We start from the raw sequence: 57,671 nt of genomic DNA, 5'->3' as shown, positions 1-57,671 counted from the left end.
ACTTGAATCAGTTTTTTATTATTTTGATAAAGCTCACTAATCAATGCTTCTATATTCATCTCATTCAATCGCATCTCAAGCATAATATCAGAAAGCTGCGATATTAAATCCTCATATGTTTTTTGTTGTTCAGCTGAGAAAGCTTTTCCAGTTAGTATTAGATCTAATTTTTCTTGTTGTAAAACCAGAAGCTTACTACCTAAATCCACAACACTATTAAACAATGCCATTATCTTTGGTCTTAGTTCAGTTTCCATGCTGAGTATAGAAGCATTCTCATGTCTCTCATTTTCATCGATATCCTCTATCTCTGAATCCATATTTTCATTCTCAGACAATTCTTCATCAAAATCGCCCTTTCCGCCTTCTATGCCAAAACTGTCTTTATGTAATTCTTGTGAATATGTAGCATCAAGATCTATCACTTCACGCAGCATTATAGTATCATTCACAAGTCCTTCATACCACCTCATAATTGCTTTGACAGCAAGTGGACTTCTACATAGATGTGCAATCCTTCTTCTCTTCCCTTCTTCTATGTTTTTTGCAACTTCAACTTCCCCATCTCTAGTTAAAAGAAGTCTGTACCCCATCTCTTTGAGATACATCCTCACCGGGTCATTGCTACTTAGAGCTTCAGCTTCATCAACATCGTTTTCTCCTTTAGTAGTAAAAGAGTTTTGTGGTTTTATAGAAACATCTAGATCTATAGTATCTATGTTTTCTTCATCTTCGCGAGCCTGAGAAAGGCTGATTCCGGCATCACTAAAGAATGACATTGTGTCATCTACTTTTTCTTGACCTGCACTTGAAGTAAGAATCTTATTTAATTCATCATAATTAGCAAACCCTATATCCTTGGTTTTTTCAATGAGTTCTTCCAAAGTTTTCTTAGTAGCAGCATTTTTATTCTGCTCTTTTTCTTTTCGCAGGTTATTACTCACAGCCAGTTCACCTCCAATGTGATAAATACTAGGTTAATCATCAAAATTTAATTGAAGCAAAGTTTAGTACTACGCAATTTTTAGCTCATTCTTATAACGCAATTCATATGACTTAAGCTGTAAAAGCCTAGACATAAGCTCATCACTCGGATTTTGCAGCAATTCCTGTTGCGTTTCTTCGATCTGAGAGCGCAATATTAGTAACGAATGTACACGAAATGCTCTAGTCAAAACAGCTCTTGCTTCATCTATAGAGCTACCTATATAAACACTTGCTTCTGCGGCTCTACTCAATATTGTACTTTTTATTCCTTTTATAGAATCAAGCTCGTTATTACAATTATTGGCAGAGCGCTGCAAAACGTAGTCCCTAATTTCGCTAAATAGACCAAAATCTTTAGCTTCAAAGTTCACAAACTCATCATATATCTCGTGTTCATTCAACAATTCAGGAAATTTCAACAATACACACAAAATGGCCATTATATGACTATTTTCTTTATTCATCAAGAATTTCATTTGACTAGCTAGTACTGCAGAATGCGCTACATTTTTAGAACTACTATTAAATTTACTGTATCGTTTTTTAAAAAATAAATCTAAAAAATATCGCCTATATTCGATGCTTAGTGCTTTATCCTTTATAGAAGCTGCAAGATTTATTAGTGTATTTTTAAACTCTACTTGAGATTCTGGAGTTGATAATTTTCTTGCGCTAGATTCGGTTGCAAAAAGAAAATCTACAAGTGATACACTTGAATTTAATACTTCTCCGAGTCTTTCCATATCACCTCCAAACTTGTTTATAACCTCGTCGATATCTTTTCCGTCTTTCAGCATCAAAAATTGTAACGATTTTTGAGGAGTAATATCTGGTAAAACCTCAAGAGCTATACGTTTTTGAGCAGTAAGACCTGCATTGTCAGAGTCAAAACATATAATAGGATTTTTAGATATATTCCAAAGCAACTCAACATGAGATTTTTTAAAACTTGTTCCAAGTGGCGCAACAGCGTTTTTAAATCCAGAGCCTGCAAGAGCGAGCACATCCATATATCCTTCAACTACAAAGATCTCCCGCGCCTTGCGCGCAGCCTTTTCTGCTTCATGAAGTCCATACAGAATATCGCCTTTATGAAATAGTGGATTTTCAGATGAATTTATATACTTTGGTCCATAATGACTACTGTTTATCAATCTACCACCAAATGCTATAACACGCTTGCTACGGTCAAATATAGGAAATATCACACGACCACGCATCAAATCTTTAAGATTGCTTAAATCTTTCCCAAATACAGAAGACAAAGCAATTTCTTCGAGGGTAAATCTTTTTTTCAAATATGAAAATATTTTGCTTGAGTCATATGGAGCAAGTCCTAATCTATATAACGCTATAATATCGGTTTTTATCTTTCTAAGGCACAGATAATCCAGCCCGGAAGTATCATTTTGCGAATATAAATGATTTTGGTAAAATTTTGTTATTTCTTCAAAAATTGCATAACATACTTCTTTAGTTTTATCTCTGCTTTGCTCATGCTTTTTTTCTAGTTCGACACCAGCCATGGCCGCCAGCTTCTCAAGTGCTGTCTTGTAATCTAGTCCTTCAAAATCCATTATAAATGAAAAGATATCTCCGTGAGCCGCACAGCCGAAGCAATAATAGAAGCCCTTAACGTCACTTACAGTAAATGATGGTGTGTTTTCTTGATGAAACGGACAGAGACCCAAAAATTCGCCACCACCTTTGGGCTTCAGCTTGACGTATTGTGAGATAAGAGACGAAGGCGCAATCCTTGCTTTTATTTTATCCGAGCAAGCCATGCATAAACCTTAAACAAATAATAGTTGAGTTAGTTAACCTATAAACTAAATGTAAAAAAGTAAAGCGTAATTGCGTGCAGATTAAGCACGGTATATCTCGTTAACTTCACGTTTATCATTTACGTATTGCAAAGTAATATTTAATTCTTACGTATAAATAGAAAACAAGATAAAAGCAAGCTGCGTCTATACACTCTAATTTACTCAGGTTTTGCTATACTTGTAGATGAGCTGTAGTTCAACATACATTCTTCATCTTCTGCAATGAGTCCTAATTTACTTCTAGCGAGTTCATCTAAAAAATCAATGTCAATACTTTCTGCATATAACATATGAACTTTGTTTTCTAAGGCGATTTGTTCGGAATTCAAAGAATCTAAAATACCTTCTTTTTCAGCGATTATATTTTCGTATCCAAAATAAGAAAATAATCCTCTATTTCCTGCAAACATATGATACGTGAAATATATCAGCATTGCGCTTAACATGAAAGAAATAACTAGAGGTTTTTTCAACATACGTTAGTCTCAAAATTACAGTATATAATATAACTTTCTATTTCTTGAGTTGTATAGCAGTGAAAGAAATTCATTGTCAAAATTAATGATTAATATAAAAGTAACATTAGCAAAAGCTATACTTGTGGCCCAAAATGCTCTACATCATAAATAGTAGGTAAGTGAAGCACTATTATATAGTGCTGGATTATATTTTGTAAATATTCTATCATCTGCACCGTTAGTATGATAAAATGGTGTAGCGTTTTTGTTTTATTTATATGCTTTTATTTGCGCGATATAGTTGTATGAGTTCTATGTTTTTAAGTAGTGTCAAACTAAATTGCTATGTTTAATGTGTGTTGCTCAGGTAGAGTATTAATATATGAAGATGTGATTGTAACAGCAGTTTAGCTTTTTATAAAAATTCCAATCTTTGATCGTTTTGTTATTAATTAGTTGACAACTTTTATGTTTAACGCTTTTTTTAGTTTATTTTCGCTGGATATGGCTATAGATCTGGGGACGGCGAACACTTTGGTTTATATCCCAGGAAAAGGGATAATGTTAGATGAGCCTTCCGTAGTTGCATTGTTAAATCATAGAGGTACGATGGTTCCATATGCATTTGGACAAGAAGCAAAGATGATGCTTGGACGTACTCCTACAGAGATTCACGCTATAAGACCATTAAAAGACGGAGTAATAGCAGATTTTAAGGCTGCTGAAGAGATGGTTAAACATTTTATCATAAAAGTTCATGATAAAAGTTTTTTTGCAAGACCAAGAGTCATTATATGCGTTCCATACGGTTCGACACCTGTTGAAAGAAGAGCGATACAAGATGCGGTGGAGAGTGCAGGAGCAAGAGAAGTATATTTAATACAAGAACCTATGGCAGCTGCTATAGGAGCAAATCTTCCAGTTACAGAGCCAACTGGTTGTATGGTTGTGGATATAGGAGGAGGAACTACTGAAGTTGGGATTATATCACTTGGCGGGGTTGTGACTGCAAAGTCTGTACGTGTCGGTGGTGATACAATGGATGAAGCAATCATCTCTTATATAAAACGATATCATAATCTGCTTATAGGTGAATCTACTGCCGAGAAAATTAAAAAAGAGATTGGCTCTGCAAATCCAACTTCTAAGATGAGTAAAGCAAACAGTATGCAGATTAAAGGCAGAGATCTACTGCATGGAATTCCAAAAGAAATAGTACTGACAGAAGAAAAAATAGCGGAAAGCTTGCATGAGCCAATTAACCAGATTATAGCGACTGTGAAGACTGTGCTTGAGTCTGCGCCGCCTGAACTTTCATCAGACATAGTGACTCGTGGAATAATGCTGACAGGAGGTGGGGCCCTGCTCAAAGGCTTAGATGTAGTAATACAATCTGCAACTGGGATTCCCGTATATATAGCGGAAGATGCGCTAACATGTGTTGTGCTTGGAACTGGAAAGGTGCTTGAAAATTTCCAACTTTTAAAACACGTTTTATTTAAACAAGATTAATTCAGATAAGAAATGAGCTTAGATTTTAAAAAGTATTATAACGATTTGTTATTTTTGCCGTTAGGCGGTGCCGGAGAGATTGGCATGAATTTAAACCTTTACTACCATAAAGGAAAATGGCTAATGGTAGATTTAGGTATAGGATTTGCAGATGGTAACTTCCCAGGAGTAGATGTAGTTGTTCCTAATGTTAGTTTTATATCAAAATATGCAGAAGATGTAGTAGGACTTGTATTAACGCATGCGCATGAAGACCATATTGGAGGAGTGCAATACTTTTGGACAGATTTCAAATGTCCAATATATACAACGAAATTCACATCAGAAGTTCTAAAAGCAAAAATGCTTGAAGCAGGGTTGGGACATGATGTTGTTATACATGAAATGTTGTCCAACAAAAAGGTTGATATAGGACCTTTTAATGTAGAGATGATTCATATTACTCACTCTATTCCTGAAATGAATGGTCTAATGATAAGAACAGATAAAGGAAACATATTTCACACAGGAGACTGGAAGCTTGACCGTGATCCACTAATTGGACAAGCAACTGATGAAGTAAAGCTCAAGTCACTTGGTGATGAAGGAGTTTTGGCTATGGTCGGGGATTCAACCAATATATTCAATCATGGTTGGTCAGGGTCTGAAGGAGCGCTACAAGAGAGCTTGCATGAGATAATAAGCGGCTTTGAGAACAAAATGATTGTTATAACAACCTTTGCTTCAAATATAGCAAGGCTTTCTGCCATAGCGACGGCAGCAGCAGAGTCTGGTAGGAGGATAATACTTGCTGGCAGATCTCTTTGGAGGCTTTATAGAGCAGCAATCGCTTCTGGATATCTCAAAGATTTGCCAGAATTTTTACCAGATTCTCAAATCAGCCAATTTAAAAGGCATGAGGTTTTAATAATTTGCACAGGTTGTCAAGGAGAGTTACTTGCAGCAACTAATAAGATAGTTGATGAGACGCATCCAAACATTAAACTGCATGAAGGAGATGTTATAATCTTTTCTTCTAAGATCATCCCAGGAAACGAGAAGAAAATATATGCGTTATTTAATAAGTTTTGTAGAAAAGGTATAGAAGTTCTAACAGAGAGGGATCATTTTGTACACGTCTCAGGTCATCCTGCTAGAGATGAAGTATCTAGGATGTATGATTTGATTAGACCTCAAATTGCTATTCCTGTGCACGGTGAAGCAATACATATTCATGAGCATGCTAAGCTTGCTAGGTCAAAGGGTTGCAAACATGCAGTGGAGATTGCAAATGGAGATGTATTCCAAATAAACTCACCAAACCCTATAAAAATAGGAGTAGTAGAGTCAGGTTATACACTTGTAGATGGATATTGTTTGATAGATTCAGATAGTACAATCATAAGAAAACGCCGTTCTATGCGCGATCATGGGTTGGTTGTAGCTAACTTACTATATAGTAAGAATGTCATGGTGAAAAAGCCGAGAATAAATGCGCCAGGCGTTTTGGAGTATTCTACTGATAGTGAACTTTTAGACATGATATCGAAAGAACTAAATTCTGCGCTTAAATCTTCGGGTCGTTTGCCAGATAAGGCAATAGAAAAAACTACAGTGAGTATAGTGCGCAGTATATTAAAACAACAAATAGGCAAAAGACCTGAGATAGTAGTAAATATAATAAGGGTTTAATATAGCAACTTTCTATTTAAAAATTTAACGCTTGATATACTTATATCAAGTGATCTTGCAATGTATTTTGCGTGAAATATGTTAAAGAATACATTGTCTATCCGCCAAAAATTTATATACGCAAACAAATCAATTTTGGTGGAGAAGTGAAATGTGCAAAAATTAGCCCAGGATTCTGTCATGTACTAATTTTTGGCGGATAGACTTTCTCATGCTGCCATAAAAAATCACAATAAATTAACACAGATATCATCAGCTGAGTAACAAAACACACAATATAAAGTTGCGCCGGCATTTCAAAAGCTAAAATGCATGCTTTTGGCGGACAGACTGACTAATTGATCCTGTGCCTAAGTAAATACTGCTTTTATAAAATCAGTAAGGTTTTTGCGTTTATTATAACATTTTTTTACGGATTTAAAGCGCTATTTTGACACTCGTGGCATCATTTCATGCTTGTTTTGAGACTTTTAAAAGCGTGCTTACTAATTAATGTATTTTTGCATATAAGCTAAACATCAAAGTAGGATGTGACTTTCTAGTCGACTGAAATAGAGTTAAATTTTCGCCATTTTGATGCAATTTGAAAGTAGCAAAGTGCTGTTTCTAATGGTGTAGAATCTTTGATTAGCTCCGATACAACATTATTTTTATCTAATTTATAGTGAGAGTACAATTTTTGTGGCTTTAATATAAAAAGCGATTTATCTGTCAAGTATCCAAGCTTTTGATAGTTTGAAATAAAGCTTCTGTTTATGTCATCTTTTAATGCATTCTTTCCATAAAATGTGCTGTTATAACTCATGTTTAACATTCCGAGTATTGTAGGTGCTATATCAATCTGACTAATTAGTTGATCAACATACATGCCAGAGTATTTTGTAATATTAGACTCCTTCTGAAACTCTATTCCAGCGGCACATTGCTTTGTCATATCCTTAACTTCAGGATGCTCATGTATTTTTTGTACACTGTGCTCCACAGCTCCATATGCTCCTTTCACTTGCTTAACTGGAACAAATTTCCGAAGAAGTCTATTTTCCTTTTTGTTTTCTAAGCAATTTAGCTTTGTTGATGAATCAATAGTTGGAATAATTTTAGGCGCATAAATAATCATGGGTATTTTATATTTGACAGGGTCTAATTCTACTTTTCCAGCACTATTTGCAGTATGATCAGCTGTTATAACAAAAATTGTATTATCAAACCAGGCTTGAGTTTTAGCATTTTCAATAAATTGTTTTATTGCATAGTCTGTATATTTAATAGCTCCTTTCCTTTTATTATTTAATGGAGTATCTATTTTGTTATCTGGATATGTAAAAGGCGTATGATTTGATATTGTCGCAATCATATTAAAGAAAGGCTTATTTCTTGAGTGCGATTTGTTGCTCTCTCTAATCACTTTATCAAATAAATCTTCATCACAAACTCCCCACGCATTTGAAAATGTTACTTCCTCCTCCGCAAAATTACTTCTATCTATAACTTCATATCCATTATTCGAAAAAAAGTAACGCATATTATCAAAGTTACTATCTCCACCTTGTATAAATTTACTTTCATATCCTTTGCTATTTAAGATATATCCTAATGAAAATAAATTCTCATTATGTAATCTTTGGATTATTGCATGGCCAGGAATTGGGGGTATTGATAAGTTTAGCGCGGAGAGACCATATGCTGTTCTTATTCCAACTGCATATAAATTAGTAAATAATATTGATTCTTTGACAAGGTCATTTAAATAAGGAGTTAGATTCTGTTTATCACCAAAAGCAGATAAAAATTCCGCGCTCAAACTCTCAACAACTATAAGCATTACATTATATCTTTTTTCAGGACCTTCTTCTTTTATCTCTCTCATAATGACATCATTAAGAAATCTGCTATTTGGAGTTATGATTTCAGCTCTTAAACGCTTTAGTAAATCCTTTTCTTCTCTTTGTAGATAAAAGTCATCATATGAAAGTTCACTTTCTTGAAGTGCAGAAAGCAGCGCATGGTACCCATTTTTTGCAATTTCATTTAGATACTGGTTATTAATATCATGTAGATACTGCTCAGAAGTAACATATAAAAAGATTGCTAAAGCGCATAGTGCAATCCAGCGATATAAAATAGTGATATTAAAACATAAAAGACTATTTATATTCTTTTTCCATAGATTCATTGATAAAAGAAATGTAGTAATCAAAGGTAATATAAGCATTGTAGAGAATATTACATATAAAGAATATGATTCTCTGATATTTGCTATCACCTCTTTTGTATAAATCAAGTAATCTATCGCAATAAAATTAAAACGATTATGAAATTCAGCCCAGAAAAAATATTCTGCTGTTGCTATAAGGTATACGAATGAAACAAGAAAAAATAATACAATTACACTATATAATCTAGAGAACGCTACTTTTTTGAATGGAATGGAGAGAAAAGCAAAAGTTATAGTAAGAAGGCATGTAAATATGCATATATCCTCTATAGTTCCACATAAAAAAACATAAAATATACAACATTGATCTTCCTTAATATTATGGTATTCGCTAATTATCAGCCATAAGCGGACACAAAACTGTATCAAAAGAAAAAAAATGAAAAAAGGCTTGATGAGTTGCAAATGGAGCAAATAGTGCCATTTTATATACATTATGTCTTTTAATCGAAGTGACCTGAGAATTTGCAAGCAATAAACCATTCTCTAAAATATTTAACAAACAATCAACATATCACAGTCCCTTATATCATCATAGTAATGTAATGCAAACAGTATTATAGATGCATAAATGAGATTTAATATACTCTTAATATATCAAAATATTTGCAATAATCGTATTGCAAATATAAAAACTCCATAAGGATTTATAATTAGCTTGAATAATACGTATCGTAAATTGTATCCTTAAAAGGATTTGTATGTAATATGATATATTCGCCTGTTATATATACTCATTATATTGTGACTTTTAGATATAATAAGGTGATTATGCTTTTTATAATTTACTTATGGTTAGATAGAGATAGATTCATGTTTAATTGATATTAAAATCGCAATATCGGCGACATATCGCTTGATAATATTAAGTTTATATAAAGTTTTATTTATAATTAATTTTATATTGATAGAGTGAGATATGAGAGAGTTAGAAAAATTAGTAACAATTAAAAGTTATGGCTGGGCAAATATACTTGTAAATCTGGTGAGTCAATACACAAGTAACGATAAATATTTTAGGTTCTTAATTGATGCAATGGAAAGAGAAGGAATTAAGCTGGAACAGATTGTATCTCTTACTCTAACACTTGCTCTGCAAACTCAATCTGGTGATGTGGTACGGAGGCTTGTATCATTTCTAGAAAATTCAGAGCATAAACAGCATATTTCACCTGAACAACTTTTTAATACACTTAAAAGTAAGTTAAGCTTTGTTAATATAATCCAGAGTCTTGCTAAAAATCCGAATATGGATCTAATAGACCTCTTGCATAACCTATTTAAAGCTCAAAGTTATAGATACCAGCAAGTAAATTAAACCTTAAACCGAATCGTTTTCTTCTGTTCCTATAACGATCAGCGATAATTTTAAATCGTTTGATCATGCCTATGACGTTTTCATTTAAAACACGTTCACTAGACAATTGACGATTTTTCTTTTTATCTTTCCTGCTTAGTGGTCGCTTTTTTGTCTTTTTCTTTGGTAACTCTGAATTATAATGCAACTTATCAATGCCTTGATAACCAGTATCTGTAAGAACTTTAATCTCAGGGTGGATGTGAACTCCGGATTCTTTAAATAACCTGAAATCATGACGCTTGCCATTAGAAAAATTAGTGCAAATGATTTCTTTTTTCCTTTTATCCACAATAAGCTGAGTTTTTAGAGTATGTCGCCTCTTTTTTCCCGAATAAAAGTGCTTCTGTTTTTTTTAGGTCGTTCTATCGGTGTTTCAGTAGCATCAATTAACACAAGTTCGTATTCAGAATCGCTTTTTAGTAATGCTTTACGTCCAGGTAGTGAAAATCGTTTATCTTTAATTAGAGTATCTTCAATCCAACGTATATTACGATAACAGGCACTTTCACTTATTCCATAACTGCGGGAAATATGAAAATATGTCCTGTATTCACGCAAGTACTCAAGCGTCATGAGTAATCGATCTTCTAAAGCCAATTTATTGGGTTTTCCACCTTGAGACTTTAAAATAGCTTCAGCTTCTTTTAATATACTTAGTATAACTTCAAACGTTCCTCGTTTAATGCCAGTAAGCCTGCGAAACTCTTCTGCGTATTCATCTTTGATGTTTTCAAACTTCATGTTATCCTTGATAAAATCAAGGATTTTAATCAATTTATATGGTTATGCAAGAGGTCTAATTAATGAGGTTGAGTTTTTAGCTTTGCGGGACGCGAAATTTAGCGGAGCTTTTAAGAAAGCAATAAAAACCGCAAATTACCATGCTATAAGAGAAGCGGTCTCTAATCCAAATCCAAAAGTCTTAGAAATGCTGCAGCCATATGCAAAGCCACAAAACAGTAAAATGAAGAAAATAGAACAAGATATTCAGAGGGTAATATTACTAGAGAGTGCTATATATGAGGATACTCAAGTGTTTCAAGAACGTTACAGAGAATTTATACAAAATGGAGATAAGGTAGATTGGGTATTTTTTATGGAAGCACTGCGTAATGAAAGTGCGGAGAACGCTATATTTCTTACAAAAGAAATGAGTGAGAGTGAACTAATCAATATCATATCTGAACATGCTTATTTCTTACTACGCTCAGCACTGCGCAATAAAAATACTGAATGTTTGAAATGGTTATTGTCTGAAGGCTTTGAAAAAGCAGATGTGGATTTGGCTTCAGTTTTATCGGATGGCTCATTTGCTATATTTGCTGTTGCAGCAAAAAATGAGAACCCAGAAATGGCAAATATCTTATTTGATATAGCTAAGAAGATACAAATGAGCGAGAAACATACATTATACAATATTGCAATAATGTGTGAAGCATATGCAATATACGTGGATGCAAGGTATACAAAGATTGCAGGTATGATATGGGAGGACACACCATTAGAATGGCGAATTTTATCAAATAAGCGTTTAAATATATCAGGTGCCAGTTCAGTAGATTCTATAAATTACGATATGGCTAAATGGCTGATACAGAGAGATATACAAGTGAATAATTAGATTATGGAGTTTGACTGGCGCATCGCACATATAGTATTGGAATACAGAAGTTTATTTAACAAACATACGATCTACAATCATACTTCAGCTCCAATTGTATCCAGCATTCAAATGCTTATTTATAAAGAGAGTCACGAAATGCGGCCTGAGGTCGGTAGCCAACTGATGCTAATGTTTATTCAGAGGCATATATTAGAGATTATGGATAGTGGCACTGATAAAGGATTTAAACTAGGTTTCATGCCACAGACAGTATACAGCACTGCCGCATCGCTTGTTATATACCTTGCAGGCAGAGATGACATAACACATGAACAAATTCATTGGACGATAAAAGAAAGCTATAAACTCTCTTTGTATGAGAAGTACATACAAGACCTAAATTTATATTCAGATGGTTACTATCATACAATTTTTACAATAAGAGAGTTATCTTTTATTCGTAGTGGCTTAAGACTTGAAGCGTTTGAAATACTAAAGGCATGTGCTGTTACAGAACAAATTTCTTCAGAAAAAGAGGTTTTGGATATAGTGAAAAGAGAAGCTATGCATTATTTATATCACGACGTCGTGTTGTTGTTGCCGAAGCTTTCTTATATTCCTAATAAAATAATAATGGAATTTTTAGTAGGAAAATTACAAGAAGAAACTTTTACACACATTATTGGTGTAACAAAGTTTCCGTTAGTTGGTGTAATACCAAGTGACTTTTCTATAGCTGGATATATCAAATATAACAATGGACGTGGTCTCAGCTTTTATCAAGATTTACATAAGATTTTTGGTGATAAAACATTTGATTTATTAACCGAAAGATATTTAAACGAACAGGAACGAGAAAATATTTATTCTTTGGCAACTAAACAGCTCTCTAAAATTATGAAGATCAACACGATTGTTGAACATTTGATGCAAGCTCCATATAAAACATCTTTTTCTAAAATAATAATGACGCTTGACCCTAAGGCTCAAGCTCAAAGCGATTACAATATGAAATATCAGCTATTAATGAGCATTAAATTCCATTTTATAATTCGTGCTATAAATGAGGCAGAAAACATTGCAAGAATGTATAACATAGATATCGATGCAACAGAAATGTTGTATGATACTCTCTTACAAAGAGAACAAAATGATGGAGAACATATTGCTATTTTACAGCCACAGCAAAATTTTAGTCAAGACAGAGGATTCAATGATAGCGGAGAACGGATCAATCCTATGCAAATTAATGTAAATGAAGAGTTATATGATCAGAATATGTTCTTTTCAGCTATGGATTACTTTAGCAACCTTTAAAAAACTAAAGTGGTTTCGTGCAAAAAGTAAGAGCATATAAATATTGCTCAACTCCTTATATTTATATAAAACTCTTAAAGAGATTTATACACTGATTTAGTCTATTCATCAAAAATGGGTTTGCTGGTACGCATGCCAAAAGCCTCAAAACAAGCATAAAATGCTGCGTGGAGTATCAAAATAGCGCTTTAAATCCGTAAGAAAATGTTATAAAAGACCCAAAAACCTTACGACTTTTGTGAAAGCAGTGGTTGCGGCAGCACATGAGCAGTCAACATACCCAAAAATTAGCACAGGGCCGAATCCTGAGCTAATTTTTGGCGGATAGACTTTTTTTAGGTTTAACCTTTGTATGTGTATAAGTACAATACTAACTCTTCATTTTTCCAGCTTGGTATACTCAAGAGAATTGACGATAAAGCTTCCTGCGGCGTCTGACAGATTCTGCCCTTTCTCTTACTCTCGCCTCAGAGGGTTTTTCATACGCTCTTTTCGTCTTCATGACTTTAAATACCCCCTCGTATTGCATCTTTTTCTTGAGAGTTTTTAATGCATAATCTATGTTATTGAATCTTACTATAATCTGTACCAAGAACCTTACGCTCCAATCCGCAAATGTTGATATTTATAAAACCAGAGTGTTACTTGCAAATACAATAACCAACTCTGAACCAAGCTATCACATTTTAAGTAATTAATAGCGATATGTCAATTGCGTAAAATGCAAAATAAAGCAATGTTTTTCAGATATAAAATCATCGTAGAGTATGACGGAACAGGTCTTTCAGGATGGCAAAAGCAAAAACATAGCAGTTCAGTACAAGAATGCATTGAAAATGCTATAAATAGTTTTACGCGAGAGAATGTCACAGTATACGGGGCTGGAAGGACGGATGCAGGAGTGCATGCTCTTGGACAAGTTGCGCATTTCGATCTCACAAAATGCTTAGAAGAAAAAGCAATAAGGAACGCAATTAACCATTTTTTAAAACCAAATAAAATATCTATTGTAGATGTTAAACACGTTGAGAATAGTTTTCATGCTAGATTTGACGCAAAACAAAAAGTGTATACATACAAAATATTAAACCGAGAAGCGCCTAGCCCAATATTAAAAAATAAAGCATGGCATGTTAAAGAATATCTAGATATAGATAAGATACAATCTGCAGCAAATTTATTAATAGGCAAATATGATTTTTCTAGTTTTAGAGGGACTTCATGCCAAGCAAAATCACCAATCCGAACTATAGATTACATTTCGGTATGCAGAGAGCGGGATATAATTAGCATATCAATTGCAGGAAGGTCATTTTTATATAATCAAGTTAGGATTATCACAGGTTGCTTGCGCAAAGTAGGAAGTGGAAAGATTAATAATGAAGACATAAAAACAATCTTACTTTCAAAAAATAGAAGTAATGCCGCAGAAACTGCACCTGCATACGGTCTATATTTGTCAAAAATATTCTATGATGCTTGAAATCTTTGACAAAACACTGTCTGGTAGTGTATCCGTCACTCTAATTTGGCATTTTTTATAATAAAGAGAAAGAACAAGGAGAGATATGAATACTACTTTACTTTCGAAAGAAAGCCATTCTACAACTCCAATGATGAAGCAATATTTCAGCATCAAAGAAGCGCATAGAGAATATATGTTGTTTTATCGTATGGGTGATTTCTATGAGCTATTTTTTGAAGATGCAGTTATAGCATCAAAGGAATTAGACATAGTACTTACTTCAAGAGGGAAGCATATAGGAAATGACATCCCAATGTGCGGTGTCCCTGCACATGCTGGCGATGGTTATTTACATAAATTATTAAAGAATGGTCACTCTATAGCAATATGTGAACAATTGGAGTCTCCTGAAGAAGCTAAAAAACGTGGATATAAAGCAGTAGTCAGAAGAGAAGTGACAAGGATTATAACACCAGGCACTCTTACAGAAGAAACTTTGCTAAGCGCAGGTAGTAATAACTATTTATGCGCAATTGCTGTGCAAGAAAATTTAGTTTCTATAGCTTGGATCGATATTTCTACTGGAGATTTTAGCGTATCAAGCGTTGAGCTTGCCTCACTTTCACCAGAGCTTGCTAGACTTGCACCAGCTGAAATCATAATTTCTGACAAATTAACTGCTGATGAAACAGTAAGCAAGATGTTGCAAGAAAGTAGTGGAACACTTACGCAGCGTCCAGCAAGTATATTTCAGTATGATCGCAGCGAAAACAGAGTAAAACATTTTTTTGGGCTTGCTAGCACAAGTGGTCTTGGCTCATTTACCAAAAATGAAATAGTAGTAACGGGTGTATTGCTTGAATATCTTGAACACACCCAGAAAGGAAATTTACCAAAGCTGACAAGACCTAAAAAGGTGCAAAATTCCGATTATATGATGATTGACCCAGTCACAAGACGGCACCTTGAAATAGATCAAAGCGCTCCAAATAGGCAAAATTCGCTGCTGCGCATTATTAATAAGACGATAACGGCTGGAGGCTCAAGACTGATGAATATATACCTTGCCTCTCCACTTGTAAATCCGGACGCTATTAATAAAAGGCTAGATAGCTTGGAATATTTTTTTAATAATTATGCAATAATGTCTGAAATTAGAGAGGAACTTAAAAAATTTCATGATATAGAGAGAGCGCTTCTTAGAATATCGACGGGCCGCGGTACTCCAAGAGAGCTTGCCGCAATAAACTTAAGCATGAGAGTGGCAATAAACATTGCAGAGCTACTGAGATTTTCAAATACAGAATTAACAGATGGTATTAATTCATTAATATCTCAAATCGGTGTTTTTGGAGATATACTTGACGCACTACAAAATGCACTTGCACCAGATGCTATATCCGGTTCCAATGACGTTTGTTTTTTGAGAAAAGGTTATTCAAGACATTTAGATCAGCTATATGCACTTCAAGATAGCACTCTGAAATCGATTGAAACGCTTAAGTCGAAATACCAAAATATATCCGGAATAAACAACTTAAAGTTGGTGCGAAATAATATAATAGGCTACTTTATAGAAGTCAGTCCAAGCAACGCACAGAAAATGCAAGATCAGATTTTTATACACAAGCAGTCACTAGGTACTGCAATTCGGTATACCACTGAAGAACTAAAAAAACTAGAAACAGATTTACTAGTGTCTTCTGAAAAGATCAAAAACTTAGAACAGGAACTGCTGCAGGAGCTATGCGCAAAAACTCTTGAGGTATCTGATGAAATTTTCTTAACAGCAGAGAGCATTGCAAATCTGGATGTTATTACGACTCTCGCGTATATTGCTAAAAAAAACAACTATAGTAGACCATGCGTAGATAACAGCCAGAATATTACAATAACAAAAGGAAGGCACCCAATAGTTGAGTCTAATACAGCAATTCAATTCATTGCAAATGACTGCTTAATAAATGAAAATAGTCATATGATTTTATTAACTGGCCCAAATATGGCTGGAAAAAGTACTTTTCTCAGGCAGAATGCCCTAATAATAATTATGGCACAAATCGGCAGTTTCGTTCCAGCGGAATCAGCAAGAATCGGCGTAGTAGACAAGTTATTTAGCAGGATAGGCTCAGGTGATAATATATCAGCTGGGCAGTCAACATTTATGACTGAGATGCTTGAGACATCCTATATTTTGAATAATGCTACAAAAAATTCGCTTCTGATATTAGACGAAGTAGGTCGCGGGACTTCCACATATGATGGTGTTGCAATCGCATGGTCAGTTCTTGAGTATATACATGATAATCTAGGTAGCAGAACCTTATTTGCAACACACTATCATGAATTAACGGAGTTAGAAGGAATTATAGATAAGCTTCTATGCTATTCTATGAATGTAAAGGAATGGAATTCGCAGGTTATATTTTTGCACGAGATAGTAATCGGAAAGGCAGACAAGTCATATGGCGTACATGTAGCAGAACTTGCAGGAATGCCACAAAAAGTAACAAAAAGAGCTGCCGCCATATTAAATGAGCTCACTTCTAAAGAGCGCAATACAATATTATCAATACAAAATAAAAAATCGGATATAGAAGCTCAAGAAATCGATAAGCTTAGACAAAAAATTGGCAATATTGATATTGACGCAATCACCCCAAAAGATGCATTATCTATACTTTATGAACTAAAAGAGTTGGTATAACCAAGGGATGCAACAATATCCAAGCACTAGACTACGCAGAAATAGAAAAGTAGAGTGGAGCAGAAAGCTTTTTAGAGAAAATACTCTTCAGACTGATGATTTAATTTTACCTATCTTTGTACAGGAAGGTAGTGGTCTAAAAACACCTATTGAATCTATGCCTGGAGTCTATAGAGTCACTCAGGACATTGCCAAAGAAATAGCGCATGATGCTAAGAATTTAGGAATTAACGCAGTTATACTTTTTCCTTATATTGATAAAAGCAAGAAATGTCCTCAAGGGAAAGAGGCATTGAACCACGATAACTTAATTTGTAGGACGATTAAAGAAATTAAGTCCTCAATTCCAGAGCTTGGTGTGATTACAGACGTTGCACTAGACCCTTATACCAGCCACGGACACGACGGCTTAATAGATGAAACAGGATATGTGTTGAATGATAAGACAATTGATGTTTTATCCGCACAAGCACTAAATTTCGCGCTAGCAGGTTGCGATGCTATTGCACCTTCCGATATGATGGATGGCAGAGTAGGAAAAATTAGAGAGACTCTGGAGATGAAGGGCTTCCATAATACACAAATCATATCTTACTCTGCAAAATACGCATCAAACTTCTATGGACCTTTTAGAGACGCTGTTGGGTCAAAAAATACGCTTTTCAAAGCAGATAAAAAAACATATCAAATGGATTTTGCAAATAGTAAAGAGGCTATGAGTGCTATAGAATTAGATATAGCACAAGGCGCAGATGCAATTATAATAAAGCCAGGACTACCATATCTTGATATTCTAAAGCTTGCGTCCGATCAATTTAATATCCCACTTGTGGCATATCAAGTAAGTGGAGAATATAGTATGCTCAAACTTGCTGCTGAACGCGGTATTTTTGATTTTCTAGGTACATGTTTTGAAACTTTAACTGCAATGAAAAGAGCCGGCACAAGCGCAATCATTACCTACGCTGCGCTCGATATAGCAAAATATTTGATGCAAAAAAGATGAAGTTGGCATGAATATTGCTAGCTATATATCTTAAAGAGTGCATTTTTAATTTAAAGATTTGCTGCTGTAGCATATATTAGTTTGTCTTAAAAATTTGCATTGCCACTCGAGGATTTGATAATTTTGTTATTGGTAGTTTAGTATGTCTAATGTAATTGCAACTTCCGCCGGTGTTCATCTAAAGCCAGAAGGCACTATAGACTCTAATGCTAAAATTAGTGGGTCTGAGCTTGGAGCTGACTTTCTTCTAGTACTTGAGGCTATGATAGAGAAGTTTAGTCAGACTTGTGAAGAAGGCTTAGAGTGTTCTAAGACTACAGATCTTATCTCAGCACCATTAATAAACTTAAAAACAGGCGATGATGAAAAAGCAGTGCAAGATGTTGTTGAGCCAATCAGCGCTAAGGAAAATAATTCTGATCTGTCGCAAAGCATGCTGACACTCACTCTCTCAATGAGAGGAGATCATTCAATTCACGATGCTATGATTATACAAGAGCCGCCTCAACAGAAAGATCTAGAAGGTGATGTTCAGCCTTCTTCTTCTAATGCAACAAATGATCTGATTACATTCTCAGCAGTACAGTATATCCCCATAAAAACTAGTGTTTCAGCACGGCACGCAGCAGTCTCAGAACAACATGATAAGAACAATGCAGAAATCGGTGAACTAAAACAATCCGATATAAGTGCTAGCAAGATCACAGAGCAAAGTTATCATTTGATAAAACATGATTCGATAGCAGAGCTGCAACAAAGCCAATTCTTAGAGACATTGAAGGTGACAGTGCCGCTGGAAAATGTGTCATTAAAATATACTGAACATACAGAGAGAGAGACCAAGGACCAACACAACGTTGTTTCACAAATAATGTTGAAGACTAAAAGCTTGGGAGCAAATAAAGGAGTTACTCATCTGAAAATGACTCCGCCACAGCTGGGGCAGCTTGATATCATCTTCACTAATGAAAATAACAATGTAAGTGTCAGTCTTGTTGCAGATAAATGGGAAGGATATAGCGCAATAGCTCAAAATATTGAGCACCTTAAGTCATGTATTGAAGCTTCAATGCCAGATTCAAAATTAATATCACTAAACTTAGATTTAAAGGAACATCAACAACAGGGCCGCAATCAAAATAGAGAAGAGTCTCAGAATGCTAAAGCAAACTTTGATCATACTGAGCTAGAAAAAGAGCTTGAGCTTGATACAGCTTATGATAGCATTTATTCTATTAATATCGCAGAATATAGAGTCAATATAGTTGTGTAGATTAGTTATTATCTGTTTTATATTTATCTGATTTTTTATAAGGTAAGATTATGTATGGAGTAAGTGGAATTCAAGATGTTGCAAACGTGCACAACTCTAAGGAAGACAGCGGTAAGAAAAACGAAGCTATACGCAAAAAGAATAGTGATGATTTTGCAAATTTGCTGAAGCTGCAAATCAAAGCACTCACACCCAATCCAATGGAAAAACAGGATCCGCAAGCAATAGCGCAGATTGCGACTAGCTTTGCAAATACCATGGGAATGCAGACGCTGGTAGAAGAATTGCAAAGCATGAAAAGTGATCTTGGAGTCGTAAAAAATGCAGTGCTTATCGGAAAGCCTGTCAAATATGAGGGAGATGGGACATTTACTATGACTGGTTCGAGCACAAGCTGCAGTTACTTCATAAATTCCGAACATGAAATAGAAACTGCGAAAATCATTATTAAGGATATGAGTGGCACACCAGTGTACGAGGAAAATATCAAGCAGCCAGCACAAGGTGAGGGTATTTTCACTTGGGATGGAAGAAACAATTTTGATGGTGAGAAGTTGCCAGATGGAGAGTATATATTTGACATCACAGCAATCGATAAAACTGGGAAAGATGTGCGTGTAACTAAGTATAATTCAGGGCAAATAGAATGGGTCGTTGCGGCTGCTGGTAATGATGCTCAATTTTATATTATAGATGGTAAGAAAATTAGCAAAGATCAAACAATTGGTATTTAACGCGATTTGTTAATTATAAAACAATTAGCAAATCGTCTAAATATGGCGCTGCCGGATGTATGCCGTAAGTAGTACGCGCGCCAAAAGTCTCGAAACAAGCATGAAATAGTGCTTGGAGCGCAAAAATAGCGCTTTTAATCCGTAAGAAAATGTTATAATAAATGCAAAAACCTTACGGATTTTGTGAAAGTAGTGTTTTTAGGCGCATGACCAATTAATATATCAAAAAATTAGCGCAGTGCCGAATTCTGTGCTAGTTTTCTTGTATTGCACTTCTCCACAAAAATTTATTGCTTCGGCAAATCAATTTTTGGCGGATAGACAGGCTAAAAGACAAATTACCTATAATAATTCGCGACATACTACTTAGAGTTTCTTGAATTTTAGCTTAAGTATTTCTGCTTCAGAAAGTTCTGTAACTTCTGAAATAAACTGTATATCAGCATTCTTGGCAAGCAAGCGCATGGCAAATGCTTCTTTCTCTTCTAGTTTACCTTTCTCAAGACCTATACTCATTCCTTTATCCAGAGCCGCGTCTAGCATAGATTGGTGATCCAAGATACGTTTTTGCTGCTCTTCATATGATAGTAACTCTTGCTCTGACCAGCCAAACTGGTCTAGTGCTTCATATGCTCTTTTGATTATTAGATCGCTTTCTATTATCTTTTGCAAATCAGACTCAGATGTTTGGTCAGCATACTTAAAGAAATAACACCACTTTTGCAAGATGTTATCTAGCTTATCTCCTGGCTTCTTCTTAAATTTTGGCAGCTCAATAAAGGTAAATGAAAAATCTTTTAAGTCATTTTCGTAAGTAACTTTATCTAAAATAATGTGATCTGATTTATAACTTTCCTTCTCTGGAAAGAGCACGCAATCTAGGATTGCTATAAAGATTATTTTCTTTAAATTGCAGTAAAGACCCATTCCGTCAGATCCTCTAGTAGCTTGACGCCCGTATGCTTTAGCTGCATAATACTGCGCTCTTTTCTCAAAACCTTTGCTTGGAGAGATCTGCATCTCTATTATGTATTGAACGCCACTTGCGTCTTTGCAAAGGACATCAACAATAGACTGCTTTTGATATGCGATTTCTGGATCCTGGACAGGACTTAAGAACTCCACAGATTGAATCTCATTTAGTCCTCTCATTTCCAAAACATCATTAATGAAATGTATCAGAATATCCTTGTGCTTTTCAGTGCCAAAGATCTTCTTAAACGCAACATCATTTTTAGGATCTAGATATTTGGAAAGTGACATTTTTTACTTTTTTATGCAATGTTTGATTATGATAAACGCATACTGCATATTCTAGCTTGAAATGCAGAAAATATCTAGGAATTGTTCTAATTTTTGCACATTTCACTTCTCCGGGCGGCATGATAGATTGTCGCACTGCAAACTAGAATGCACCGGATAGACTAATGAGTGAATTGTGCGAGAAATAGGTTTGATACATGGTGATTGTTTATTACATTGCTTTCGGATAATGCATCTTGTTCCTTGTGGGAAGAAATTATAACTATTCCGCCTTGTGAGCTTTTTGCTGCTATCATATTACACAATCTCTCTGTAGAAAGAGCGTCTAGGTTTGCAAATGGTTCATCTAGTATCCAAAAACATTTGGGAGAGACTAAAAGCTTTGTGAGTGCAACTCTTTTTCTCAGTCCTTTAGATAATTTCGCAGCAGGTATATCAAGATAATTTTGTAGTTCCATATGGCTAATAGCAGCATCAAGCGTCTCGATTGAATTGTAAATAGTTGTCCAAAATGTAATGTTTTCCAGAGTTGTTAGTTCATTATTTATCGCATCTAGATGTCCTATATAATTTACCATTGAATAATAAGTATGTATTTCAAGTCGAATATCAACTTGGTTACATATTACTTGTCCAGCGTTTGCATCTGCAAGACCTGCTATTATTCTAAGTAGTGAAGTTTTTCCCGCTCCATTTGTTCCAATGACGCGTAAAATAGCCCCAGGAAAAAGAGTTACTCCTAGTCCTTCAACTAAGTGAAAGTGATTTCGAATGATGGCAATGTCTAGGAGAGTTAAAGTGTTATATAACATCCAAAAAATCACCAATAATATTTAAAGCCACGGGCAGGGCACTTTGGGACCCCCAACCTCCATGTTCTGCTACGACAGCAATAGCATACTTAGGGTAGTCTGACGGAAAAAATCCTGCGAACCAACCATGATCTCTATGCTGTACCTTCTCGTGTTTTTCACCTTGCTTCTTTAATGCAATCACTTGAGCAGTGCCTGTCTTACCTGAAATTTTTATTCCATCTCTATACACTCTTCTCTTGGTATACGCGGCACCAAAATGTTTATTAAAAACGCCATATAAGCCGCTACGCAAAATATCAAGATGTGAATTCCTGATATTAAGCGATTTTGCTTGTTCATTTCCATTGTTGTGAAGGATTGTAGGGGCGACTGCTGTGCCGCTAGCAACTCTTGCCATCATGGTTGCTATCTGGATTGGAGTAGCAAGAACATACCCTTGTCCTATTGATGCATTCACAGTATCACCTTGTTGCCAGGTCTGCCCAAATCTTTGTCTTTTCCAATTACGATCTGGTATCACGCCAGAATTCTCAAATGGTAGCTCTATCCCGCTTACTTGCCCAAGTCCCAGCAGTCCTGCGGCTTGTGCGATAGCTCCTATTCCGACTTGCAGTCCAATTGTGTAAAGGTATACATTACAGGATCCTGCAATGGCATCTTCCATATTTACAAGGCCATGCCCTCCTTTTTTCCAACAACGAAAAACACGGCCTCCTAAACTAAATGAGCCAGAACACATAATTTTTCTATTTGGATCTAGATTATTTTGTAGCGCTGCAAGCGTTGTAACAATTTTAAAAGTTGAGCCAGGAGGATATGGTATTGATATAGCTTTATTTATTAATGGATGTTCAGGATTGTTATGTATTTCTTTCCAATCCTTTAGTGATATTCCTCCCACAAATTTATTTGGATCGTATGAGGGAGTTGAATGCATGGCAATTACCTCACCACTTCTAATATCTAGTAATACAGCACTTGCACATATTTGTGATATGTATTTTGCAACTATTTTTTGTACTTCAAGAGAGATAGACAACTTAAGTGCATTTGCAGGGATTGATTTATCAATTGATATTTCTCTCACAAATTTTCCAAGTGAGTTAACTTCTATACGTCTGCTTCCTGGTGTACCAAGCAGATCTTGGTTAAAAGTTTTTTCTACACCATTTTTCCCAACTTGAAATTCTTGATAATTTTTAATTGCTGCGTTTGACACCTCCTGAGCATTCGGTTTTGATATATAGCCTGTAATATGTGCTATATCCTCTCCTATTAAATATATTCTCTTTTGTTCTCTTATTACCTCGATTCCAGATAAATCAACAGATTCTTCTATCTTTGCTATATCAGACCATACTATGTTCTTCATTATTACAGTTTGGCCACGCTCTGAAAGGTTTCGCATTATATTCTCGATTGCTTTATCTGAGATCTGATGTTTAATTCCTAAAATTTCATATAGCTTGATAATAATTTGCTTTGCTCTCTTTTGTGGTACACTGTCAAGAACTGCTTTGTACGATAGTTTATTGCTTATAAGTTCTTTATTATTACGATCTAGAACCACTCCTCTCAGTGGCGCTGTGATTATTAATTTTATTCTGTTATTATCTGCTAGTACTTCATATTTCTTTGACTCAATTAATTGTAGATAATAATATCTTGAGCAAAGTCCTCCTAGCATCGCAGTTTTGATCGCGCCGATAATTAGAGCTCTACGTGAGAAAATTCGTGTTTTATTATGCCTGTCGCGCATCTTCAAGCTTCATACATTTTGTGAGCATAATGTGCATTGGCACATAAAGAAATATAGGGCAGAGGACAACAAATTGCCAATATTTAATACTAAATACTATCTGTCTATAGATGAAGCTTAACATTACCTCATGTAGGGTAGCTACAATAGTAATAGAAATAGTGAAAAAGATAAAGGCTGTTGTTGCACTTCTATCGTTTGTAATTTTCCGAATAGCATCCCCCATCGCAAGCAGAATTACAAATTCTATAGCAGAGCACCCGACGTTATGAACAGCTATTAAATCTTTTATAAATCCAAATATTGCAAGCTCAGTATATCCAATTGCTGATTTCCATGTTGCAAGGAAAAATATACTAATCATTAATATGCCTAGTATGCTAAAATGTAATTCTGGTGAAAGAGGTAGATATAAGACTAATATCTGCAGCATGATCAAAATGTATGCCTTACATTTTATCTTCCATCTCATGTTTGTTTTAGATGTTAAGCTAGGGACTATTGCGTACATGTTGAGTTTATTCAGAAAAATAAAAAAGCATATGACTCTTGTTAATCTTATGTTTGGGACATATATTAATTAATCAAAGAATAAAAGGCAAAGTTATTATGAATATAAAAATAGGGCATGATATGTACCCAGTATTGCCGCTGCGTGATTTGGTGATGTTTCCAAAAATGATAGTTCCTTTATTTGTAGGGAGAGACAAGTCCGTTAAGGCTCTAGAGAGAGCTGCGGTTACTGGTAGTGTATTGCTTGTTGCACAAAAAGACCCAAACAAAGATAATCCGAAGTTTAAAGAAATATATAAAGTAGGTGTCCTGGCAAAGATTTTACAACTTATGAAGTTGCAAGATTCAACAATAAAGATACTTGTAGAAGGTGTAAATAGAGTAAAAGTATTGAAGTATGAGGTTGAAGATAGTTGTTTAATAGCTGAAGTCACCTCTTTTGAGGATGTTTTTTATGATAATAGCACTAAAGAGGCGGTAGCAATTAGACGATCTTTGTTTGAGCAGTTTTTTGAGTATGTTAAAATAAATAAACGCATTAGCGAAGAAGTTGTATCAAATATCAATAAAATTGCTGATGACGCGGCATTTTGTGATGCAATTAGCTCACATTTATTGCTTCCTGTCGAGAAGAAGCAGGTTTTGCTTGAATCCAATAATGTTGGAAAAAGATTAGAGCGCTTGCTGATTTTCATAAATGCTGAAATAGAGCTGCTAAAGGCGGAAAATAGAATTAAGACCAGAGTTCGTAATCAAATAGAAAAAAATCAGAAAGATTATTACTTAAATGAGCAACTCAAAGCGATTCATAAAGAGCTTGGAGAAGAGGATTTTAAGGAAGAATTTAATGATATAGTGAAGAAGATTAAGCGCACCAAACTTTCAAAAGAAGCAAGAAAGCGTGCTGAATCTGAGTTAAAAAAACTGAGGATGATGAATCCAATCTCTTCAGAAGCAACAGTAATTAGAAACTATCTTGACTGGTTGCTTACAATTCCTTGGCAAATATTCTCACCTATCAAGAAAGATTTAGAGGCTGCTGCGGAGCTTTTGGATCAACAGCATTATGGCCTTGAAAAGGTCAAAGAGAGAATACTTGAGTATTTAGCCGTACACTTGCGTACGGATGACTTGAATAGCCCTATTTTATGTCTTGTTGGGCCGCCAGGTGTTGGTAAAACTTCACTTGCAAAATCTATTGCCGAGACCACAGGAAGAAGCTTTGTAAAGATCTCACTTGGTGGACTCAGAGATGAAGCAGAGATCAAAGGGCATAGAAGAACTTACATAGGGGCAAGACCTGGTAAACTGATTCAGGGCCTTAAGAAGGCAAAAACTAGCAATCCTCTTATGCTATTAGATGAAATAGATAAGATGGGTCATGATTTTAGAGGAGATCCTGCATCTGCGCTGCTTGATATACTAGACCCTGAACAGAACAAAACCTTCAACGATCACTATTTAGAAGAGGATTATGATCTGTCAAAAGTGATGTTTGTGGCAACTGCAAATAGTATGGATCTTCCAAGACCACTTATAGATAGATTAGAAGTCATTAGGCTTTCAGGTTATACAGAAGATGAAAAGCTTGAGATTGCAAAAAGGCACTTAATCCCAAAACAATCTAAGGCACATGGCTTGAGAGAAAATGAAATATCATGGGATGATTCTGCAATCTTAAAAATAGTTAGACATTACACGCATGAAGCCGGCGTAAGAAGCCTGGATAGGGAAATTGCGAAAGTTATCAGAAAAGTAGTAAGAAAATCTATGTCATCTGACGATAAAGCTTTCCAAGTTATAGTCGATGAAAATAATATCAAAGATTTTCTAGGGCCCATAAAGCACACTATAGGTGAAACTACTAAAGGCTCAAGGATTGGGATTACTAACGGTCTTGCATATACTGAAGCTGGTGGTGATTTGCTAGCAATTGAGGCTCTTGTCTTCCAAGGGAAGGGTGAAATGAAGATTACAGGAAAGCTAGGTGACGTTATGAAAGAGTCTATTCAAGCTGCTGTAAGTTATGTCAGATTTAATGCCGTTGAATTCGGAATTAAACCTGAAATCTTCAAAGATGTAGATGTGCACGTCCACGTTCCAGAAGGCGCAACACCAAAAGATGGACCATCTGCTGGTGTTGGTATGTGTATATCAATCGCATCTGCCCTGACTGGTATTCCAGTGCGTAACGATGTTGCTGTAACGGGCGAAATGACACTAAGCGGAAAAGTGCTTGCAATTGGCGGTTTGAAAGAAAAGCTGCTTGCTGCGTTGCGTGGTGGCATTAAGACTGTAATGATTCCAAATGAAAATGTTAGAGATCTTGAGGAAGTGCCAGAAAAAGTGAAATCTGGCATGAAGATTGTTCCTATCAGCTCACTAAAAGAAGCGCTTGATATCGCACTAACAGAGCCATTTAAACAAAACGATCCTTCAGGAGGTATGGGCCTGATCTCCGCTCAGACGCCTCATCGTATTGAAGAAGTTCGTATCTCTTCTCATTGATCTGAAAGTTGCCCATGAAATGCGCATATATAAAGGATTATGACATTTGCTTGGGCAGAGCCCCATTGCCGATTCCAGAAGCAGAAGAGATCTTAATCAAAGTTGAGGCAATCGGCCTCAACAGAGCAGATATCTTGCAAGTTCAGGGAATGTATCAAAGCAGGGAAAGTTTTTCTTCGGAATCCAAGCTTGAAATACCAGGACTTGAGGTGTCAGGTTTTTGTATGAAAACCGGCAAAAGAGTTATGGCTCTGCTAAAGAAGGGAGGACAAGCTGAATATGTGCCTGCGCACAGATCAATGGTATTTGAAATTCCAGAAGCAATTGATTTTGTTACAGCCGCTAGCATTCCAGAAGCTATTGTTACTATTTGGCTTAGTTTATACAAGCTTGGAAAGCTTGAAGTGCCATCTATAGAGAGACTGACAAGGCATCAGCAATTAAATGGCTCTGTATTAATACACGGCGGCTCAAGTGGCGTTGGGATTCTTGCCGTACAGTTCGCACTTGCATCTGGTTATAAAGTCTACACTACTGCAAGCAGCGCAGAGAAACTCAACATATTCCATGATATCTATAAAAATAGCCAACAAGAGGCATTTGTTAAGCAAAACTTGCATCTTCTTTCGTACGGAGATGATTTTCACGAAATAATAAGAAAAGATGGTGGTGTAGATCTGATTTTGGATATACTTGGCGGAGAGTATTTAGAAAAAAATTTAAAAGCTCTTAAAGAGTATGGAAAGATAGTTTCAATCGCTACCATGTCTGCTCCAAAGGCTGAGATAAGTGTGGGAAGATTATTGCTTAAGAACCTCACACTGATCGGTTCAACACTGAAGTCAAAGCCAATAGAACAAAAGATTGAGCTATTTCATGAAGCAATGAAAAATCTTCTACCACTTATTACAGAAAAAAATGTTCATGTTGTGATAGATAGTCAGTTCAAACTGGATGATATAAAGCTTGCATATGATAGGATTAAAAGTAGAAAGAATATAGGTAAAGTGGTGCTGACAGTACGTTAGGTGCAAATTATTAAATATACCGCAGGTAAATGAGGCATTGGTATGAGACTTCAAAAAGAGCTAGGAAGAATTTGGGGCCGTGTATAATTAATATATAACAAGTGGTCTTTTTTTAGGTGACAATTTTGAATGATATTAAGAGTATACCTCTTTGTATCACCGAGAAAAATCTGTTATTAACTCTGGTGAGCAGTGCTTATTAAAGGTGCAGAATTATAAAATTAATACTAGATGCATATTGAAAGGGGCCTAAGCATAGTTGAGCTGCTACAAATTTGTCGAGCAGAACTAACACTTGCTTTAAAAAAAACTATAGAAAGCGACGACTTCAATATAGCAGGCTCTGCTATTGATGCTGAGCTCATTGTAATGCAAGCATTAAACGTCCAAAGTAGGGAGGACTTGCTAAGAAGACATTGCCAGATTGCCAGTGATTATGAGGCAAGGGTATGCTATGCACTGCTAAACAGGCGGCTTCAAGGAGAGCCCATGGCTTATATAATGGGAAGAAAAGCATTCTGGGAACACGACTTTGTCGTAAGCGAAAAAGTTTTAATTCCAAGGCCAGAGTCTGAGCTTTTTATAGAAGTTGCTATGCGCTACTTTAAGAGCTGTGACAGAGATCTGAAGATTTTAGAGCTTGGAACTGGAAGCGGGTGCATCATACTTTCGCTGCTTGATATTTTCAAAAATAGCTCAGGGATAGCAACTGACATATCTATTGATGCCATAAACGTTGCAAAGATTAACTGCGGTAATCTGAAGCTTGAATCAAGAGTAACATTTGTAGAAAGTGATTGGTTTGCTAGCGTTCCGAGAATAAAATTCGATATTATACTTGCAAATCCACCTTACATAGCAATTGATGAATTTCATAAGTTATCTGAAAGTGTAAGGTGTTATGAGCCAGAAAATGCTTTAACTGACTATGGCAGTGGGCTTTTGCACTACATAAAAATTGCGCAAGAAGCATCGCAATTCTTAAAGAAAGAAGGAGTTGGAATGTTTGAATGCGGCTATAACCAAGCAGCAAAGGTTGTGAAAATCATAGAGCAGAATAATTTAAAGAATTTAGAGGTAGTAAAGGATCTTGCTGGAATAGAGCGGCTTATAGTTTTTTCGGCGAATGTATAATATTTTACAAATCACATCGCAACCAACTCAACACACTACAAACAAAAGAAAGCTTTCTTTGGAATAAAAATGGAATATAATATTAAAGAAATAAAAATACTTTAAGATTATAATCAAAATCCACCAAGATTCCAAAAGAAGATATGGTATGCTCAATGTTGTTGCTAAAATTGCTGATTTAAAGCATAGCTTTTGATATTTTTATCTAATAATCTCTTAATTAACGGTAGAAAGCTTGCATATATGCTGTTTTGCGTATAGTCTAATATTAATGCGCAAATAGTATGAGGATTATAAATATGCTTGTTCCGATTTTACTTTTTGCCACGCTAAATGGCACTTATTATGCTAGATTCACTTCATTAAATGATGCAGAAATCCTTCACTATATATCAGAAATTACCACAATTGCAGAAGATGGAAGTGCCGTAATAGTATCGGAGCAAAAATATAAAGTACTGAAAGAACAAGGAAGAGAATCGTGTACAAATTTTCACTTTACTTATAATGCCGTATACAGCGAAGTCGAAATAATAGAGGCAAAAACCATGCTAAATGGTAGTGAATATTATGTGCCTAAAGAGAATATAGAATTAAAGCCGCTTGCTAGTAATCCACGTGGGTTTGATCAGAAAATGCAAACACTAATAAGGTTCTCAAACGTTGAAATTGGCGCCGAGATATATATAAAAAAAGTTGAAAAATTAAAATCAATATTGGATGGCTACTTTAGCGCGAATATGGTGCTTGACTATCCGCTGCAGAGCTTCAGCAGTAAATTCATCTCAAAGATTCCATTACATATCAAAGTTAATGATCCAGAAAATGCCCTGAAAATCGTGAGAGATAAAATAGATTCCTTTCACGAACTGGAGATATTTTTAAAGATGTCCGTATACAGAAATTTTACTGGAGCATCAGAAAACGGCGGAATAATAAACAAGGAAAAGCTAATATTCCTTTCTCTCTCAAGTGAAAAAAATTGGGAAACGCTAAGCGATAGAATGGCACCTCATTATGAGAAAGTCTTATCACAAAAACTTCCAACAGTTTTTGAAAATATTGCAGCAAAAGTTGCAAAGTGCCAAAATAACGTAGATTTAATTAATACAGTCACATCATTGCTAAGCGGAAAAGTCGAATATATGGGAGACTGGCGCTCTATATCAGGAGAAATATTCCCAAGGGATCTTGAGGCAATAGCTTCTTCTCAAACAGGTGATTGTAAAGATATATCATCAAGTGCTGGTGCAATTTTGCGTAGCTTAGGCTTTAAAGTTAATGTTGCACTAGTTGCAAGAGGTTTAGATATACATCCAAACTATATAGGGCTACCTGCTCTTGAGGCTTTCAACCATGCTTTTCTCAAAGTAATAGCAAAGGATGGCAGTGTATATTGGATAGACCCAACTAATGATATCAGCATGGCACAAAACACATTTCGAGACATAGCTGGAAAGGTGGCGCTTGTGCTTGATATGCAAAACCCATCATATGAACGTGTTCCTTATACAAATTATGAAAGCACTGTATCTTTTACCGAACGAGATATAACATTACTTGGCGGATCAAAAGTGTTTTGTAATCTAGCACTATCATTGCAAGGAGAATCTGCATCAACATATAAAGTTGCCGCACGATTAAGTAGAGAAAGTTTGAATAAAGAAGATGTGAATTATGTAGAACTTCCAGATCTTCAGTCAAGGATAGTAAAGGACTTATCATTAAAATTATCTTTCTATGACAATAACTTTTTTACCAAAACCAATTTTGGTTTGGGAGTGCGGCTTGAGAGTTTTGATGAGCTCGATACGTTATTTCAGAGCTCGGAAGAAAGAGTCACAGATATTTTAATGACTCCAGAGAAAATAACACACAAGATATTATTAAAAGGAATTGTTGCGCATAATATTAATACCTTGAACTTCAGTGCTAGTAATGATTGGTTTGATTTGAGTAGAAAAATAAGTCACAATAGCCAAGGCATAGAAATCCTTACTGAGCTAGCTATAAAGCATGCAATAATACCAGGTGAACTTACAGAAACGGAAGAATTTCAATCATTACGAGATTATTATCTGAACAATTTTGCTGATGCTTTACTGTTCGTTGAACAGTAAAGCAGTACAGCGCATAAGTTAAGTGTGCTTGTATGTTTATTTATAGTCTTTCTGTCAAAAATCTATTTAAGCACTAAAGGCAGTTCTGAACTACGCAAATTTTGCGTAATGTTAAATGTACAAAAATTGGCCTAAAGACGGGGCCATGTGCTAATTTTCTGATATATTAATTTGTCCTATACTTAACAAATATTACTTAACAAAAGCAATAAGGTTTGTAGCAATTTTGCCATTGCTTTTAACCGAAAAATAAAGAAATAATAATAAGAATTGAGCTTTCTCTAGAGCAAAAGCAGAGTATAAAATTAAAGAAATAAAAATACTTTAAGATTATTGCCGCAATCTACCCAGGCCATATGAAGAAAATTTAATATAGATCTAATATTGTCGCCAAAATTATTAATTTAAAATGTAGCTTTGGTATATTTTGCTTAATAATCTTTTAATTGGCAATAGAAAACTTGCATATATGGTGTTTCGCATAGAGTCTAATATTAACGCATAAATAATATGAGGATTATAAATATGCTCGCTCCAATTTTACTTTTTGCCGCTTTAAATGGCGCTTATTATGCTAGATTCACTTCATTAGATGATGCAGAAACTCTGAACTCTGTATCAGAAATTACCACAATTGAAAAAGATGGAAGTGCTGTAATAGTATCAGAGCAAAAATATAAAGTCCTGAAAGAACAAGGAAGAGAATCGTGTACAAATTTTCATTTGATTTATAATTCTGAGGATAGCGAAGTCGAAATAACAGAGGCAAAAACTATACTAAATGGGAATGAATATCATGTGCCTAAAGAGAATATAGAATTTAAGCCACTTGCTAGCGCTCCGCAGGGGTTTGATCAAAAAATGCAAGCACTAATAGGGTTCCCAAATGTTGAAATTGGTGCCGAGATATACATAAAAAAAGTTGAAAAATTAAAATCAATATTTGATGGCTACTTTAATGCTAATATATTAGACCTCTTGCATAACCATATAAATTGATTAAAATCCTTGATTTTATCAAGGATAACATGAAGTTTGAAAACATCAAAGATGAATACGCAGAAGAGTTTCGCAGGCTTACTGGCATTAAACGAGGAACGTTTGAAGTTATACTAAGTATATTAAAAGAAGCTGAAGCTATTTTAAAGTCTCAAGGTGGAAAACCCAATAAATTGGCTTTAGAAGATCGATTACTCATGACGCTTGAGTACTTGCGTGAATACAGGACATATTTTCATATTTCCCGCAGTTATGGAATAAGTGAAAGTGCCTGTTATCGTAATATACGTTGGATTGAAGATACTCTAATTAAAGATAAACGATTTTCACTACCTGGACGTAAAGCATTACTAAAAAGCGATTCTGAATACGAACTTGTGTTAATTGATGCTACTGAAACACCGATAGAACGACCTAAAAAAAACAGAAGCACTTTTATTCGGGAAAAAAGAGGCGACATACTCTAAAAACTCAGCTTATTGTGGATAAAAGGAAAAAAGAAATCATTTGCACTAATTTTTCTAATGGCAAGCGTCATGATTTCAGGTTATTTAAAGAATCCGGAGTTCACATCCACCCTGAGATTAAAGTTCTTACAGATACTGGTTATCAAGGCATTGATAAGTTGCATTATAATTCAGAGTTACCAAAGAAAAAGACAAAAAAGCGACCACTAAGCAGGAAAGATAAAAAGAAAAATCGTCAATTGTCTAGTGAACGTGTTTTAAATGAAAACGTCATAGGCATGATCAAACGATTTAAAATTATCGCTGATCGTTATAGGAACAGAAGAAAACGATTCGGTTTAAGGTTTAATTTACTTGCTGGTATCTATAACTTTGAGCTTTAAATAGGTTATGCAAGAGGTCTAATAATTGGCGTAGTTAAAATACTCCTTATTTTCATGCGAGTTGCAAATTATTTTATAATTGGCAACTTGTCTAAAGATATGTTGTTATTTATGGGATTTGGTATTAGTAGCCGCCTTCCTATGCACTTTGCTAGCAGTGTCATATGTAAGGTAGCAACCAATAACTATAAAATTGAAACTCTATCTCTTTCTACTTAAGGTTTGTCATCTTTATTTATCACCATTCTATTTTCTCTAAGCTGATATTATTGTTCGTATATATACACATGGAGGCTGCTATACTGATCGCTTTTTTTGCTATCTGCTCTGCATCTAAGTCTGTATTTTCTGATAATGCTTTAGCAGCAGCCAAAGCATAATTTCCACCTGATCCTATAGCTGCGATCCTACTTTCAGGCTCTATAATATCTCCCTGACCAGATATAATAAAAGTATATTCTGAATCGGCAACTATCATCATTGCTTCCAGTCTTCTTAGATATTTATCAAGTCGCCAATCCTTTGCTAATTCAACAGCGGCTTTTTTTAATTGTGATGGATGTCCAAGTAACTTCTTTTCTAATCTATCAAAAAGTGTGAAGGCATCCGATGTTGCTCCAGCAAAACCAGCTAATACTCTATTTTTATCTAGTTTGCGTAATTTATTTGCCGTAGATTTAAAAACTGTATTGCCAAGTGTCACTTGTCCATCTCCTGCGATTGCTAAAGACCGCTCAGACCTGACACAAACAATTGTTGTAGCATGAAGTTGTAATTGTGTATTATGCATATTTTCCTCTATATTATTTAGTCGCTTGCGTCATAATTTTTGAAGCGTAGGGCCGCTTCCAAGCTACTTTTTGTACATCTAACTTTCCGCAAAAATTTATTTGCGCAAGCAAATCGATTTTTAACGGACAAACTCTTTACGAGAAGTGCGTCAGAGTCACTTTGAATTTGTTATAATCGGAACAGTCCCTTTGCTGTACGAATATCGAATAATATCTGATCTTTTAAGAGAGATAAGCTACTAAACTTTCTTTCAGGTCGCATAAAATCTAAAAATTCAACAACAACATCTGCGCCATATATGCTGCGATCAAAATCAAATATATGTACCTCTAGTATTGGCGATTGATCAAGATTAAAAGAAGGTCTAAGTCCTATATTTGCAACTCCATTATACAAGATTCCTTCTACATTAATATTCACCTGATATACTCCATACCTAGGATATATTATCCCTTCATCTAGATTTATATTTGCAGTTCTAAAACTTAGCTTAGTACCAGTTCCTCTTCCTTTCACCACTTTTCCTTTTACAGAATACCTGCGTCCTAATAGATCAGAGACTATATTAACTGCTCCACACTGCAAGAATTTGCGTATATTAGATGATGAAACTTCATGATACTGTCTATATATTTTGTTAATACACAAATATTTGAATCTCATATCGTATGAGATGTTATGTAGCATCCTAGAGTTACCTTGCTTGTTATGTCCAAAGTGAAAATTATACCCTGAAACTATGTGTGATGCATTCAAAGTTTTTACCAAGATCTCACTAATAAAATCTTTTGCACTCATTAAAGAAAATTCTGTAGTAAATGGAATAGTGAGTACACTGACATTCCCTATACTTTCAAGTAACTTCTTTTTATATGAATATTCAGTAATTAACTTTAACCCTAAATCTGGGCGTAATATACAAGATGGATGTGGTTTAAAGGTTACAACTAAGATCTCTCTACCTAAATCTCTTGAGATGCTAATGCAATTTTTAAGAATTTCTTGGTGAGCAAGATGCACACCATCAAAGTTTCCAATTGCTACTATACGCTGATTGTCTAAAGTAGTATTTAGCAGCTTTTTGTCTATTTCATGTAAATTCATAGTGCAAAATACAATAATAACTAAACATTGCCGCAATTATTATAGGGGCGATAACAGCAGCTATTACTGGAATAGAATTAGTCATTGCAATAGCAGAAAAAAAATCGACCATGAAATATATGACAAAACATATAAAGACTATAGATAGAGTCAGCAAAGAAGATCTCCTGAATCTTGGTAACACTGAGCAGAAGCCATAGCCAAGAAACATCATCGCAATACACATAAGTGGCGAAAATAAAAGATGTGCAAGATATAGCCGATATTTTACACTAGAAAAACCAGATTCATTCGCAAATGTTATAAAATCGTATAACCTAAGGATAGTCATCGTCTCTGGAAGCATCAGGTTATCGGTTATTTGTTCAAGTCTTACTCGTATTGGTACAGCAAAAGTGTCGTGATAATGTGTGCTGTAACTCGCATCTGTAATCACTGCATTATAAGCAAGCACGCTGCTATCTAACACTTCAACGTTGCTAGCGTCTAGACGCTTCAAGAATTTTCCATTTTCATCAAAGTAATATATTTCGACATCATACATTTCATTTGTAGGGACAGATACCTTTTGACTATGTACCATAACATATTCATTTGTCATTTGATATTTAAACCAAAGTCCAGACTGTGAAACTGAAACTAAGCTGTCATTATTTTTCATAAATTTTGCTTCATAGTACTGATATCTTTCGAGTAGAGAAGCGCTAAGTTGATGCAAAAATACAATATGTAATATGCTAAATAAAATCACAATGAACATAGCAGGAAGAGTGATTTGAATGCTTGTGAGTCCAGATGCTCTCATTGCGGCCATTTCACCGCGCACTCCTAGTTTTCTGTATAGTAAAATTGTCCCTACTAAAATAACAAATGGTAACACTTTCTGTACGCGACTGTAATTCTTCATTAAACACATACCGAGCACATCATAAATTGTTATGGCTGTATTATATGTAATTCTCGCAAGCTCTAGTATATCAAAAAAAAGCACTAGCCCAGCGAAGGCAAATGCTATAAACAGAACAGAAAGAAAATATTGCCTCGCAATATATTTATAAAGAATAAAATGCACAGATTAAGTTTGCAAAATACTGTTGTTTTTAGGTTACATATAGTCTTTTGATAAGCTTTGTATACTTGTCATACTTTTCAAAATTGGTGCTTCTTAAAGGCCGTTCATTATGTATTGATTATACACTGTTCCCCAAATTTTTCTTAGCTCTTTTTGATGTCTAACTTCGTAGTCACCTTGGTCATAACTCTAGGAAGCTGAGGATTTATATTGGCCTGCAAGTGTATGGTAAATATATATATCCAAAAATTAGCACGGGGCCAGGTCGGCATTGTTGCATAATGCCATTCCGCGCTGCACTAATTTTTGCACATTTGACTTCTCCACAAAAATTTATTTGCATCGCAAATCAATTTTTGGCGGATAGACTAATTATTTTATAGTTGGCAACTCACAATTTTTAAAGCATTTTGATTATTTCTTTTTCTGTAATCACAAAGTGTAACTTCGCATCATCTTCTGATGCGTCAATCAAACCTAACTCTTGCATAGAAAAAGCGCAGCCAATGCGTATTGCTAAAACATTTTCTGCTGTTTTCAATGTTCTATCGTAATAACCCATTCCATATCCAATTCTGTTGCCTCGTCGGTCGAATCCAAGAAGTGGAATCAATATTATTCCTGGTCTAATTGGATTTGAAGTATCTACTGGTTCTGGGAATCCAAATTTAGGATGCAATCTTGTAGACTCACCAAACGACCATCTTGCAAACTGCATCACATCACTAGTATCTATATATGGTAAAGCGATTTGATAGCCTTGAGATTCAGCGTAGGATAGAGCCGGTAATACATTTATTTCGCTTTTGATAGGATAGAATCCAGAAATTATTTTCCTATCGTCATAAACATACCACTCAAGAAATCGAATAAATTTATTAACAAATTTCATGCAGGCATCCTGTCTGTACCGCAGATCAGTGCCGTTGCGTAATAGTTGTAAATTTGCTCTAATTGTTTTTTTATTTTCGTATCCTCTTTGCATTTTAGCCTATAATCATAAAGAGAAAAAAGAATTTAGAAAAATTGACAAAAGCAGTTCAAAAGATATAACGCTCAGCACAGCTCATCTGAACAAACTTGAATTGATATATTTAGATCATGAACTCGAGAATTTCTTATTGAAACGCAAGAAAATCACGATCTTCATAACATTTTTGAATATACCAATATTCTTTGAGTAGTAACATAATTCTCTTCCGAACAACTTCAAGCAATGTTATGTGGACTACTGTATTAACTAATTGTTATCATACACGTATATTCATATACTCATAAAGTATTATGAATGCATATTATACACAAAAACTAATTACTTCTCAGAGGTAAATTCTGCTGCAGTAATTGTTAATAGCACTATTTATATATTTATTTAGTTGATTTTATTACAAAGATATTTAGTATCTGTTACCAAAGTTATGTGGTAGGTCTTCATCCATAGTTTTATGCCTAAGTTAAAATATGAAAAAAACATTGCTTTCACAACGTCAACTAATGGTGTGAAAGAAAGATTTATTCCAATAGATCCAAATTGTATCAAGATGTATGTGTGTGGTCCTACAGTTTATGATAGACCACATCTTGGCAATGCTAGATCATGTGTAGTATATGATGTACTATATAGAACTTTACTTCAGATATATCCAAAAGTCTTGTACGTTAGAAATATTACTGATGTTGATGACAAAATAATCAACATCGCAAAAGAAAATAACGAGAGTATTCACTCTATCACAAGTCGTGTCACAAAGTTTTTTCATGAAGATATGTTAGCTCTGAACTGCATGCTTCCAAGCGTTGAGCCAAGAGCTACAGAAAATATAGATGCTATGATAGAGATCATTGAGCGTCTCTTGAGTTTAGGTTTTGCATATACATCGGATAATCACGTTTTGTTTAATGTGGCGAAATTTCCAGATTATGGAGCATTGTCTAAGAGAAATTTGTCGGAAATGATAGAAGGAGCAAGAATAGAGGTTGCTTCTTATAAGAAAAATCCTACTGATTTTATTCTTTGGAAGCCTGCGGCTATAGAAGAGGCCTGGTGCAGTTTTGATAGTCCTTGGGGGCTTGGAAGGCCTGGGTGGCATATAGAATGTTCTGCAATGAGTATGAAGTATCTTGGTCAAAGCTTTGATATTCATGGCGGCGGTGTAGATTTAATATTCCCACATCATGAAAACGAAGTTGCACAAAGCAGATGTTATTCAAATGATGTATCATTTGCAAAATACTGGATACATAATGGCTTTTTGACTATAAATGGTGAAAAAATGAGCAAAAGCCTTGAGAATTTTAAAACTGTACGAGATGTTTTAGATGATGGAATAGATGGTACAACGCTTAGATATTTCTATCTCACGACACAATATAGAAAACCTCAAGATTTTAATGAAAAAGCTCTTTATGATTCTAAAAAAGCTTTAGAAAAATTTTTTTCTGCCGTAAGAGATATAACAAGTGAAGTGATAGAGGAAAACACTGATTTATCTATATCAAATGCGATGAGATTTCTATGTGACGACTTAAATACCCCAGCTTTGTTGTCTTATATGCATAAGATAGCAGCCAGCGCTCTTAAAGGTAATGAACAGCACAAAATAGAGTTGAAAAAGATTTGCGACATAATCGGGTTAGATTTTTCCGCAAAATTACTAGCAAAAGAATATAAGATCGAAGATGATATTCATTTAATAGCAGAAGAACGAGTAAAAGCAAAATTGGAAAAAAATTGGGTAGAAGCTGATCTGCTGAGAGCTAAAATAGAAAGATTAGGATATAGTGTGATAGATACCAGTAATGGTTATAGATTAGAAAAAAACAGAAAGTAAAATTATCTATCCGCCAAAAATTGATTTGCTGCGCAAATAAAAATGTGCAAAAATTAGCCCAGAACTGGGCCATGCGCTAATTTTCAGATATGTTAATGGCCCTATGCTGCAAATCTACATTCACAAAATCTGTAAGGTTTTTGTGTTTATTATAATATTTTCTTACGGATTTAAAATGCTATTTTGACACTCGGTGCGCTATTTTATACAGCTTCTAAGACTTTTGGCGCGGTGCATTCTAGTTTGAAGTGCGACAATCTATCGTACAGCCTGGAGAATATCTTCTCTATGCTTTCTGAAATTATATTTTTTGATGTGTATTATCAATGCGATATATTCTACTGATAATTTCCGCCATAACAACAAACACATCAGCAGGGATTGCATCTCCTATTTCCACCATTGATATTACTGCTGCGAGGCTAGAGTTTTCCTCTATAGGGATTCCATGCGATTGTGCTACCTCAACGATCTTACGTGCTATTTCTCCTTTTCCACTTGCTATTACCTCTGGAGCATCTTTTGTACCAGTTTGATATGCTATAGCAATTGCCAGCATTTCTTGCAATTTTTTATCTTTAAAAAAATGTGACATTATAACACTCTTGTTTATAGTAAAATAAATATTTTTCTTTTATTCATTTACCTTGCAGTATATAACATCTTAATTAGTCCGTCCGCCAAAAATTGACTTGCTATGCAAATAAATTTTTGTGGAGAAGTCAAATGTGCAAAAATTAGCCCAGGACTTGGCAGCATTGTTGCATAGTGCATATCTTGAGTTTATCTGCCATTGAAATACCAGCTTTGTTAGTTCCTTAGCCGATCTATTTAACGCAAGTTGCCAATTAAAATTGAGCATTTATCATGCCTTGAGGTATGATATAGCACTAAACGGTTTATTGTCTTGCAACTGATAATTGATTAAATAATTCTTCATTCCAGGTTTAGATTTGCAATTATTAATTGCGGGCAATTTGCAATATAGATCTTGCATAACATCATCGACAAAACAGTACATTTCAGTAAAATCCTTTTTCATAGGTTATTTTTATGTGTTAAAAAAATTTAAAATAACCTATAATCCCCCTAAAAATCTATCATGCAACCAATCAGTTAATTGGCAACTCGCGCTAGTTAGCTGTGAGCTATATTGATAGGCACACGCATTTAGAAATATTAGTGATAAAAAAGAGCTGCATTATGAATAAATTTAAGCATGGGCTTACCTAAGCTGCGCAAAATGTTATATTTATGCGCAGCACTTTACACTTTTGCAACAAATAAGCAAATACTTTCTAATTATTCGCAATATTCACCTCTAGAACTTTGAAATGATCGCCCATTTTATCTCTTGCTATCAGAAATTCTGCATGTTTTTTGAATTGCTTTTTTTGTTCCAAAGAAAATTTAGGATTTTTTAGAAAATATTCAAGGCGCTCTAATATTCCATGTTGAATTAGAAAATTACGCTGCGTATCCAAATTACAAATAAAAGAACTTTTGCAAAACACACTCTGCAACGCTTGAAAATTTACAAGGCTTGTAATGTCAGCCTCCCCAACATTACAGAGAAAATCATTCTTAGAATGTCCTTTTAGTGATTGTATTGTACTGAGCCCAGGCGAGTTGGTGTATCCATAATCTATTATTAAACCTGAGCCTCCGGCACTTTTTAAGACAGCTGATATCTCCCCGGCGTATAGCAAAGCTGTAGGCGAATATTCAAATACAGCCCCTTCTTTGAACTTGTTAATTCTATCAAAATTTTCAAGTACAGTCGGTGCAAGGCGCGCAAGAGATAACTTATCATCTTTAAGTGTAACAACGACTTCACTGAATCTAGATTGCCCATCATACACAAATTGTTTTATGGGCAATGCATCAAAAAATTCATTCGCAATGAGAATTGTAAAGTTACCTTGAGTCGAGTTTAAATCTGCTAATCTTAACTCCTTCATCCATTTGATGCTTAAGTTTTGATAACCTTTTAGCCTCATGCTTTGCTTATCTGCTAGCAATTCACTATTTTCTACTAGTAGCACTTGCCTTATTGATTCATGAAATCCTGGCACATGAGAGGTAGAGCGAAGCAAATCCTGCATAAGATAACCATCACCAGGCCCAAGCTCTATTAGATTCAGCGTTCTACTTCCAGAATCCAACCACTTCTTTACACACCAAATCGCGATAGTCTCCCCAAAAAGCTGAGTACTGGAAGGGGCAGTGATAAAATCACCATGCTCTCCAATTGAATTACAAAATTGGTAGTAGTGCTCTGATGCTAAATACAGAAAGTAATCAAGAGTGACATAGCCATTATACAGTATCTCATCTCTTATGATGCTATCAAGACTCCTTTTCATAAGAGAGGTCCGAAATAAAAACTATTGATCTTGAAGAATAGGCGGTATTTCTAGAGGGCTCTCTTCTACGATTCCTCGTCCTTTGCAAGCAGAGATAGATAGTAGCAGAGCCGTTAAGGAAACAGCAAATAACACGCTAGATATTTTTCTTTTTTTCATAAGTAAACAACACTAATAAGTCTATCCATAAAAAATTAAGTTGCTGCGCAAATAAATTTTTGCAGGAAAGTTAAATGTACAAACATTAGCTTAAAGACGCAGCCCTGAGTTAATTTTCGAATATAATAGCAACTCCCACAATTTAGCTTCGTCTTTTTTAAATTTCAGCGCGCATGGCCGCTATACTTCTAGGACAACTAAACTCAAATCTCATCTTAAATTTTCTAAAAAATAAGCAGCAAATATATGCTGTTATTTAGGAGAGTTGCTATAATTTGTCCTGTACTCAACAAATACTATTTAACAAAATCCATAAGGTTTTTGGCAATTTTGCCACTTTTTCCGTAGGACTTTCAGCACGCCATAACGACTTGCAGGCCAAGATAAATCCTACATTTCAAGGGTTGTGATGCAAAGCTCAAAACGCATTCTGCTCTTAGAGCCTTCTCTTTTGAACTTGCTACCTTTTAGAACCAGCAGAAAGTTACTCAGCACGTCTCGCATTATTATACTCATCAATAGCAACCTTTTGATGGTATTCCATATGATTTGGGTAACCACCAAATTCCATATTCCTTGGGCCATTTATTTCATCGACAAATTTGCCTGTGATTGGGTTATATTGACTAGCTGGAAGTGCAGATAATGGCACACTGTTCAGTGAGCGGCTCTGTTCAGAAGCAGTAAATTCATTATGACCACAAGCAGCAACAAACAGTACACAAGTTATATATGCAAATACACACAATATTCTTTTCTTCATCATATTCATATATGAAATATCTATTATTATCAAACTTCAGGCTTACTTAGAAGCCCTCCAACAAATTTAGCAAGACCAAGACGCCTTTCTTTTTTTAGCCTCTCAGCTCTAAGTATAGCATATAACTTATCAACACTATACTCTATATTTCTGTTGATGATTGTATAATCATACTCGTTCCAATGACTCATTTCGGTATCAGCCATTGCCATCCTATATTTTACCATCTCTTCACCATCATTCCTCTTATTTAGTCTTGATAGTAATTCTTCTCTAGATGGCGGTAAAATAAATACACTACTAACATCATTTCTGGCGGTTGCAATTAAAGAACGATGCCCCTGCCAGTCTACCTCAAATAACACGTCCTCTCCTCGACTCAAATAATCCTCCACAGCACTACGCGGAGTTCCATAAAGTTCTCCAAAAACTTCTGCATACTCTAAGAATTCACCAGCTTCAATCATCTTACGAAAATTATCTATATCAGTGAAGTAGTAATCCACACCATGCTGCTCACCAGCACGCATCTTCCTGGTAGTAATAGAGATAGAAAGATGCAAATGTTTATCACATTCAAGTAGCTTCTTAGCGAGAGTAGTTTTTCCAGCACCAGATGGAGCAGATAACAAAAAAATCAAGCCTCTGCGCTTAATTCTTGGCATAATATTTACAACTATATTTGTGGTTTAAATAACATTTCTAGATTCAACTATAGCTAAAACCTGTGTAAATGGGTGCGACAAATGAGTATTTTAGAATAAATTTTTATTCGTTTAGGACATGAAATATCACTATATTTCAGGCGAAAAGCTAATAAAATTTGTCTAAAAGACGAAGCTTAGTATGCTAATTTATACACGCTCTAGCTGGGCACTGCCTATAACGTAATCATTCTGCAAACGTTTCTCTATAGCATCCACCAGCAAATCCTGAACTCTAGCCCCATATATTTCATTAAACACAGTCAGTGTGGAAGGGGATGTGATGTTAACCTCTATCAAATACTCATCAATCATATCAACACACGCTAATAATATATTGTGCCGGGTAAAGGTCTCAGATAGCAGATCCGCCAACACTTGTTCACGCGCACTAATGTGTGTTACAACATTCTTTGCGCCATGAGATATATTTGTTCTAAAATCTCCGATCGCAGGGATTCTTCCCAAAGCCCCAACAAGCTTTCCATCCACAAAAATGAGTCTTTTATCTTTGCTATATACTTCTTGCAAAAAGCGCTGCGCTACCACCCAATTATGTTTGTTAAAATAAGAGTCTAATATAAATTCTAAATTGCTGTCGTCAATAGTTAATTTTATTACATCACGTCCACCATAATAGCCAAAAGGCTTTAAGATTATTTGCTTATGTTCACTTAAGAATAGCGCAGCATCATCTTTATTCTGCGTCATTAATGAGGGTGGCAGGAAATCATGGAATAAAAACGGAAAAAACTTTTCAGGATAGTTACGAATTGCGCTCGGATCATTGGAGACAATCGTACGTCCTTTTAGTAGATCCAATATATACGTATTGTTTATATAATTTATATCAAAAGGCGGATTCTGCCTAATCAAAACCGCAACAACATCTTCCAAATTCAAAGTTTCCTCTGAAACCAAGTCGAACTTCTTGCTATCATGAGTGGAAGATCTAACGAATGTTCCATACGCTATAACTTCAGTTCCCCAAAGTGAAAGATTTTTGGGTTCATAGAAAAATATGCTATATCCTCTAGATTCAAAAGCTTTCGCTATTAAGGTTGTGCTATCTGTCTCCAAGACGAAAGTAGACAGCGGATCTGCCTGCACTGCTATAATTCTTTTTTTACTCTTCTTTTTTATATCCATTATTATATCTTCCCTATAGATCGCTATTTTGATTTGAGAAAAATTTTTAATACGCGCCAAAAGTCTCGAAACAAGCATGAAATGGTGCTCTGAGTGTCAAAATAGCGCTTTAAATCCGTAAGGAAATGTTATAAAAGACCCAAAAACCTTACGGATTTTGTGCAAGTAGTGTTTGCTTAGGCACTGGACCAATTAATATATCCAAAAATTATTGCATGGCTGCTTCCTGAGCTAATTTTTGCACATTTCACTTCTCCACAAAAATTGATTTGCTATGCAAATAAATTTTTGGCGGATGGACTTTTAAGAGAAAAGCACATAGCTATATTATATACCGCAGGTAAATGAAGAGCTGGTATTTAATTATGTATAGCTAAAGTGCTATCAAATAAGTATCTAAAGCAGATTTAACACTATTGGTTTGTCATTTATTTCTATAATAATACTACCATTTTCCTCCAGAGATTTAACAAATAGCATACTATCACTTAAAGTTTGCTCTTTTATGTATTTAGACCAAGCCTCAATTGAATCGATTATATTTTGAGAGCTAGTAAAAAATTGTACAGTAATACGATCAGTAACTTTTAAATTTCTGTCTTTTCTTGCCTGCTGCACAACTCTTATAAAATCTCTAGCAATTCCCTCTTGCTCCAACTCTTTTGTTATATTGGTATCTAACAATACCAAAGCATTACTGTTTGAAAGGGCAACAACATTTTTTGTCCACTCTGGTTTTGGCTCAAGTTTAAGCTCAAACTCTTCTTGTTTTAGAATTTCACCACTGATTTCGACAAAATTATCTTTTATTCTCCATTCTGAATTTTTACTTGCTTTAATTATAGACTGAACCTTCCCTGGCAGCCTTTTCCCAATGCTTGCAAGATTCAGCTTCAATTTAAAATCTGCGTATTTAGATATTTCATCTTCTGCTAGATTTTCCCAACTTTTCACGTTTATTTCATCTAGAATTAGTTGCTTTAGTTCTTCACCAAATAGCGTACTGGAAACTCCTATAAATGTCACTTTTGCTAGAGGCTGCCTTATTCTAATTCCAAGATCATTCCTGATATGTAGGGCCGCGTTACATGCATCCCTCACTTTTTCCATATCATTAATCAGCTGATAGTCTATTTTTGATTCATCAATCATTGGAAATTTTTGTAAGTGCAGGCTAATTTTATCTTCCGCATTTAAATTGCAGTAAATCTCTTCTGTCACCATCGGTAAAAGTGGCGCTATCGCAAGACAAAAATGCGTCAAAATGGTGTATAAAGTGTTATAAGCAGATATCTTGTCATCATCCTTCTCAAATCTCCAGAACCTGGATCTTGAACGTCTTATATACCAATTATTTAGAGCTTCTAAAAATCTCTCAGCAGCAGCGCATGCGGAAACTGTGTCATATTTATCCATGGAAGATTTTATTGTAGAGAGCGTTTGCTGACATTTTGCAATGATATATCTATCCAATAAATTTTCACTAGCAATGCTTGTGGAAGCTATAATTTTATCTATGTTTGCGTATAGAACAAAGAAATTGTATGCATTCCAAAGTGGCTTTATTACCAACCTAATAACCTCTTTTATGCTTGCGGCTTCCTGATCTATTAAAAGTTCATGTCCCCTCATTACAGAGGAAGATGCCATAAACCAGCGCATTGCGTCAGCACCGAGAGTTTCAAATACATCTATTGGATCTGCATAGTTCTTGAGTCTTTTAGAGAGTTTTTGTCCGTCTCCACCTAATATTACACCGTGGCAAATACAGTGTAAAAACGGCGGTCTATCAAAAAGTGCTGTTGAAAGAACCATCAGCGTATAGAACCAGCCCCTAGTCTGCGCAACATATTCAACTATAAAATCAGCTGGTGCGTGTGTATTAAACCATTCCTGATTTTCAAACGGGTAATGCACTTGTGCAAATGGCATTGAGCCGCTTTCGAACCAACAATCTAAGACTTCTGGCACTCTTCTTAGCTTCGATTTTCCTGTTGGGTCACTTGGGTTTGCTTTAACCAAGGAGTCAATAAACGGCCTATGCAGATCTTCTATTTTTACACCAAAAGCTTCCTCAAGCTGTGCTATTGAGCCATATACCTCAATATGAGGATATTTCGGGTCATCACTCTGCCAAATTGGAATAGGACAGCCAAAATATCTGTTTCGTGAAATGGACCAATCTCTGGCATTTTCAAGCCACTTCCCAAAAAGTCCATCTTTAATATGCTCTGGAATCCAGTTAATCTTCTGATTATTTTCAATCATCTGTTCTTTAAGTGCTGTGACTTTTATATACCAAGAAGGAACAGCTTTATAAATCAATGGAGTATCTGTTCTCCAGCAATGCGGATAATTGTGAAGATATTGCTCTGTTTTTATCCATAAATTTTTCTTCTTTAGTGCAATGATTATAGGATCGTTTGCTTCAAATACTTGCATGCCCAAATAATCTATTACTGGAAATATAAATTTCCCAGCGCTGTCCACAGTGCATACTATCTCTATATGGTTTTCTTTGCAAAGCGCTTGATCATCTTCTCCAAACCCTGGTGCAACATGTACTATTCCAGTTCCATCTTCTGTTGTGACAAAGTCAGCTGCAAGCGATACAAACGCATTTGTGCGATCTTTAAAATAGTCAAAAAGCGGTTCATAATGCATTCCAATTAAGTCACTGCCTTTGCACTTTTTTACTATATTATCACCTAGTTCATTGGCATACTTAGACATCAATGCTTCTGCTATAATATAGAGCTCGCCTTCTTTTTCTAGAATTACATAATCTATATCCGCTCCAAGCGCGATTGCTAAATTTGATGGAAGAGTCCAGGGTGTGGTCGTCCAAACAACGAAGTAACAATTCTGGTCATTTTTACAAATTGCCTTAATGGCATCTTTTATCTTAAATAAAACAGTAACTGCTTTACTTTCTTTTCTTCTATAAGAATTATCCATTCTTGTCTCAAAATCAGAGACTGGCGTTTGGCATGCCCAAGAATAAGGCATTACTCGCATTGCCTGGTATATCAAGCCTTTTTCATATAGAGTTTTAAAAGCCCAAATGACACTTTCCATATAGGGCATTTCCATAGTCTTGTAGTCATTTGCGAAATCCACCCAACGCGCCTGCCGCTCCACATATGCTTCCCACTCTTTCGTATATCTCATGACAGAAGTTCTACAGTGAGCGTTGAACTGATCTATCCCGTATTCCTCTATGGCAAGCTTACCAGATATTCCAAGCTCTTTTTCTGAGGCCATTTCAGCTGGAAGGCCATGACAATCCCATCCGAACCTACGTTCTACACGCTCTCCAAGCATAGTATGATATCTTGCGAATATATCTTTGATAAAGCCTGTCAGAAGATGTCCATAGTGAGGTAGGCCGTTTGCAAAAGGTGGACCGTCATAAAAAATATATTCTTTGTCTCCCACAACAGATCTTTCAAAAGATTTTTCCTTTCGCCATTTGTCTAAAATTTTCTTTTCTATATCTGAAAAATTTGGATTTGGGTCTACTTGTTTATAAGTTGTTTGTGACATATTATTCGTTAATTGTTTATCTTCTTTGTGCAGGTTCTTTTAAGAACTGTATTTAGTCCTTCCGCCAAAAATTTATTTATGCGCAAGAAGGCATTGCCTACTACATAAATTTTGCGTAAGGCTAAATGTACAAAAGTTAGCTTAAAATTGCGGCCTTTTGCTAATTTTTGAAATACAATTTTATGATTTTGCGATGCCGGCAGTTGCAAATTATAGACTATAGTCACTGCTACTACTTGCATTTCTAAAATACGGATTCTATATATTTGTCAATTCTATATCAAGTGTATCTTGCAATATAAGCAGTCTATCCACCAAAAATTGCGTAGGAGGCGCCTTCTTGCGCCTAAATAAATTTTTGACAGATAGACTAAAATATACAAGCACACTGAACTTCTGCGCTATACTGCTTTACTGTTCAACGAACAGTAAAGCGTCCGCAAAATTGTTCAGATAATAATCTCGTAATGATTGAAATTCTTCTGTTTCTGTAAATTCACTTGGTATTATTGCATGCTTTATAGCTAGCTCAGTAAGGACTTCTATGCCTTGGCTATTGTGACTTATTTTCCTACTCAAATCAAACCAATCATTACTAGCACTGAAGTTCAAGGTATTAAGATCATGTACAACAATTCCTTTTAATAACATTTTGTGCGTTATTTTCTTCGGAGCCATTAAAATATCTGTGACTCTTTCTTCTGAATTCTGAAATAACGTGTCAAGTTCATCAAAACCTCCAAGCGGCACTTCAAAACCCAAATTGCTTTTAGAGAAAAAATTAGTGTCATAGAAAGACATTTTAAATGATAAGTCTTTTACTATCCTAGATTTAAGATCTGGAAGCACTACGTAATTAATATCCTTTTTATTTGGACTTTTTCCGCTTAATTGCGTGATCACTTGATCTTTTATTGCGTTGTTAGAGAAATATAGAGCAGCGGCTGTGTATGTTGATGCAGATTCTCCTTGCAACGACAGCTCTATATCACAAAGCACTTTTGATATGCTGAGCGGTTTTATATCTTTTTGCATCAAAATTACAGCACGATTATAGTCTCCATAAGAGACGCGTTCATAAGATGGGCTTTGTATATCAAGCACAAGCGCCACCTTTCCAGCTATGTCTCGAAATGTGTCTTGTGCCATGCTGATATCGTTAGTTGGGTCTATCCAATACACACTTCCATCTTTTGCTGTAACTTTGAGAAATGCATGGTTGAAAATATCAAGAGAAGGGAGCCCTATATAATTTGGATGTATATCTAAACCTCTGGCAACTAGCGCAGAATTAACCTTAAAGCCTAAGCTACGCAATATTGCACCAGCACTTGATGATATATCTTTACAATCACCTGTTCGAGAAGAAGCTATTGCCTCAAGATCTCTTGGAAAAACTTCTCCTGATATGGAGCGCCAGTCTCCCATGTATTTGACTTTTTCATTTAGCAATGATGTGACTGTATTCATTAAATCTATGTCATTTTGGCACTTTGCAGCTTTTGCCGCAATATCTTCAAAAACTGTTGGAAGTTTTTGTGATAAGACTTTCTCGTAATGAGGCGCCATTCTATCGCTTAACGCCTTCCAATTCTTCTCACTGGAGAGAGAAACGAATACTAGCTTCTCATTAGACCTCTTGCATAACCTATTTAAAGCTCAAAGTTATAGATACCAGCAAGTAAATTAAACCTTAAACCGAATCGTTTTCTTCTGTTCCTATAACGATCAGCGATAATTTTAAATCGTTTGATCATGCCTATGACGTTTTCATTTAAAACACGTTCACTAGACAATTGACGATTTTTCTTTTTATCTTTCCTGCTTAGTGGTCGCTTTTTTGTCTTTTTCTTTGGTAACTCTGAATTATAATGCAACTTATCAATGCCTTGATAACCAGTATCTGTAAGAACTTTAATCTCAGGGTGGATGTGAACTCCGGATTCTTTAAATAACCTGAAATCATGACGCTTGCCATTAGAAAAATTAGTGCAAATGATTTCTTTTTTCCTTTTATCCACAATAAGCTGAGTTTTTAGAGTATGTCGCCTCTTTTTTCCCGAATAAAAGTGCTTCTGTTTTTTTTAGGTCGTTCTATCGGTGTTTCAGTAGCATCAATTAACACAAGTTCGTATTCAGAATCGCTTTTTAGTAATGCTTTACGTCCAGGTAGTGAAAATCGTTTATCTTTAATTAGAGTATCTTCAATCCAACGTATATTACGATAACAGGCACTTTCACTTATTCCATAACTGCGGGAAATATGAAAATATGTCCTGTATTCACGCAAGTACTCAAGCGTCATGAGTAATCGATCTTCTAAAGCCAATTTATTGGGTTTTCCACCTTGAGACTTTAAAATAGCTTCAGCTTCTTTTAATATACTTAGTATAACTTCAAACGTTCCTCGTTTAATGCCAGTAAGCCTGCGAAACTCTTCTGCGTATTCATCTTTGATGTTTTCAAACTTCATGTTATCCTTGATAAAATCAAGGATTTTAATCAATTTATATGGTTATGCAAGAGGTCTATTGCAGTATGAGGAGTATATCTCTAAACATCTAAAATTTTTGAGAATTTTATCTTTATATACTACTTGTACCTCAGCCTTATATATGTTAGAAGGCATCTTGGGAGTTTGATCTGGAGGCAGGTCTTTTGTATTCACCGGGTCAGGTTTGAAAAAAAGCAGCCAAAATACATTAACTCTGGGTTCCGGACATACTCCCATTATGATATACACGCTTAAAAAAAGCTTAAAAAAATTTTTCTATGCAGCTATTCTTTCATTGCTATATGCTCAAATAAATTACAAAATTGATTTGTTATAACTTTTTAAAGTGAACTATTAAAGTACTGTGAGAATGAATAGAAAGACTCTGTTTATTGCCGTTATTGCGCTTTTATTATCGGCTATCGCTCAATTCCAAATTGCATTAGCAAGTGGGAATATCAACAAGATAACAAGTCAAGAGTTGAAGAATGAATTATATGCTGATGATGCACAAGTAAAAATCCTTTTTGTATTCACTTCATGGTGTGGAGTTTGCAAGAGGAGTATGCCAGATCTAATCAATCTTCATGAAAAATTTGCTGAAGGAAAAGAGGCTAAGATCATCGCTTTAAGTATAGATCATGATCTTAAGAAGTTAGAGCAATATGTAGGAAGTATTGATGCTAGAAATTTATATATATCTGCTCTCGATTTTAGTTCATCAAGAGATATCATAACTGCATTTAAAGAATTAGATGTGAACTACAATGGTTCGATCCCTTACATTGTGATAGCTTATAATGGGAAATTACTCGCAAGCGGAAATTATGACGTTAATTCGCTTTATAATGCAGTGTTGCATATACGAAGTGACTCACGGAACCATTAGAATGATATGTAACAGTTGTTAACTTGCGGTTAAACTTGTTGACTTTCAGTTCATCATAATTTCTTGAAACCAAAATTAATCCTCAGTTTCTTAGAGTTGTTACACAGACGACTAATTAAGTAGTATTTTTAAGACGCCAATTTTTAAGTATAGCGAACACACGCCATAATGGTAGAAATCTTTAGTATATATGTCTAATTTGTTATGTATTTTCTTGCGAAATAACAGTGTGATGTATTACTTCTGCGTAGCACTTTACCTAGTTTTATCATAAAGTCTAAGAAATATTTTCTAGCTTTTTGCTAAGTGCTTGCAATATCTGTGGAATTATTATATATCTTACATGCGCGCTTAGTTTCTTAGGTGGCATATAGGGCGATTAGCTCAGTTGGTAGAGCATCTCGTTTACACCGAGAGGGTCGGCAGTTCGAGCCTGTCATCGCCCACCAGTTTTTTGGCATCTGGTACCTTGAGTACTGGCCATTATTGGGGGATGTAGCTCAGTTGGTTAGAGTGCTGGCCTGTCACGCCGGAGGTCGCGGGTTCGAGCCCCGTCATCCCCGCCATGTTTTAATTATAGCGATTGTGGTGTTCTGCTATGCTGAAGGTGAATCTTATGTATTTCAGTTTGTAGAATATAGTATGTTTAGTTATTTTTACGAGGATTTATGCCTTCTTATACTGCAGGTACTTTCAATATCAAGCCTAAAGAGGTTAAGAAGAATTGGTTTATTATTGATGTTTCTGGAATGCCTTTAGGGCGTGTTGCAGCACGTGTTGCGATGATTCTGCGTGGGAAGCATAAAGCTACTTTTACACCGCATATTGATTGTGGTGATAACGTAATAGTCGTCAACGCAAAAGAAATAAAGGTTACTGGCAAAAAACTCGAGCAAAGCAAATTTTTCTGGCATACTGGATATCCAGGTGGTATCAAAGAACGTTCATTTGGCGACATATTATCTGGCAAATTTCCTGAGAGATTATTTAAAAAGGCTGTTGAGAGGATGCTTCCTAAGGATAGCCCTTTGGCACGCAAGCAGATGGGGAACCTTTATGTGTATCCTGGAGTAAGTCATCCGCATGCTGGTCAGCAACCACAGGAGCATAAGGTAAAAGTCAGTGCAAATTAACATTACGTACCCTTATTGCTGCGTTTTGTTTGCTATAAACTACAAGAGTTGTCACCAGTACTAGCTTTAGTGGCGGAGCAAGAGCTCATAGCATGTCTTTTGAATACTGTTGTCGATTTTTATAAGCTGGAGTTGCTGAATTTTGAATAGTTTGTTTGCGATAAGGCTTTTTTGTGCAGGTGTTAACTCTTGTAAATGAAGAGTTGTTATTTAACTTGTGCACATACAAAGTGAGGCTTGAAAAAGAGCGAGGAAGAACGCGAGTGTTATGATATAATTCATACAAACACGTGATCTATAGACGCAAATTTTGAAAAGTATCACGACTATAGATGGTTAGAAAGAATTTAGTTTGTGCACCAGCACTTATCTAAGTGGGTTTTATAACCGTGCTGTTGTTTACTTAGTGTTTAAAGAGAATTTATTATAAAATAAGATGCTATCATAAGTTACTTGTGGTACGCTCTTATGTTTATGTATCTTTTTAGCTGATTATTTAGTTTGTAATAGTAGATTTTGTTTAATATGGTGCTTGAAAAAAATAAAGGTAGCGAGAGGCTATATGCTACTGGTCGTAGGAAAGAATCCTCTGCCAGAGTGTGGTTAAAACGTGGGAGCGGCAGCATAGTTGTGAACAGTAAACCACTGGAAGAGTATTTTGTGAGGCCGGTTTTGCGTGTTATCATCAATCAGCCTTTTGCAATTACTAATACATCTGGACAGTATGATGTGTTCTGCACAGTTAAAGGTGGCGGCACTTCAGGACAGGCTGGCGCAATCATGCATGGAATAACAAGAGCACTTGATGTCGCAGATCCAAATTTGCACTCAACTCTTAGCTCTGCTGGTCTTTTAACTAGAGATAGTAGGACAGTTGAACGTAAGAAACCTGGTCGTAAAAAAGCAAGAAAACGCTTCCAGTTTTCTAAACGCTAGTACATTTCTCTCTTTTCTCAGCTTTTTGAGCCGTTTATTATGCTGTTTTAATGTTGTAAGTATTGCTGTGATAGTGGAGTTTTGTTAAAAGTTCTTAGTATATAGTATCATAATAGGATTTGTTGCTTCCTGTTTAGTTTAGCATAATATATATGACTCTAATAAATGAGTGGTTTGTATTTATTATGTACAAACAAATTTATACTGTAAAAAGAGCTAGGAAGAATGCTATTTATATAGCACTGTTAATAGTACTTAGAGTACTAGTTAATTTCTACGCCATGGTGTGTATATAAAATACATAGGAAACACTATGACAACGCCAATTTTGAAGCTTTGCTTGTTGACACAAGTGTTTGAAATAGCGCTATAAAGTGCGGATGAGCTAGTGCTCTAGCTTATTGATATATTGATTTTGAAACTTGTTTAAGCTTTAGTTTTGCGAAAGTACAGCAGGTTAATGTATTAGTGTTGTATATCGCTTATCAACTTTTTTGCTAACTTTAAGTATATATTATTTGTTATGGCAAGAGTTACTATAGAAGATTGTGTTAAAAAGGTGCCAAACAGATTTGAATTGGTCGTTTTAGCTGCAAGAAGAGCTAAGGAAATTGCTCTTGGCTGTGCTGCACTACTGCCAAAAGACAATGATAAACCTGCTGTTATAGCGTTAAGAGAGATAGCAGCTGGCGTTGTTTCAATTGATTCTTTGAGATCTGCGGTAGCAAAGCATTTTCAAATTGACCATACTAATAAGCAGAACGATAACAATATACCAGCGCATTCTCCATTCACTGAGAAAAGTAATTAAAAAATCACAAGGTATGACTGCCTTCATAGTATGCGCACCAAAAGTCTCAGGAGCGCATAAAATAAAGTCCCGAGTGTCAAAATAGCGCTTTAAATCCATAAGAAAATGTTATAATAAGCACAAAAAACTTACGAATTTTGTGAAAGTAGCATTTGTAGCATAGGGCCAATTATCTAGTCCATCCGCCAAAAGTATACATTGTAGCTTTTGAAATATAGCATAAGTTACTAAGGTGCTGACAATTTAATTGTATTAAAAACAGCATCATAAAAAGTATCAAATAAATCTATAGTTTTTCTAATTTCATTTTTTATCTTAAACCAGTAATGCTCTATAGGATTTAAATCAGGAGAATAAGTTGGTAAAAATAATATGTAACAACCCACAGATTCAATTAACTCTTTCACTTTAGGATTCTTATGGAAGTTAATGTTATCCATAACAACAGTTTGTCCAGGTTTTAATTTCTTTAATTAACATCTCCCTAATATAAGCTTCAAAGACCTCTTTATTGCAATTACACTCAAATATTACAGGAGCAATAAGATTACAATTACAAAGACCAGCGATCATACTTATTCTAGTTTTATGTTGATACACCTTTTCCCAATAGCACCTTTCTCCTAAAATACTCCAACCATATTCTTTACAAGCATTATCTTCTATTCCAGATTCATCAAGATATACTCTTTTATCTCTTGTGATTTTTATCTTTTCAATAAATTCATGTCTTAACTGAATATCTCTTTTCGGATGAAGATGAGTTTTTTTTATAGCTAACCAAGTTTTTTTATCGCCTGTAAGATCGTTGTAGGTGATATATTACACCACTTCTTTGCTAGTTCTTTTGATGTCATATCAATATTCAATTCAAAAAATTCTTTAAAATCTTCTAGATTTTTGATCTTATGACTGTGACCTTTTTGATAACCACTTGCTGCTTTCAAAGAACTGTGCTTATCTTGCAGAATTTTCCACTTATAGATAGTATCACGACTCACTCTAAATAGTTTACTCACTTTAGTATTCTTGCACCATTTTCTAATGCTTCTATTACTCTTACCATAAGTTCTATTGGATATGCTCTTGCCATATTTTTATGCTTTTTATTTCATACTCACTTTTTATATCTTGATTCCTAACTTTTGTCAGTACCTTTATCACTTATGCGATACATAGCATTGCAAAGCTCAACTATGGCAAATTAAGTTGAAATTTGCGTATTAAAGAATTGAACCAAAGCATACATATGTTATTACTTTTTTCCAAAAATCTTCGCTATATGAGGATGGCATTTTTCCTTTGAGTGTAACACACATCTATATATACGCAAACTTCAACTTAATTTACTATATCTAAAACCGAGCCTTTTCCATTAGATGACAATCATGTGGATGTTTTATATGCTTTGGCTGAACTGTCGTGTCAATAATCACGGCTGCCAAATCTTTTTTTAAGTGTGCCAATCCTACAGCCTATTCTGACCAGCTCCCTTAATATCTCACGACAACCAGATTCTCACAGATCTTGACGAAATCTTCTTATGCAACTTTCAGATACAATTATGTCATTTTTGAAATCGTCATATCCACAAAAATACTGCCAATATGCATTTTCCTGAAGTCCACTCCTCGGTATAACAATCAGAAGCATTTGAAATGGCTTTGCAGCATAAACAACCCAAGCATAACACGACGGTCTTTACGGCTTCTACCATATCGTTTCGCAGAAACTTTACCAAAAATTCGCTCCTAAAAGACCACGCCAATCAACTTTCGATCTTAATTTATATAACTTATGTTGTGGATTCAAACTATCAGATAATCTCTCCTCAAATATGCTACTTTGAGTATCATTAATTTTCACTTCTTCTCCTGGCATATAATACAAATCCGTAAGGTTTTTGGGTCTTTTATAACATTTTCTTACGGATTTAAAATACTATTTTGACACTTGGGGCACCATTTTATACAGCTTCTGAGACTTTTGGCGCGCGTACTGTTTAGCAAATACTACTTAACAAAATCCATAAGATTGTTGGCAGTTTTGTCACTTTTTCTGCTGTACTTTCGGAGCAGCAGAATTGTCTAAATAAGTGTAAATAAGAAGTGTAAGTACTTCACTGGGTAAAATATTTAGCAAACTCGCTATCTGACGATAGTATAAACTTTGTATTCGCATCTAGGAACGCATTTTTATAAGCTTCAAGTGACCTAGAGAAACCAAAGAATTCAGGATCCTGCCCAAAGGAATTGGAAAATATGCGAATCGCTTCTGCTTCACCTTGACCTTTCAAAATCTCAGCAGATTTATTAGCCTCTGCAAGAATTACAGTTCTATCTCTATCTGCTCCTGCTTTTATAACCTGAGCTTCCTCAGCCCCTTGCGCTCTGATCTCAGCAGCTTCTTTTTGACGTTCTGTTCTCATACGCTCATAAACAGCATTCTTAGCCTTATCCGGAAGATTCACTCGGACTATTCGAACATCTATAATCTCAACGCCGAAATTTACAGCATGACTATTCACAAGCTCAGTCACTTTTTTGGTAATATCATTCCTATGAGTACCAAGTACATCTATAAACAAAAAAGTACCTATAACTTCTCTTATGCTAGATTCCATTATTGCACCAATCCTCATCTTGAATCTCTGCTCATTTTGAGTAGATTGGTAAAATTTTAGCGGGTCAACTATCCTATACTTAGCAAAGGCGTCAAGCTTCATAGTTTTTTGATCAAGAGCCATAACCTCACTAGACTCACCAGGACTAAAAGTTAAATGTTGAATTCTATTATCAAAGAACACTACATTTTGTATCAAAGGTATCTTTATCTTGAGTCCCGGCTCTTTCTCCTCGCTGACTACATCACCAAATTGTAAGACTAATGCATACTCACGCTGATCCAGTACATAGAGTGAACTAGATAGAACCATAATTACCGCAACAACTATAAATCCAGCAAAATAAAGTTTTTTCATAAAAACATATATACAATCGTTTCTTTCTTACAACACACTTCTAATATGAGAAGCCTTTAGTTCTTATTCACTTCAAATAAGTCCTTCATGGGAATCACTGGGATTGTACCATTTCCTGTGATTCTCTTATCTATAATTACTTTCTCTTTGTTCTTGAGAACCTGTTCCATTGTATTTATATACATGTTTTTCCTCGTCACATCTTTTGCTTTCTGATATTGAGCAACCACGGCTGAAAATCTTTCTGCCTCTCCTTGTGCTCTTGCGACAACACTATCTTTATATGCCATCGCTTCCTGTATTATAGCTTGAGCGCCACCTCTAGCACGCGGAATAATATCATTCTTATAAGCCTGCGCTTGATTTATCTCGCGCTCTTTATCAGCCTTAGCAGATTGAATATCTCTATATGCATCTCTAACTTCTGGAGCTACATAGCTATATAATATACCTAAGCTCACAACCTCTATTCCAGAATTATAACTATCCAACATATCTTGCAGTACAGCCTTAGCCTTATGCTCTATCCCTTGCCTCTGTTCTGAAAGAGCTTCAGATATTTTTGCAAGCCCAACAACCTGGCGCATAGCACTTTCAGACGCAACTCTTATAGTATTCTCTCCGATATCATCTCTTATATTAAACAGGTAACGACTTGGATCTTTTATATACCACTGCACAGAAAAGTGAAGATCCATTATATTTTCATCGCCAGTCAACATTTGACTTTCTTTTGGTATACTTATTGAATCATCAGCACCTTCTTGAGCCGGAGCTCTTTGGTTTTGAGAAGCTTTAAAACCTATTACCTCTTTATTA

The 57,671-nt window shown here is 35.2% G+C and carries 48 protein-coding genes, 2 tRNA genes and 1 pseudogene (2 of these 51 running past the window's edge); 24 read left to right on the top strand and 27 right to left on the bottom strand.

What is annotated here, in order from left to right:
* The 3 genes from rpoD to AACL20_RS06430 form a co-directional block, all read right to left on the bottom strand.
* A protein-coding gene (gene rpoD / locus AACL20_RS06440; protein WP_339052090.1) for an RNA polymerase sigma factor RpoD crosses the window boundary here: on the bottom strand, nt 1–944 show its 5' portion. It extends 985 nt beyond the left edge of the window; 944 of the gene's 1,929 nt are visible here — the first part of the coding sequence; it begins with the start codon at nt 942–944; the stop codon falls past the left edge of the window.
* Between the two features lie 69 nt (nt 945–1,013).
* Entirely contained in the window at nt 1,014–2,771 is a 1,758-nt protein-coding gene (gene dnaG, locus AACL20_RS06435; RefSeq protein WP_339052089.1) for a DNA primase, read from the bottom strand.
* Between the two features lie 200 nt (nt 2,772–2,971).
* On the bottom strand, nt 2,972–3,247 hold the full coding sequence (locus tag AACL20_RS06430; RefSeq protein ID WP_339052698.1) for an FtsB family cell division protein: 276 nt from the start codon (nt 3,245–3,247) through the stop codon (nt 2,972–2,974).
* Nucleotides 3,248–3,739: 492 nt separating this feature from the next.
* Here AACL20_RS06430 and AACL20_RS06425 point away from each other — a divergent pair, with 492 nt between their 5' ends.
* Both AACL20_RS06425 and AACL20_RS06420 read left to right on the top strand, forming a co-directional pair.
* Nucleotides 3,740–4,783 (top strand): rod shape-determining protein, encoded by a 1,044-nt coding sequence (locus AACL20_RS06425; RefSeq protein WP_339040934.1) that lies wholly within the window; start codon nt 3,740–3,742, stop codon nt 4,781–4,783.
* Nucleotides 4,784–4,795: 12 nt separating this feature from the next.
* Nucleotides 4,796–6,454 carry a ribonuclease J gene (locus AACL20_RS06420; RefSeq protein WP_339052088.1) on the top strand — a complete coding sequence of 553 codons (1,659 nt, stop codon included), beginning with the start codon at nt 4,796–4,798 and terminating at the stop codon, nt 6,452–6,454.
* Between the two features lie 538 nt (nt 6,455–6,992).
* Here the strand turns inward: AACL20_RS06420 and AACL20_RS06415 are convergent.
* Complete coding sequence (locus AACL20_RS06415; protein ID WP_339052087.1) at nt 6,993–9,038, bottom strand: LTA synthase family protein; 2,046 nt, start codon at nt 9,036–9,038, stop codon at nt 6,993–6,995.
* Nucleotides 9,039–9,588: 550 nt separating this feature from the next.
* Between AACL20_RS06415 and AACL20_RS06410 the strand changes: the two genes are divergently transcribed.
* A complete protein-coding gene (locus AACL20_RS06410; protein WP_339052086.1) occupies nt 9,589–9,987 on the top strand; it encodes a hypothetical protein in 399 nt (132 codons plus the stop codon).
* Here AACL20_RS06410 and AACL20_RS06405 read toward each other — a convergent pair.
* A protein-coding gene (locus tag AACL20_RS06405) for an IS5 family transposase (RefSeq protein ID WP_339051669.1) occupies nt 9,950–10,770 on the bottom strand; the annotation gives its coding sequence in 2 pieces (ribosomal slippage) (nt 9,950–10,383 and nt 10,383–10,770; 822 coding nt in all). The two genes, AACL20_RS06410 and AACL20_RS06405, sit on opposite strands and share 38 nt — an antisense overlap.
* On the opposite strand from AACL20_RS06405, the gene AACL20_RS06400 reads away from it, so the two are divergent.
* Together AACL20_RS06400 and AACL20_RS06395 are read left to right on the top strand one after the other, a co-directional pair.
* The gene (locus AACL20_RS06400; protein WP_339052085.1) at nt 10,769–11,650 is read left to right on the top strand and encodes a hypothetical protein; all 882 of its coding nucleotides are present in this window, start codon (nt 10,769–10,771) and stop codon (nt 11,648–11,650) included. The two genes, AACL20_RS06405 and AACL20_RS06400, sit on opposite strands and share 2 nt — an antisense overlap.
* A 201-nt stretch (nt 11,651–11,851) precedes the next feature.
* Nucleotides 11,852–12,949, top strand: a complete 1,098-nt coding sequence (locus AACL20_RS06395) for a hypothetical protein (protein ID WP_339052084.1) — start codon at nt 11,852–11,854, stop codon at nt 12,947–12,949.
* 400 nt (nt 12,950–13,349) lie between these two features.
* On the opposite strand, the gene rpsU is transcribed toward AACL20_RS06395, so the two are convergent.
* Nucleotides 13,350–13,541, bottom strand: a complete 192-nt coding sequence (gene rpsU, locus AACL20_RS06390) for a 30S ribosomal protein S21 (protein ID WP_339041114.1) — start codon at nt 13,539–13,541, stop codon at nt 13,350–13,352.
* A 129-nt stretch (nt 13,542–13,670) separates the two neighbouring features.
* Here rpsU and truA point away from each other — a divergent pair, with 129 nt between their 5' ends.
* From truA to AACL20_RS06365, 5 genes are all read left to right on the top strand, one after another.
* A complete protein-coding gene (gene truA / locus AACL20_RS06385; RefSeq protein ID WP_339052083.1) occupies nt 13,671–14,432 on the top strand; it encodes a tRNA pseudouridine(38-40) synthase TruA in 762 nt (253 codons plus the stop codon).
* A gap of 85 nt (nt 14,433–14,517) precedes the next feature.
* Nucleotides 14,518–17,121 carry a DNA mismatch repair protein MutS gene (mutS, locus tag AACL20_RS06380; protein ID WP_339052082.1) on the top strand — a complete coding sequence of 868 codons (2,604 nt, stop codon included), beginning with the start codon at nt 14,518–14,520 and terminating at the stop codon, nt 17,119–17,121.
* Nucleotides 17,122–17,128: 7 nt separating this feature from the next.
* Nucleotides 17,129–18,127: a porphobilinogen synthase gene (gene hemB / locus AACL20_RS06375; protein WP_339052081.1), complete on the top strand. Its 999-nt coding sequence runs from the start codon at nt 17,129–17,131 to the stop codon at nt 18,125–18,127.
* 142 nt (nt 18,128–18,269) lie between these two features.
* Nucleotides 18,270–19,400 (top strand): flagellar hook-length control protein FliK, encoded by a 1,131-nt coding sequence (locus tag AACL20_RS06370; protein WP_339052080.1) that lies wholly within the window; start codon nt 18,270–18,272, stop codon nt 19,398–19,400.
* Between the two features lie 50 nt (nt 19,401–19,450).
* Entirely contained in the window at nt 19,451–20,134 is a 684-nt protein-coding gene (locus tag AACL20_RS06365; protein ID WP_339052079.1) for a flagellar hook assembly protein FlgD, read from the top strand.
* A 366-nt stretch (nt 20,135–20,500) separates the two neighbouring features.
* On the opposite strand, the gene AACL20_RS06360 is transcribed toward AACL20_RS06365, so the two are convergent.
* From AACL20_RS06360 to AACL20_RS06345, 4 genes are all read right to left on the bottom strand, one after another.
* Nucleotides 20,501–21,397 (bottom strand): Rpn family recombination-promoting nuclease/putative transposase, encoded by an 897-nt coding sequence (locus AACL20_RS06360; protein ID WP_339052078.1) that lies wholly within the window; start codon nt 21,395–21,397, stop codon nt 20,501–20,503.
* 161 nt (nt 21,398–21,558) lie between these two features.
* Nucleotides 21,559–22,209, bottom strand: coding sequence for a heme ABC exporter ATP-binding protein CcmA (ccmA, locus tag AACL20_RS06355; protein WP_339041102.1), 651 nt, complete (start codon nt 22,207–22,209; stop codon nt 21,559–21,561).
* Entirely contained in the window at nt 22,199–23,971 is a 1,773-nt protein-coding gene (gene mrdA, locus AACL20_RS06350; RefSeq protein ID WP_339052077.1) for a penicillin-binding protein 2, read from the bottom strand. Before mrdA ends, ccmA begins: the two co-directional genes overlap by 11 nt.
* A complete protein-coding gene (locus tag AACL20_RS06345) occupies nt 23,955–24,482 on the bottom strand; it encodes a hypothetical protein (RefSeq protein WP_339052076.1) in 528 nt (175 codons plus the stop codon). The genes mrdA and AACL20_RS06345 overlap by 17 nt, the downstream gene beginning before the upstream one ends.
* 98 nt (nt 24,483–24,580) lie before the next feature.
* Here AACL20_RS06345 and lon point away from each other — a divergent pair, with 98 nt between their 5' ends.
* From lon to AACL20_RS06315, 6 genes are all read left to right on the top strand, one after another.
* Entirely contained in the window at nt 24,581–26,992 is a 2,412-nt protein-coding gene (gene lon / locus AACL20_RS06340) for an endopeptidase La (protein ID WP_339052075.1), read from the top strand.
* Between the two features lie 14 nt (nt 26,993–27,006).
* The gene (locus AACL20_RS06335; protein WP_339052074.1) at nt 27,007–28,020 is read left to right on the top strand and encodes a zinc-binding dehydrogenase; all 1,014 of its coding nucleotides are present in this window, start codon (nt 27,007–27,009) and stop codon (nt 28,018–28,020) included.
* A gap of 231 nt (nt 28,021–28,251) precedes the next feature.
* On the top strand, nt 28,252–29,154 hold the full coding sequence (gene prmC / locus AACL20_RS06330; RefSeq protein WP_339052073.1) for a peptide chain release factor N(5)-glutamine methyltransferase: 903 nt from the start codon (nt 28,252–28,254) through the stop codon (nt 29,152–29,154).
* A 284-nt stretch (nt 29,155–29,438) separates the two neighbouring features.
* Nucleotides 29,439–31,274: a DUF3857 domain-containing protein gene (locus AACL20_RS06325; RefSeq protein WP_339052072.1), complete on the top strand. Its 1,836-nt coding sequence runs from the start codon at nt 29,439–29,441 to the stop codon at nt 31,272–31,274.
* A 525-nt stretch (nt 31,275–31,799) separates the two neighbouring features.
* Nucleotides 31,800–32,273, top strand: a complete 474-nt coding sequence (locus AACL20_RS06320; RefSeq protein ID WP_339052071.1) for a DUF3857 domain-containing protein — start codon at nt 31,800–31,802, stop codon at nt 32,271–32,273.
* 29 nt (nt 32,274–32,302) lie between these two features.
* Nucleotides 32,303–33,123, top strand: a protein-coding gene (locus AACL20_RS06315; protein WP_339051669.1) for an IS5 family transposase whose coding sequence is annotated in 2 segments (ribosomal slippage) — nt 32,303–32,690 and nt 32,690–33,123 — 822 coding nt in all. Because the reading frame shifts where the segments join, the coding sequence is not laid out codon by codon here.
* Between the two features lie 238 nt (nt 33,124–33,361).
* Here AACL20_RS06315 and hslV read toward each other — a convergent pair.
* From hslV to AACL20_RS06295, 4 genes are all read right to left on the bottom strand, one after another.
* On the bottom strand, nt 33,362–33,913 hold the full coding sequence (gene hslV, locus AACL20_RS06310; RefSeq protein ID WP_339041073.1) for an ATP-dependent protease subunit HslV: 552 nt from the start codon (nt 33,911–33,913) through the stop codon (nt 33,362–33,364).
* 170 nt (nt 33,914–34,083) lie between these two features.
* Nucleotides 34,084–35,019, bottom strand: a complete 936-nt coding sequence (locus AACL20_RS06305) for a bifunctional riboflavin kinase/FAD synthetase (protein ID WP_339052070.1) — start codon at nt 35,017–35,019, stop codon at nt 34,084–34,086.
* Nucleotides 35,006–36,091: an LptF/LptG family permease gene (locus tag AACL20_RS06300; RefSeq protein WP_339052069.1), complete on the bottom strand. Its 1,086-nt coding sequence runs from the start codon at nt 36,089–36,091 to the stop codon at nt 35,006–35,008. The genes AACL20_RS06305 and AACL20_RS06300 overlap by 14 nt, the downstream gene beginning before the upstream one ends.
* 400 nt (nt 36,092–36,491) lie before the next feature.
* On the bottom strand, nt 36,492–37,076 hold the full coding sequence (locus AACL20_RS06295) for a 5-formyltetrahydrofolate cyclo-ligase (RefSeq protein WP_339052068.1): 585 nt from the start codon (nt 37,074–37,076) through the stop codon (nt 36,492–36,494).
* Nucleotides 37,077–37,536: 460 nt separating this feature from the next.
* Here AACL20_RS06295 and cysS point away from each other — a divergent pair, with 460 nt between their 5' ends.
* Nucleotides 37,537–38,922, top strand: coding sequence for a cysteine--tRNA ligase (cysS, locus tag AACL20_RS06290; RefSeq protein WP_339052067.1), 1,386 nt, complete (start codon nt 37,537–37,539; stop codon nt 38,920–38,922).
* 301 nt (nt 38,923–39,223) lie between these two features.
* On the opposite strand, the gene AACL20_RS06285 is transcribed toward cysS, so the two are convergent.
* The 8 genes from AACL20_RS06285 to AACL20_RS06250 form a co-directional block, all read right to left on the bottom strand.
* Nucleotides 39,224–39,517 (bottom strand): EscU/YscU/HrcU family type III secretion system export apparatus switch protein, encoded by a 294-nt coding sequence (locus AACL20_RS06285; protein WP_339052066.1) that lies wholly within the window; start codon nt 39,515–39,517, stop codon nt 39,224–39,226.
* Nucleotides 39,518–40,220: 703 nt separating this feature from the next.
* The gene (locus tag AACL20_RS06280; RefSeq protein WP_339052065.1) at nt 40,221–41,288 is read right to left on the bottom strand and encodes an SAM-dependent methyltransferase; all 1,068 of its coding nucleotides are present in this window, start codon (nt 41,286–41,288) and stop codon (nt 40,221–40,223) included.
* A 643-nt stretch (nt 41,289–41,931) separates the two neighbouring features.
* The gene (locus AACL20_RS06275; protein WP_339052064.1) at nt 41,932–42,210 is read right to left on the bottom strand and encodes a hypothetical protein; all 279 of its coding nucleotides are present in this window, start codon (nt 42,208–42,210) and stop codon (nt 41,932–41,934) included.
* 29 nt (nt 42,211–42,239) lie between these two features.
* On the bottom strand, nt 42,240–42,842 hold the full coding sequence (gmk, locus tag AACL20_RS06270; RefSeq protein ID WP_339052063.1) for a guanylate kinase: 603 nt from the start codon (nt 42,840–42,842) through the stop codon (nt 42,240–42,242).
* A 222-nt stretch (nt 42,843–43,064) separates the two neighbouring features.
* Nucleotides 43,065–44,123 carry a glutathione synthase gene (gene gshB, locus AACL20_RS06265; RefSeq protein WP_339052062.1) on the bottom strand — a complete coding sequence of 353 codons (1,059 nt, stop codon included), beginning with the start codon at nt 44,121–44,123 and terminating at the stop codon, nt 43,065–43,067.
* Nucleotides 44,124–44,459: 336 nt separating this feature from the next.
* Nucleotides 44,460–47,609, bottom strand: coding sequence for an isoleucine--tRNA ligase (gene ileS / locus AACL20_RS06260; protein ID WP_339052061.1), 3,150 nt, complete (start codon nt 47,607–47,609; stop codon nt 44,460–44,462).
* Between the two features lie 411 nt (nt 47,610–48,020).
* Nucleotides 48,021–49,178, bottom strand: a complete 1,158-nt coding sequence (locus AACL20_RS06255) for a hypothetical protein (protein WP_339052060.1) — start codon at nt 49,176–49,178, stop codon at nt 48,021–48,023.
* 83 nt (nt 49,179–49,261) lie between these two features.
* A protein-coding gene (locus AACL20_RS06250; protein ID WP_339051669.1) for an IS5 family transposase occupies nt 49,262–50,082 on the bottom strand; the annotation gives its coding sequence in 2 pieces (ribosomal slippage) (nt 49,262–49,695 and nt 49,695–50,082; 822 coding nt in all).
* Between AACL20_RS06250 and AACL20_RS06245 the strand changes: the two genes are divergently transcribed.
* From AACL20_RS06245 to rpoZ, 7 genes are all read left to right on the top strand, one after another.
* Entirely contained in the window at nt 50,081–50,251 is a 171-nt protein-coding gene (locus AACL20_RS06245) for a hypothetical protein (protein WP_339052059.1), read from the top strand. The two genes, AACL20_RS06250 and AACL20_RS06245, sit on opposite strands and share 2 nt — an antisense overlap.
* A 222-nt stretch (nt 50,252–50,473) precedes the next feature.
* On the top strand, nt 50,474–50,992 hold the full coding sequence (locus tag AACL20_RS06240) for a thioredoxin family protein (RefSeq protein WP_339052058.1): 519 nt from the start codon (nt 50,474–50,476) through the stop codon (nt 50,990–50,992).
* A 373-nt stretch (nt 50,993–51,365) separates the two neighbouring features.
* Nucleotides 51,366–51,441, top strand: a tRNA-Val gene (locus AACL20_RS06235).
* Nucleotides 51,442–51,481: 40 nt separating this feature from the next.
* Nucleotides 51,482–51,558 (top strand) — tRNA-Asp (locus AACL20_RS06230).
* 102 nt (nt 51,559–51,660) lie between these two features.
* The gene (gene rplM / locus AACL20_RS06225) at nt 51,661–52,125 is read left to right on the top strand and encodes a 50S ribosomal protein L13 (protein WP_339052057.1); all 465 of its coding nucleotides are present in this window, start codon (nt 51,661–51,663) and stop codon (nt 52,123–52,125) included.
* Nucleotides 52,126–52,650: 525 nt separating this feature from the next.
* Nucleotides 52,651–53,061: a 30S ribosomal protein S9 gene (gene rpsI, locus AACL20_RS06220; RefSeq protein WP_339052056.1), complete on the top strand. Its 411-nt coding sequence runs from the start codon at nt 52,651–52,653 to the stop codon at nt 53,059–53,061.
* 523 nt (nt 53,062–53,584) lie between these two features.
* Nucleotides 53,585–53,872, top strand: a complete 288-nt coding sequence (rpoZ, locus tag AACL20_RS06215) for a DNA-directed RNA polymerase subunit omega (protein ID WP_339052055.1) — start codon at nt 53,585–53,587, stop codon at nt 53,870–53,872.
* A 227-nt stretch (nt 53,873–54,099) separates the two neighbouring features.
* Here the strand turns inward: rpoZ and AACL20_RS06210 are convergent.
* The 5 genes and pseudogenes from AACL20_RS06210 to hflK all read right to left on the bottom strand — a co-directional run.
* Nucleotides 54,100–54,965: pseudogene (locus AACL20_RS06210) on the bottom strand (IS630 family transposase).
* A gap of 425 nt (nt 54,966–55,390) precedes the next feature.
* Nucleotides 55,391–55,525 carry a transposase gene (locus AACL20_RS07065; protein WP_410519908.1) on the bottom strand — a complete coding sequence of 45 codons (135 nt, stop codon included), beginning with the start codon at nt 55,523–55,525 and terminating at the stop codon, nt 55,391–55,393.
* A gap of 81 nt (nt 55,526–55,606) precedes the next feature.
* The gene (locus AACL20_RS06205; protein ID WP_339052054.1) at nt 55,607–55,753 is read right to left on the bottom strand and encodes a hypothetical protein; all 147 of its coding nucleotides are present in this window, start codon (nt 55,751–55,753) and stop codon (nt 55,607–55,609) included.
* 238 nt (nt 55,754–55,991) lie between these two features.
* A complete protein-coding gene (gene hflC, locus AACL20_RS06200) occupies nt 55,992–56,852 on the bottom strand; it encodes a protease modulator HflC (RefSeq protein ID WP_339041063.1) in 861 nt (286 codons plus the stop codon).
* A 56-nt stretch (nt 56,853–56,908) separates the two neighbouring features.
* On the bottom strand, nt 56,909–57,671 hold the 3' portion of the coding sequence (hflK, locus tag AACL20_RS06195; protein WP_339052053.1) for an FtsH protease activity modulator HflK. Its footprint extends 410 nt past the window's final position; the window shows 763 of its 1,173 coding nt (coding positions 411–1,173); the start codon falls outside the window, past its right edge; it ends in the stop codon at nt 56,909–56,911.

Origin of the sequence: Candidatus Lariskella endosymbiont of Epinotia ramella (assembly GCF_964019805.1) — a bacterium.
In the GTDB taxonomy this organism is placed as follows: domain Bacteria; phylum Pseudomonadota; class Alphaproteobacteria; order Rickettsiales; family Midichloriaceae; genus Lariskella.
Note: the sequence above shows the minus strand (reverse complement) of the source record. Positions and strands in the feature narration are given on the sequence as shown.

What these genes read in the sequence shown, in the direction of transcription:
- dnaG (WP_339052089.1), bottom strand. Translation starts at nt 2,771, where the DNA reads ATGGCTTGCTCGGATAAAATAAAAGCAAGGATTGCGCCTTCGTCTCTT.
- AACL20_RS06430 (WP_339052698.1), bottom strand. Translation starts at nt 3,247, where the DNA reads ATGCTGATATATTTCACGTATCATATGTTTGCAGGAAATAGAGGATTA.
- AACL20_RS06425 (WP_339040934.1), top strand. Translation starts at nt 3,740, where the DNA reads ATGTTTAACGCTTTTTTTAGTTTATTTTCGCTGGATATGGCTATAGAT.
- AACL20_RS06420 (WP_339052088.1), top strand. Translation starts at nt 4,796, where the DNA reads ATGAGCTTAGATTTTAAAAAGTATTATAACGATTTGTTATTTTTGCCG.
- AACL20_RS06410 (WP_339052086.1), top strand. Translation starts at nt 9,589, where the DNA reads ATGAGAGAGTTAGAAAAATTAGTAACAATTAAAAGTTATGGCTGGGCA.
- AACL20_RS06400 (WP_339052085.1), top strand. Translation starts at nt 10,769, where the DNA reads ATGTTATCCTTGATAAAATCAAGGATTTTAATCAATTTATATGGTTAT.
- AACL20_RS06395 (WP_339052084.1), top strand. Translation starts at nt 11,852, where the DNA reads ATGGATAGTGGCACTGATAAAGGATTTAAACTAGGTTTCATGCCACAG.
- truA (WP_339052083.1), top strand. Translation starts at nt 13,671, where the DNA reads ATGCAAAATAAAGCAATGTTTTTCAGATATAAAATCATCGTAGAGTAT.
- mutS (WP_339052082.1), top strand. Translation starts at nt 14,518, where the DNA reads ATGAATACTACTTTACTTTCGAAAGAAAGCCATTCTACAACTCCAATG.
- hemB (WP_339052081.1), top strand. Translation starts at nt 17,129, where the DNA reads ATGCAACAATATCCAAGCACTAGACTACGCAGAAATAGAAAAGTAGAG.
- AACL20_RS06370 (WP_339052080.1), top strand. Translation starts at nt 18,270, where the DNA reads ATGTCTAATGTAATTGCAACTTCCGCCGGTGTTCATCTAAAGCCAGAA.
- AACL20_RS06365 (WP_339052079.1), top strand. Translation starts at nt 19,451, where the DNA reads ATGTATGGAGTAAGTGGAATTCAAGATGTTGCAAACGTGCACAACTCT.
- AACL20_RS06360 (WP_339052078.1), bottom strand. Translation starts at nt 21,397, where the DNA reads ATGTCACTTTCCAAATATCTAGATCCTAAAAATGATGTTGCGTTTAAG.
- ccmA (WP_339041102.1), bottom strand. Translation starts at nt 22,209, where the DNA reads ATGTTATATAACACTTTAACTCTCCTAGACATTGCCATCATTCGAAAT.
- mrdA (WP_339052077.1), bottom strand. Translation starts at nt 23,971, where the DNA reads ATGCGCGACAGGCATAATAAAACACGAATTTTCTCACGTAGAGCTCTA.
- AACL20_RS06345 (WP_339052076.1), bottom strand. Translation starts at nt 24,482, where the DNA reads ATGTACGCAATAGTCCCTAGCTTAACATCTAAAACAAACATGAGATGG.
- lon (WP_339052075.1), top strand. Translation starts at nt 24,581, where the DNA reads ATGAATATAAAAATAGGGCATGATATGTACCCAGTATTGCCGCTGCGT.
- AACL20_RS06335 (WP_339052074.1), top strand. Translation starts at nt 27,007, where the DNA reads ATGAAATGCGCATATATAAAGGATTATGACATTTGCTTGGGCAGAGCC.
- prmC (WP_339052073.1), top strand. Translation starts at nt 28,252, where the DNA reads ATGCATATTGAAAGGGGCCTAAGCATAGTTGAGCTGCTACAAATTTGT.
- AACL20_RS06325 (WP_339052072.1), top strand. Translation starts at nt 29,439, where the DNA reads ATGAGGATTATAAATATGCTTGTTCCGATTTTACTTTTTGCCACGCTA.
- AACL20_RS06320 (WP_339052071.1), top strand. Translation starts at nt 31,800, where the DNA reads ATGCTCGCTCCAATTTTACTTTTTGCCGCTTTAAATGGCGCTTATTAT.
- hslV (WP_339041073.1), bottom strand. Translation starts at nt 33,913, where the DNA reads ATGCATAATACACAATTACAACTTCATGCTACAACAATTGTTTGTGTC.
- AACL20_RS06305 (WP_339052070.1), bottom strand. Translation starts at nt 35,019, where the DNA reads ATGAATTTACATGAAATAGACAAAAAGCTGCTAAATACTACTTTAGAC.
- AACL20_RS06295 (WP_339052068.1), bottom strand. Translation starts at nt 37,076, where the DNA reads ATGCAAAGAGGATACGAAAATAAAAAAACAATTAGAGCAAATTTACAA.
- cysS (WP_339052067.1), top strand. Translation starts at nt 37,537, where the DNA reads ATGCCTAAGTTAAAATATGAAAAAAACATTGCTTTCACAACGTCAACT.
- AACL20_RS06285 (WP_339052066.1), bottom strand. Translation starts at nt 39,517, where the DNA reads ATGTCACATTTTTTTAAAGATAAAAAATTGCAAGAAATGCTGGCAATT.
- AACL20_RS06280 (WP_339052065.1), bottom strand. Translation starts at nt 41,288, where the DNA reads ATGAAAAGGAGTCTTGATAGCATCATAAGAGATGAGATACTGTATAAT.
- AACL20_RS06275 (WP_339052064.1), bottom strand. Translation starts at nt 42,210, where the DNA reads ATGAAGAAAAGAATATTGTGTGTATTTGCATATATAACTTGTGTACTG.
- ileS (WP_339052061.1), bottom strand. Translation starts at nt 47,609, where the DNA reads ATGTCACAAACAACTTATAAACAAGTAGACCCAAATCCAAATTTTTCA.
- AACL20_RS06255 (WP_339052060.1), bottom strand. Translation starts at nt 49,178, where the DNA reads ATGGCGCCTCATTACGAGAAAGTCTTATCACAAAAACTTCCAACAGTT.
- AACL20_RS06245 (WP_339052059.1), top strand. Translation starts at nt 50,081, where the DNA reads ATGTTATCCTTGATAAAATCAAGGATTTTAATCAATTTATATGGTTAT.
- AACL20_RS06240 (WP_339052058.1), top strand. Translation starts at nt 50,474, where the DNA reads ATGAATAGAAAGACTCTGTTTATTGCCGTTATTGCGCTTTTATTATCG.
- rplM (WP_339052057.1), top strand. Translation starts at nt 51,661, where the DNA reads ATGCCTTCTTATACTGCAGGTACTTTCAATATCAAGCCTAAAGAGGTT.
- rpsI (WP_339052056.1), top strand. Translation starts at nt 52,651, where the DNA reads ATGGTGCTTGAAAAAAATAAAGGTAGCGAGAGGCTATATGCTACTGGT.
- rpoZ (WP_339052055.1), top strand. Translation starts at nt 53,585, where the DNA reads ATGGCAAGAGTTACTATAGAAGATTGTGTTAAAAAGGTGCCAAACAGA.
- AACL20_RS07065 (WP_410519908.1), bottom strand. Translation starts at nt 55,525, where the DNA reads ATGCTTCTGATTGTTATACCGAGGAGTGGACTTCAGGAAAATGCATAT.
- AACL20_RS06205 (WP_339052054.1), bottom strand. Translation starts at nt 55,753, where the DNA reads ATGCCAGGAGAAGAAGTGAAAATTAATGATACTCAAAGTAGCATATTT.
- hflC (WP_339041063.1), bottom strand. Translation starts at nt 56,852, where the DNA reads ATGAAAAAACTTTATTTTGCTGGATTTATAGTTGTTGCGGTAATTATG.